The organism is Micromonospora sp. NPDC047793, assembly GCF_040642635.1.
Lineage (GTDB): Bacteria > Actinomycetota > Actinomycetes > Mycobacteriales > Micromonosporaceae > Micromonospora.
Genome location: NZ_JBEYSG010000016.1, coordinates 1 through 56,107, shown reverse-complemented (window position 1 = coordinate 56,107; position 56,107 = coordinate 1). Strand labels below are relative to the sequence as shown.

54 protein-coding genes and 1 riboswitch (1 of these 55 cut by a window edge) are annotated in these 56,107 nt (G+C 72.8%); of the genes, 14 read left to right on the top strand and 40 right to left on the bottom strand.

Annotation, left to right across the window (positions count from 1 at the left end):
• From egtD to ABZ738_RS25455, 6 genes are all read right to left on the bottom strand, one after another.
• Positions 1-340 carry the beginning of an L-histidine N(alpha)-methyltransferase gene (gene egtD, locus ABZ738_RS25480; protein WP_131054193.1) on the bottom strand. Its footprint begins 626 nt before the window's first position, so only the first 340 of its 966 coding nucleotides appear in the window; its start codon is at positions 338-340; the stop codon falls past the left edge of the window.
• A complete protein-coding gene (gene egtC, locus ABZ738_RS25475; RefSeq protein WP_357217089.1) occupies positions 337-1,122 on the bottom strand; it encodes an ergothioneine biosynthesis protein EgtC in 786 nt (261 codons plus the stop codon). Before egtC ends, egtD begins: the two co-directional genes overlap by 4 nt.
• Positions 1,123-1,144: 22 nt before the next feature.
• Positions 1,145-2,479, bottom strand: a complete 1,335-nt coding sequence (gene egtB, locus ABZ738_RS25470; RefSeq protein ID WP_357217086.1) for an ergothioneine biosynthesis protein EgtB — start codon at positions 2,477-2,479, stop codon at positions 1,145-1,147.
• Positions 2,476-3,711 carry a glutamate-cysteine ligase family protein gene (locus tag ABZ738_RS25465; RefSeq protein WP_357217082.1) on the bottom strand — a complete coding sequence of 412 codons (1,236 nt, stop codon included), beginning with the start codon at positions 3,709-3,711 and terminating at the stop codon, positions 2,476-2,478. Before ABZ738_RS25465 ends, egtB begins: the two co-directional genes overlap by 4 nt.
• Positions 3,712-3,866: 155 nt before the next feature.
• Positions 3,867-4,628: a hypothetical protein gene (locus ABZ738_RS25460; protein ID WP_357217079.1), complete on the bottom strand. Its 762-nt coding sequence runs from the start codon at positions 4,626-4,628 to the stop codon at positions 3,867-3,869.
• Positions 4,629-4,644: 16 nt separating this feature from the next.
• Positions 4,645-5,250: an RNA polymerase sigma factor gene (locus tag ABZ738_RS25455; RefSeq protein WP_131054188.1), complete on the bottom strand. Its 606-nt coding sequence runs from the start codon at positions 5,248-5,250 to the stop codon at positions 4,645-4,647.
• A 497-nt stretch (positions 5,251-5,747) separates the two neighbouring features.
• On the opposite strand from ABZ738_RS25455, the gene ABZ738_RS25450 reads away from it, so the two are divergent.
• Together ABZ738_RS25450 and ABZ738_RS25445 are read left to right on the top strand one after the other, a co-directional pair.
• A complete protein-coding gene (locus tag ABZ738_RS25450) occupies positions 5,748-7,103 on the top strand; it encodes a serine/threonine-protein kinase (protein WP_176094380.1) in 1,356 nt (451 codons plus the stop codon).
• Between the two features lie 97 nt (positions 7,104-7,200).
• Positions 7,201-8,463 (top strand): nucleotide sugar dehydrogenase, encoded by a 1,263-nt coding sequence (locus ABZ738_RS25445; protein ID WP_357217075.1) that lies wholly within the window; start codon positions 7,201-7,203, stop codon positions 8,461-8,463.
• A 68-nt stretch (positions 8,464-8,531) separates the two neighbouring features.
• Here ABZ738_RS25445 and ABZ738_RS25440 read toward each other — a convergent pair whose 3' ends face one another.
• From ABZ738_RS25440 to ABZ738_RS25420, 5 genes are all read right to left on the bottom strand, one after another.
• Positions 8,532-11,012 carry an FtsX-like permease family protein gene (locus ABZ738_RS25440; protein WP_357217072.1) on the bottom strand — a complete coding sequence of 827 codons (2,481 nt, stop codon included), beginning with the start codon at positions 11,010-11,012 and terminating at the stop codon, positions 8,532-8,534.
• A gap of 2 nt (positions 11,013-11,014) precedes the next feature.
• Positions 11,015-11,797 (bottom strand): ABC transporter ATP-binding protein, encoded by a 783-nt coding sequence (locus ABZ738_RS25435; RefSeq protein ID WP_176094382.1) that lies wholly within the window; start codon positions 11,795-11,797, stop codon positions 11,015-11,017.
• A 132-nt stretch (positions 11,798-11,929) separates the two neighbouring features.
• Positions 11,930-12,613 (bottom strand): response regulator transcription factor, encoded by a 684-nt coding sequence (locus ABZ738_RS25430; RefSeq protein ID WP_176094383.1) that lies wholly within the window; start codon positions 12,611-12,613, stop codon positions 11,930-11,932.
• A complete protein-coding gene (locus tag ABZ738_RS25425; RefSeq protein ID WP_357217067.1) occupies positions 12,610-13,887 on the bottom strand; it encodes a sensor histidine kinase in 1,278 nt (425 codons plus the stop codon). The genes ABZ738_RS25430 and ABZ738_RS25425 overlap by 4 nt, the downstream gene beginning before the upstream one ends.
• A gap of 40 nt (positions 13,888-13,927) precedes the next feature.
• A complete protein-coding gene (locus ABZ738_RS25420) occupies positions 13,928-14,635 on the bottom strand; it encodes a DUF305 domain-containing protein (RefSeq protein ID WP_357217064.1) in 708 nt (235 codons plus the stop codon).
• Between the two features lie 141 nt (positions 14,636-14,776).
• On the opposite strand from ABZ738_RS25420, the gene ABZ738_RS25415 reads away from it, so the two are divergent.
• The 3 genes from ABZ738_RS25415 (at position 14,777) to ABZ738_RS25405 (ending at position 17,889) form a co-directional block, all read left to right on the top strand.
• Positions 14,777-16,231 (top strand): hypothetical protein, encoded by a 1,455-nt coding sequence (locus tag ABZ738_RS25415; RefSeq protein WP_131054148.1) that lies wholly within the window; start codon positions 14,777-14,779, stop codon positions 16,229-16,231.
• A 139-nt stretch (positions 16,232-16,370) separates the two neighbouring features.
• A complete protein-coding gene (locus ABZ738_RS25410; RefSeq protein ID WP_131054149.1) occupies positions 16,371-16,592 on the top strand; it encodes a DUF2188 domain-containing protein in 222 nt (73 codons plus the stop codon).
• 82 nt (positions 16,593-16,674) lie between these two features.
• A complete protein-coding gene (locus tag ABZ738_RS25405) occupies positions 16,675-17,889 on the top strand; it encodes an SLC13 family permease (protein ID WP_357217060.1) in 1,215 nt (404 codons plus the stop codon).
• Positions 17,890-17,918: 29 nt separating this feature from the next.
• Here the strand turns inward: ABZ738_RS25405 and ABZ738_RS25400 are convergent, their stop codons facing one another.
• The 4 genes from ABZ738_RS25400 to ABZ738_RS25385 all read right to left on the bottom strand — a co-directional run bounded on the left by ABZ738_RS25400 (position 17,919) and on the right by ABZ738_RS25385 (position 22,404).
• The gene (locus ABZ738_RS25400) at positions 17,919-19,529 is read right to left on the bottom strand and encodes an asparagine synthase-related protein (protein ID WP_357217057.1); all 1,611 of its coding nucleotides are present in this window, start codon (positions 19,527-19,529) and stop codon (positions 17,919-17,921) included.
• A 2-nt stretch (positions 19,530-19,531) separates the two neighbouring features.
• The gene (locus ABZ738_RS25395) at positions 19,532-20,485 is read right to left on the bottom strand and encodes a DUF5715 family protein (RefSeq protein ID WP_357217054.1); all 954 of its coding nucleotides are present in this window, start codon (positions 20,483-20,485) and stop codon (positions 19,532-19,534) included.
• 159 nt (positions 20,486-20,644) lie between these two features.
• Positions 20,645-21,250 (bottom strand): response regulator transcription factor, encoded by a 606-nt coding sequence (locus tag ABZ738_RS25390; RefSeq protein WP_357217051.1) that lies wholly within the window; start codon positions 21,248-21,250, stop codon positions 20,645-20,647.
• Positions 21,247-22,404 carry a histidine kinase gene (locus ABZ738_RS25385; RefSeq protein WP_357217048.1) on the bottom strand — a complete coding sequence of 386 codons (1,158 nt, stop codon included), beginning with the start codon at positions 22,402-22,404 and terminating at the stop codon, positions 21,247-21,249. The genes ABZ738_RS25390 and ABZ738_RS25385 overlap by 4 nt, the downstream gene beginning before the upstream one ends.
• Before the next feature lie 133 nt (positions 22,405-22,537).
• Here ABZ738_RS25385 and ABZ738_RS25380 point away from each other — a divergent pair, with 133 nt between their 5' ends.
• Positions 22,538-23,425, top strand: a complete 888-nt coding sequence (locus ABZ738_RS25380; protein WP_357217046.1) for a hypothetical protein — start codon at positions 22,538-22,540, stop codon at positions 23,423-23,425.
• Between the two features lie 105 nt (positions 23,426-23,530).
• Positions 23,531-25,228, top strand: coding sequence for a DEAD/DEAH box helicase (locus tag ABZ738_RS25375; RefSeq protein WP_131055802.1), 1,698 nt, complete (start codon positions 23,531-23,533; stop codon positions 25,226-25,228).
• 185 nt (positions 25,229-25,413) lie between these two features.
• Here ABZ738_RS25375 and lon read toward each other — a convergent pair whose 3' ends face one another.
• Positions 25,414-27,750, bottom strand: a complete 2,337-nt coding sequence (gene lon, locus ABZ738_RS25370) for an endopeptidase La (RefSeq protein WP_357217042.1) — start codon at positions 27,748-27,750, stop codon at positions 25,414-25,416.
• A 266-nt stretch (positions 27,751-28,016) separates the two neighbouring features.
• Between lon and ABZ738_RS25365 the strand changes: the two genes are divergently transcribed.
• Complete coding sequence (locus tag ABZ738_RS25365; RefSeq protein WP_131056354.1) at positions 28,017-28,361, top strand: Lsr2 family protein; 345 nt, start codon at positions 28,017-28,019, stop codon at positions 28,359-28,361.
• Between the two features lie 72 nt (positions 28,362-28,433).
• On the opposite strand, the gene ABZ738_RS25360 is transcribed toward ABZ738_RS25365, so the two are convergent.
• Entirely contained in the window at positions 28,434-29,711 is a 1,278-nt protein-coding gene (locus ABZ738_RS25360; RefSeq protein ID WP_176094395.1) for a hypothetical protein, read from the bottom strand.
• Between the two features lie 265 nt (positions 29,712-29,976).
• Complete coding sequence (locus ABZ738_RS25355; RefSeq protein ID WP_131056358.1) at positions 29,977-30,831, bottom strand: DUF2726 domain-containing protein; 855 nt, start codon at positions 30,829-30,831, stop codon at positions 29,977-29,979.
• A 132-nt stretch (positions 30,832-30,963) separates the two neighbouring features.
• Here ABZ738_RS25355 and ABZ738_RS25350 point away from each other — a divergent pair, with 132 nt between their 5' ends.
• The 3 genes from ABZ738_RS25350 (at position 30,964) to ABZ738_RS25340 (ending at position 32,921) form a co-directional block, all read left to right on the top strand.
• Complete coding sequence (locus ABZ738_RS25350) at positions 30,964-31,737, top strand: helical backbone metal receptor (RefSeq protein WP_131056360.1); 774 nt, start codon at positions 30,964-30,966, stop codon at positions 31,735-31,737.
• 77 nt (positions 31,738-31,814) lie between these two features.
• Positions 31,815-32,375, top strand: coding sequence for a DoxX family membrane protein (locus ABZ738_RS25345; protein WP_131056362.1), 561 nt, complete (start codon positions 31,815-31,817; stop codon positions 32,373-32,375).
• A gap of 165 nt (positions 32,376-32,540) precedes the next feature.
• Positions 32,541-32,921: an FKBP-type peptidyl-prolyl cis-trans isomerase gene (locus ABZ738_RS25340; RefSeq protein ID WP_357217035.1), complete on the top strand. Its 381-nt coding sequence runs from the start codon at positions 32,541-32,543 to the stop codon at positions 32,919-32,921.
• Between the two features lie 102 nt (positions 32,922-33,023).
• Here ABZ738_RS25340 and ABZ738_RS25335 read toward each other — a convergent pair whose 3' ends face one another.
• The 5 genes from ABZ738_RS25335 to pdhA all read right to left on the bottom strand — a co-directional run bounded on the left by ABZ738_RS25335 (position 33,024) and on the right by pdhA (position 38,979).
• Positions 33,024-33,374: an STAS domain-containing protein gene (locus ABZ738_RS25335; protein WP_131057440.1), complete on the bottom strand. Its 351-nt coding sequence runs from the start codon at positions 33,372-33,374 to the stop codon at positions 33,024-33,026.
• A 181-nt stretch (positions 33,375-33,555) separates the two neighbouring features.
• Positions 33,556-34,821, bottom strand: coding sequence for an Ig-like domain-containing protein (locus ABZ738_RS25330; protein WP_176094398.1), 1,266 nt, complete (start codon positions 34,819-34,821; stop codon positions 33,556-33,558).
• Between the two features lie 480 nt (positions 34,822-35,301).
• Positions 35,302-36,726 carry a dihydrolipoamide acetyltransferase family protein gene (locus tag ABZ738_RS25325; protein ID WP_357217030.1) on the bottom strand — a complete coding sequence of 475 codons (1,425 nt, stop codon included), beginning with the start codon at positions 36,724-36,726 and terminating at the stop codon, positions 35,302-35,304.
• A 76-nt stretch (positions 36,727-36,802) separates the two neighbouring features.
• Positions 36,803-37,816 (bottom strand): alpha-ketoacid dehydrogenase subunit beta, encoded by a 1,014-nt coding sequence (locus tag ABZ738_RS25320; RefSeq protein ID WP_357217027.1) that lies wholly within the window; start codon positions 37,814-37,816, stop codon positions 36,803-36,805.
• Positions 37,816-38,979, bottom strand: a complete 1,164-nt coding sequence (gene pdhA, locus ABZ738_RS25315) for a pyruvate dehydrogenase (acetyl-transferring) E1 component subunit alpha (RefSeq protein WP_176094401.1) — start codon at positions 38,977-38,979, stop codon at positions 37,816-37,818. The genes ABZ738_RS25320 and pdhA overlap by 1 nt, the downstream gene beginning before the upstream one ends.
• A gap of 176 nt (positions 38,980-39,155) precedes the next feature.
• Here pdhA and ABZ738_RS25310 point away from each other — a divergent pair, with 176 nt between their 5' ends.
• Complete coding sequence (locus ABZ738_RS25310; RefSeq protein WP_236145821.1) at positions 39,156-39,590, top strand: Lrp/AsnC family transcriptional regulator; 435 nt, start codon at positions 39,156-39,158, stop codon at positions 39,588-39,590.
• Positions 39,591-39,597: 7 nt separating this feature from the next.
• Here the strand turns inward: ABZ738_RS25310 and ABZ738_RS25305 are convergent, their stop codons facing one another.
• Positions 39,598-40,569 (bottom strand): DNA primase small subunit domain-containing protein, encoded by a 972-nt coding sequence (locus ABZ738_RS25305; RefSeq protein ID WP_357217023.1) that lies wholly within the window; start codon positions 40,567-40,569, stop codon positions 39,598-39,600.
• A gap of 108 nt (positions 40,570-40,677) precedes the next feature.
• Positions 40,678-40,767: riboswitch (ZMP/ZTP riboswitch) on the top strand.
• An 18-nt stretch (positions 40,768-40,785) separates the two neighbouring features.
• On the opposite strand from ABZ738_RS25305, the gene ABZ738_RS25300 reads away from it, so the two are divergent.
• Positions 40,786-42,222 carry a glycine hydroxymethyltransferase gene (locus tag ABZ738_RS25300; protein ID WP_176094403.1) on the top strand — a complete coding sequence of 479 codons (1,437 nt, stop codon included), beginning with the start codon at positions 40,786-40,788 and terminating at the stop codon, positions 42,220-42,222.
• A 50-nt stretch (positions 42,223-42,272) separates the two neighbouring features.
• Here ABZ738_RS25300 and ABZ738_RS25295 read toward each other — a convergent pair whose 3' ends face one another.
• Positions 42,273-42,524, bottom strand: coding sequence for a hypothetical protein (locus tag ABZ738_RS25295; protein ID WP_131054142.1), 252 nt, complete (start codon positions 42,522-42,524; stop codon positions 42,273-42,275).
• Between the two features lie 122 nt (positions 42,525-42,646).
• On the bottom strand, positions 42,647-42,907 hold the full coding sequence (locus ABZ738_RS25290) for a hypothetical protein (protein WP_131054141.1): 261 nt from the start codon (positions 42,905-42,907) through the stop codon (positions 42,647-42,649).
• A gap of 162 nt (positions 42,908-43,069) precedes the next feature.
• Between ABZ738_RS25290 and ABZ738_RS25285 the strand changes: the two genes are divergently transcribed.
• A complete protein-coding gene (locus ABZ738_RS25285; protein ID WP_131054140.1) occupies positions 43,070-43,474 on the top strand; it encodes an MmcQ/YjbR family DNA-binding protein in 405 nt (134 codons plus the stop codon).
• 187 nt (positions 43,475-43,661) lie between these two features.
• Here ABZ738_RS25285 and ABZ738_RS25280 read toward each other — a convergent pair whose 3' ends face one another.
• The 14 genes from ABZ738_RS25280 to ABZ738_RS25215 form a co-directional block, all read right to left on the bottom strand.
• Positions 43,662-43,919 (bottom strand): excalibur calcium-binding domain-containing protein, encoded by a 258-nt coding sequence (locus ABZ738_RS25280; protein ID WP_176094404.1) that lies wholly within the window; start codon positions 43,917-43,919, stop codon positions 43,662-43,664.
• Between the two features lie 394 nt (positions 43,920-44,313).
• Positions 44,314-44,877 (bottom strand): GNAT family N-acetyltransferase, encoded by a 564-nt coding sequence (locus ABZ738_RS25275; RefSeq protein WP_357217017.1) that lies wholly within the window; start codon positions 44,875-44,877, stop codon positions 44,314-44,316.
• A gap of 127 nt (positions 44,878-45,004) precedes the next feature.
• A complete protein-coding gene (locus tag ABZ738_RS25270; RefSeq protein WP_131054138.1) occupies positions 45,005-45,976 on the bottom strand; it encodes a glycine betaine ABC transporter substrate-binding protein in 972 nt (323 codons plus the stop codon).
• A gap of 100 nt (positions 45,977-46,076) precedes the next feature.
• Positions 46,077-46,667: an ATP/GTP-binding protein gene (locus ABZ738_RS25265; RefSeq protein WP_131054137.1), complete on the bottom strand. Its 591-nt coding sequence runs from the start codon at positions 46,665-46,667 to the stop codon at positions 46,077-46,079.
• Positions 46,651-47,085, bottom strand: a complete 435-nt coding sequence (locus ABZ738_RS25260) for a DUF742 domain-containing protein (RefSeq protein WP_357217012.1) — start codon at positions 47,083-47,085, stop codon at positions 46,651-46,653. The genes ABZ738_RS25265 and ABZ738_RS25260 overlap by 17 nt, the downstream gene beginning before the upstream one ends.
• Positions 47,082-47,507: a roadblock/LC7 domain-containing protein gene (locus ABZ738_RS25255; RefSeq protein WP_131054135.1), complete on the bottom strand. Its 426-nt coding sequence runs from the start codon at positions 47,505-47,507 to the stop codon at positions 47,082-47,084. The genes ABZ738_RS25260 and ABZ738_RS25255 overlap by 4 nt, the downstream gene beginning before the upstream one ends.
• Positions 47,497-49,905: a nitrate- and nitrite sensing domain-containing protein gene (locus ABZ738_RS25250; protein ID WP_357217009.1), complete on the bottom strand. Its 2,409-nt coding sequence runs from the start codon at positions 49,903-49,905 to the stop codon at positions 47,497-47,499. Before ABZ738_RS25250 ends, ABZ738_RS25255 begins: the two co-directional genes overlap by 11 nt.
• A gap of 475 nt (positions 49,906-50,380) precedes the next feature.
• Entirely contained in the window at positions 50,381-50,563 is a 183-nt protein-coding gene (locus ABZ738_RS25245; protein WP_357217006.1) for a hypothetical protein, read from the bottom strand.
• A 219-nt stretch (positions 50,564-50,782) separates the two neighbouring features.
• Positions 50,783-51,127: an antibiotic biosynthesis monooxygenase family protein gene (locus ABZ738_RS25240; protein ID WP_131054096.1), complete on the bottom strand. Its 345-nt coding sequence runs from the start codon at positions 51,125-51,127 to the stop codon at positions 50,783-50,785.
• Between the two features lie 2 nt (positions 51,128-51,129).
• Complete coding sequence (locus ABZ738_RS25235; protein ID WP_131054101.1) at positions 51,130-52,368, bottom strand: beta-ketoacyl synthase N-terminal-like domain-containing protein; 1,239 nt, start codon at positions 52,366-52,368, stop codon at positions 51,130-51,132.
• 53 nt (positions 52,369-52,421) lie between these two features.
• Positions 52,422-53,696 (bottom strand): beta-ketoacyl-[acyl-carrier-protein] synthase family protein, encoded by a 1,275-nt coding sequence (locus tag ABZ738_RS25230; protein WP_131054095.1) that lies wholly within the window; start codon positions 53,694-53,696, stop codon positions 52,422-52,424.
• Positions 53,693-54,091: a cupin domain-containing protein gene (locus ABZ738_RS25225; protein ID WP_131054094.1), complete on the bottom strand. Its 399-nt coding sequence runs from the start codon at positions 54,089-54,091 to the stop codon at positions 53,693-53,695. The genes ABZ738_RS25230 and ABZ738_RS25225 overlap by 4 nt, the downstream gene beginning before the upstream one ends.
• Positions 54,084-54,851 carry an SRPBCC family protein gene (locus tag ABZ738_RS25220; protein WP_176094408.1) on the bottom strand — a complete coding sequence of 256 codons (768 nt, stop codon included), beginning with the start codon at positions 54,849-54,851 and terminating at the stop codon, positions 54,084-54,086. Before ABZ738_RS25220 ends, ABZ738_RS25225 begins: the two co-directional genes overlap by 8 nt.
• A complete protein-coding gene (locus tag ABZ738_RS25215; RefSeq protein WP_357217246.1) occupies positions 54,848-56,104 on the bottom strand; it encodes a biotin carboxylase N-terminal domain-containing protein in 1,257 nt (418 codons plus the stop codon). Before ABZ738_RS25215 ends, ABZ738_RS25220 begins: the two co-directional genes overlap by 4 nt.
• Positions 56,105-56,107 lie beyond the last annotated feature (3 nt).

Below are 56,107 nucleotides of genomic sequence, written 5' to 3'. Positions count from 1 at the left end.
CCAGGGGTACGAACGTGCCCAGACCGCGCCGCCGGGTGAAGGCGTCCAGCAGCAGCCGGGTCTTCTCCGACGAACCGGAGCCGAGCTCGATGAGCGTCTTCGCGCCGGTCAGCTCCGCGATCTCGGTCGCGTGGGCGGCCAGCACCGCGCGTTCGGCCCGGGTCGGGTAGTACTCGGGCAACCGGGTGATCTCCTCGAAGAGTTCGCTGCCCCGCGCGTCGTAGAACCACTTCGGCGGGAGCCACTTCGGGTCGGCGGTCAGCCCGACCCGGACGTCGTGCCGGAGGCTGCGGCCGATGTCCCGGTCGTCGAGGTGGATCTCCAGTGGCTCGGTGCTCATCCGTCTTGCCTTCCGTCGGGCGGTCGATGGTGGTCGGGCCGGGGCAGCGGGCGCAGGTGCATCCCGGTGGCGGTGGCGGTGACGAGGTGACCGTCCGGCACCTCCCGCCAGGCCGGGTCGTCGTCGTGCGGTTCCGAGGCCAGCAGCACGGAGTCCGGCGTGGTGCGGACGGACAGGGCGTGCCCGGCCACGCTGGCGACCACCGTCCGGCCGTCGGTGAGCAGCAGGTTGAGCCGCGACCCCGGGGCCGCCGCGGCGACCGAGGTGACCGTCTCGGCGACCGCCTGCCCGGGCGGCAGGCCGGCGCGCAGCCGGTGCCGGACCAACGCCCACAGCAACGCCGAGTCGGTGGCGGCGTCCAGCGTGAGCAGGTCGCGTACGGGCAGGGCGGTGGCCAGCGGCACCACCGCGTCCGGCCAGCCGCGCACCACGCCGTTGTGGCTGAACAGCCACCGGCCCTCGGCGAAGGGCGCAGCGGCGGCGTCCACCACCGCCATGCCGACCGTGGCCGAACGGACCGCGGCCAGCACCGCACCGGACGAGGTGACCGCCGCCAGGTCGGCGATGGTCGGGTCGCTCCAGATCGGCTGCGCCCGCCGGTACCGCACCGGGTCACCGCCGGTCGGCGGGTACCAGCCGACCCCGAACCCGTCCGCGTTGATCGTCCCGCCGCCCCGCATGTCGCGGGGCGCCCAGGACTGGCGGACCAGCGCGTGCGGCGGATCGAACAGCAACTCGCGCAGCGTCCGTGGCGGCCCGAGGTAGGCCAGGTGGCGGCACATCAGGCCACCCCGGACACGACCGTCACCGGTCGGCCTCCTCGGGCCGGGCGTCGCGGGCACAGCGGAAACCGCTGAAGATCTGCCGGCGGATCGGGTAGTCCCAGTTGCGGAAGGTGCCCCGGCAGGCCGCCCGGTCGGTGCCGAACGACCCGCCGCGCAGCACCCGGTAGTCGTCGCCGAAGAAGACCTCGGAGTACTCCCGGTAGGGGAAGGCGGCAAAGCCGGGATAGCCCCGCAGCGGCGTCGACACCCACTCCCACACGTCGCCCACGAGCTGGTGCACGCCGAGCGGCGACGCCCCGGCCGGGTACGCGCCGACCGGCGCCGGCCACAGGTGCCGCTGACCCAGGTTGGCGTGCACCGAGGTGGGGTCGCCGTCGCCCCACGGGTAACGGCGGGACCGGCCGGTGGACGGGTCCCAGCGGGCCGCCTTCTCCCACTCCGCCTCGGTGGGCAGCCGCTTGCCGGCCCAGGTGGCGTACGCGTGTGCCTCGTGGAAACAGACGTGCACCACCGGTTCGTCGTCGCGGACCCGGTCCCACCGGCCGAACCGCTGGTAGGCCCAGCCGTCGCCGTCGCGCCGCCAGTGCATCGGCGCGCCCAGGCCGGCCTCCTGCCGGTGCCGCCAGCCCGCCCCGCTCCACCACCGCGGGTCGTCGTACCCGCCGTCGGCGATGAACTCCCGGTACGCCCCGTTGGTCACCGGGGCGGCGTCGATCACGTACGCGGGCAGCTCGACCCGGTGGGCCGGGCGTTCGTTGTCCAGCGCCCACGGGTCCGTGTCGGTGCCCATGGTGAACGGGCCGGCCGGCACCAGCACCTCCCCGGCCACCCGGGCGGTCGGCTCGGGCGGCGGCGGCGCGTGCAGCACCGCGGGGCCGGAGCGCAGTTGGTGGGTGGCGAGCATCGTCTCGTCGTGCTGCTGCTCGTGCTGCACGATCATCCCGAACGCGAAACCGTCGGTGACCAGTCGGCGATCCTCGAAGGAGACGCTGTCGAGCAGGTCGTACACCTTGTCGCGGACCGTCGACACGTACGCCCGCGCCTCGGTCGGCGGCAGCAACGGCAGCGACGGCCGGTCCTTGCGCGGCTGCTTGAAGGCGTCGTAGAGCTCGTCGATGTCGCACCGGACCGGTTCGCGTCCGCCGACGTCCCGGACCAGCCAGAGTTCCTCCTGGTTGCCGATGTGGGCGAAGTCCCAGACCAGCGGGGACATCAGTGGCGAGTGCTGGCGGGCCAGGTCGCCGTCGTCGACCGCCTCGGTCAGCCCGACGGTGCGGGCCCGGGTGCGGTCCAGCTCCGAGGCGATCCGGGCGCGCAGGTCCTCCGCGCCGAGGCCGGTGGTGGTGTCGGTCATCGCTGCCTCCTCTGGGCGGCGTCACGCCGTCGTCGTACTCCCTGGTCGATCTCGTCGTGCAGCGCCGCCGGCAGGTCGAGCCGGGGCAACGCCGTCAGGGCCAGGTCGAGCAGGCCCACGGCGACGGTGGCCAGGCACGGGTCGTGCAGGCCGTGCCGGGCCGCGACGAGCCAGCGGTCGGCCACCGGGGCGGCCAGTGCCAGCGCGGACTCGGTGGTGTCGGTGGTGCCGAGCAGGGCGGCGAGCACCGCCGGCGGCAGCGTCCACCCGCGCCCGGGTTGGGTGTCGAAGTAGCGCAGTTCCAGGTAGCCACGGGGCCGCACCGGCGGGAACAGCGTGCTGACGTGGTATTCCAGGTCGTCGACGGTCGGCGGGCGGGGTAACGCACCGTCGATCCAGTCGGTGAACGTCACGTCCGGCGGCGGGGTCCAGTCGCCGCTGTCGTCCCGTACGCAGAGCAGCGGAGCGGCCAGCGCATACCGGGTCCAGGCGGCGACCGGGTCGACACCGGCCACCTCGGGTGTCCAGACCGGCGCGGTGCGGGCCGGGTCGATCCGCGCCCAGGCGCCCATCCGGGCCGACGCCCACCCGGTGTTCCGGCCGGCGTGCCGGTCGGCGGTGGCGAAGGCGGCCAGCAGCGGTGGCCCGGCCGCGTGCGCCAGCGCCCACCGGGCGGCGACCTGCTCGGGCCGACCCGCGTCGAGGCAGACCTGGAGGCCGGCGGTGCTGTACATCATCGTCCGGCCGTCCGGGCCGTGCCGGTCGAAGACCCGGCGCATGGCCCGGTAGCGGGGTGTGTCGATCACCGGCTGCGGGTGCCGGTACGCGTCGATGCCGGCGCGTCCGAGGCGCAGGCCGGCGGCGTCGAGCAGACGGGTGACCTGGTCGATGTCGGACTGGGTGGCGTCGATCAGCGCGGCGACGGAGGCTTGCGGCGGGGTGGAGATCTCCACCTGCCCGCCGGGCTCGACGGTCACCGTGCCGCCCCGCAGCAGTCGGCGGGCGGGGCTGGTCCGATCAAGTGTGGTGGGGCTGTAGGGCCCCAGTGCCGCTCTCAGCCGGGCGGCGTCGACGGGACGCGTGGGGTCGACGGCCTCGTGGACCGTCCATTCGAGCTCGACACCGGTGTAGGTCGGTGGGCCGGTCTTGAAGCAGATCCGGGCGAGATGTCGGGCGGCTGCGGCGCGGTCCCGCAGCACGGGTATGTGATCGATTTCCGGTGAGGTAACCACGCGATGGCTCCCTTGTCCGATACCGGCTCGGCAAGCGTCACCGTAACGCGTCGCGGTGACATCTTCACGATGTCGACGGATCCGTCGAACCGAATTCACGTTCCCGTCGCAATCGGTGGGCCGGCGGCCGACCCGTGCCACGGGTCCCGCAGCCGCTAGCCGGTGGCGGACGTGTCGTCCGGGTCGGCACCGTGCTTGGCCAGCCAGTCCGGGTCGACCTCGGCCAGCAGAGCCCGGCAGTAGGCCGCGACGTTGTCGGCACCACCGGCCGCGTCCCGCAGGTCGGCGAAGCCGGGACTCTCCATCGCCTTCTCCCGCTGCCGCTCGGACTTCGACAGGTACGACCGGCAGTGGCCGGCGTTGCCGGAGTCCACCGGCCCGACGTACGCCGACGCCTGCGGTGTGCCCGTCTCCGACGGGCTCGGCGAGCCGGTCGGCGACGCGGTCGGCGAGGGCGACGTGGTGGGGGACGTGCTCCCGGTCGGGTCGGCGGTGGTGGGCGGCCGACTCTCGGACGGGGTCGGGCTGGTGGGCGCGGAGGTCTCGACGGGGGCGGAGGTGGCCGGCGGCACCGGTGGCGGCGACGGACGGTCGAGGTTGACCGCGGCGAGGGCGGCCCCGGCGGTGGCGGTGGCCGCGACACCGGCGATCCAGGCCAGCGCACCGACGGTGAGGCGGCGGCGACGCGGCCCGACCGACGGCGAGGCGGCCGGTGCCTCCCCCTGCCGGGCCGCGCGGAACGCGGCGAGAGCGGCCTGTTCCCCGGCGAGTTCGTCGTCACGCGGCGGGGCGGCGGCGGCCCGCAACAGCCCGGCGAGCGGGGCGTCCGACCCGGGTGCCGACGGGGTCGCGGTGGCGTCGAGCAGCCGGTCGTACGCGGCCCGGGAGACGGTCGTGCCCGACCGACGCCACCTCATCCAGTGTGCCCGCATGTCAGCCGTCCACCGGCTCGGCGTGCGGCGTCTGTGCGGGACCGGTGCGCGGACGCGGGACGCCGCCCTGCGCGGCCTGCCGGTCCAGCATCAGCGCCAGCCGGCGCAGCCCCCGGTGCGCGGCGGTCCGGACCGCTCCGGCGCGGCGGCCGAGCACCCGTCCGGCGGTCGCGGCGTCGAGTCCCACGACCGCGCGCAACAGGACCGCCTCGGCCTCACGGGGTGGCAGGCTGGCGATCATGGCGAGGGCGGCCTCCGTGCCGATGGTCTCCCCGGCGCGTTCGGCGGTGTCGGCGTCGCCGGCCAGTTCGCTGAGTTCCTGCACCGGCACCGGGAGTGCCGGGCGACGGCGCTGCCGCCGCAGGTGGTCCATGGCCCGGTTGCGGGCGATGGTGACGACCCAGGCACGGAACTCTCCACCAGTGAAATTGGGCAGGTCGCGGGCGACCTGCAACCACGTCTCCGAGGCCACGTCCTCGGCGTCCGCGCCGACCAACGCGGTCAGGTACCGCAACAGCCCCGGCTGGAGGCTGCGATAGAGGAAGCGGAAGCCGTCCTCGTCCCCGTTCTTGGCCGCCTCGACCGCCTGGCTCAGTTCACCGGTCATGGCCCTGCCGCTTCCGTCCACCGGTTCTCTCGGGGGGCGTGGGTCCGGCGGGCGATCCGGTGCCGGCCAGGTCCACGACCCGGACCTCTTCCCGCACCCCGCCCCCGTGACCTCTTCGCTGACGGACCGCCGTGGCCCGGAAGCGGATTTTTCCCGACAGCGTCGCGATCCACAACCACCAGCGGCACGTTCGCGAGCCCGCCGGATCGGCCTGACGTTAGAGCGTCCGCCGAGGTCGGACAAGCTGCCGGCGGCCGGCGGGCACAGTGACAATTCTCCACCGGGTCGCACGGTGTTTCGCCGTAACGAACCACGTTCCGCCGACGCTACCTCCGACAGGCCCGGCCGTCTGACCTCGAACGGTCCGTGGGCCACCCTCGTGTCGTGACTCACAGTACACGCCACCTCACGACACGCCCCGTGTCGGGCACGGTCGACGGTAAGATGCGTCGCCATGCCGGCGCGCCCTTCGGCCCCCTTGTGGGTACGGTGGTGCCGTGTTGTCTTCGGAGGTCGTACTCAGCGGTCGGTACCGCCTGGACGAACGTGTCGCCACCGGCGGCATGGGTGACGTCTGGCGCGCGTCCGACCTGATCCTCGGCCGGCAGGTCGCGGTGAAGGTGCTGCTGCCCTCGCTGGTCTCCGACCCCGACTTCATCGCCCGTTTCCGCGCCGAGGCCCGGATCATGGCGGCGCTGCGCCACCCGGGCATCGTCCAGGTCTACGACTGCGGCGAGGACGACCTGCCCGACGGCGGCCGGGCCGACTACCTGGTCATGGAGTACGTCACCGGCCAGCCACTGTCCAAGCGGATCGAGGCCGAGGGTCGCCTGGACGTGGGGCTGGCGATGTCGGTGGTGGCGCAGGCGGCACAGGCGCTGCACGCCGCGCACCTCGGCGGCATCGTGCACCGCGACGTGAAGCCGAGCAACCTGCTGGTGCAGGAGGACGGCACGGTCGTCCTGGTCGACTTCGGGGTGGCCCGGTCCGCCAACGTGACGAGCATCACCAGCACCAACGCGGTGCCCGGCACCGCGCTCTACATGGCGCCCGAACAGGCCGCCGGGCGCCCGGTCTCCGGCGCGACCGACCTGTACGCGCTCGGTGCCGTCGCCTTCTGCTGCCTGACCGGCAGCCCGCCCTTCACCGGGGACAACCCGCTCCAGGTCGCCGTCCGGCACCTCGACGACCCGCCGCCGGACCTGCCGCCCGACATCCCGGAGGCGGTCCGGGTGCTGGTCGCCCGCGCGCTCGCCAAGGATCCGGCCGACCGGTTCAGCAGCGGCGCGACGATGGCCGAGGCGGCGCGGGCCGCGGTCTCCGACGGGTCGCTGCCGACCGCGATGGTCCCTGTCGCCGGAGCGGTACGCGAGGCCGGCCCGGACACCCGCACGGACGTCCCGGCGGGCGGGGTCGCCCCGCCCGCTCGGCGGCGGCGCGGCGCGCTCGTCGGCGCGCTCACCGCCGTACTGGTCGGCTTCGTGGCCCTCGGTGCCGCGCTCGGCGCGACCAGCGATGCCAACACCCCGGCGGTGAAGCTGCCGACCAGTTCGCCGAGCCCCGACGCCACCGGGCCCGCCGAGACGTCGGCGAGCACCGAGGAGAGCAGCCCCTCCCGGGTGCCGCCGCTGCGTCCGGCCGGCTCCACGGGCAGCCCGACCGGGTCGCCGTCGGCGCAGCCGAGCAGCCCGACGCCGAGCGAGCCGAGCGGGTCCGCGTCGCCGACGCCCAGCGCGACCAGCCCCGAGCCGACCACGCCCAGCTCCACGCCGTCGCAGACGCCCGGCACCACGCCGACCACCACCACGGCCCCGCCGCCGGTCGACCCGCCGGACAACGGCGAGGCGAGCTGAGTCCCACCCGCCCCTATATCACCGAAACGGACGTACGGGGTCACACTCCGCTCTAAGCTCCTGACCAGCAGGTATTTTCTACCGGTCAGGAGCTCGGGTGAGCCAGGAGAAGTTGGTCGTCATCGGGCAGGGGTACGTCGGTCTGCCGCTGGCCATGCGCGCCGTCGAAGCCGGCCTGGACGTGGTCGGCCTCGACGTCGACACCGACCGGGTCAAGCGGCTCGCCTCGGGTGAGTCGTTCGTGGCGGACATCCCCGCCGACCGGCTCGGCCGGGCCCTGTCCACCGGCCGGTACTGGCCCAGCAGCGAGTACGCCGACGCGCGCGACTTCGACATCTGCGTCATCACGGTGCCCACCCCCCTGCGGGACGGCACGCCGGACCTGAGCTACGTGGAGCAGGCCGGCAGCGGCATCGCACCGTACCTGCGGCCCGGCTGCACGGTGATCCTCGAATCCACCACCTACCCGGGCACCACCGAGGAGCTGCTGCGTCCGCTCCTGGAGTCGGCCAGCGGTCTGCGCAGCCCCGGCGACTACCACCTCGGGTACAGCCCGGAGCGGATCGACCCGGGCAACCCGAGCTGGCGGCTGGAGAACACCCCGAAGGTGGTCTCCGGAGTCGACGAGGTCTCCCTGGCCCGGGTGGACGAGTTCTACCGGCGGCTGGTGGAGCGTACGGTCCCGGTCGCCTCGACCCGGGTGGCCGAGTTGACGAAGCTGATCGAGAACACCTTCCGCCAGGTCAACATCGCCCTGGTCAACGAGCTGACGATGCTGTCGCACCAGCTCGACATCGACGTCTGGCAGGCCATCGACGCGGCCGAGACCAAGCCGTTCGGCTTCATGCCGTTCCGGCCCGGCCCCGGCGTCGGCGGGCACTGCCTGCCGATCGACCCGTGCTATCTGTCCTGGCAGGTCAAGCGACGCCTGGGCCGGCAGTTCCGGTTCATCGAGCTGGCCAACGACATCAACCACGAGATGCCCGAGCACGTGGCACAGCGGGTGATGGCCGGGCTGAACCGCTCCGGCCGGGCGGTCAGCGGCGCGCGGTTGCTGCTGCTCGGGCTGGCGTACAAGCGCAACACCGGCGACATGCGCGACTCCCCGGCGGTGGACGTGGCCCGGCGGCTGCGGGACCTCGGTGCCGAGGTCCGCGCGGTGGAGCCGTACGCCGAGGCGCACCACCTGCCGGACGGGGTGCTGATCGTGGACCTGACCGAACGCGAGCTGCGCGAGGCCGACGGCGTGGTGGTGGTGACCGACCACGACGCGTTCGACTACGACCTGGTGGCCCGGGAGTCCCGGTACGTCTTCGACACCCGCGACCGCTGCACCGGCCCCACCGTCGAACGCCTCTGACCGCCGGACATCATCGTGTCGGTGTAGCTGTTCCCGCGTCGGCGTGTCGAGCAGCCACGCTGCCACGATCAGCAGTCGGCGAGCGCCTCGACGACCGGCCGGGACAGTGCGCGCCGCGCCGGCAGCACCGATGCCAGCAGCGCGGCCAGAATCGCGACGGCGAATACCCCGGCGAGCCGGGCCCAGGGCACGACCAGGGTGAACTCCCCGGCAAGCCGGGCCAGCAACGCCATCGCCCCGGCGGTGACGCCGGTGCCGAGCGCGACGCCGAGCACGGCACCGACCAGCGCGGTGAGGACCGCCTCGACGGCCAGCATGGCGCGCATCCGGCCGCCGGTCAGCCCGACGGCACGCAGCACCGCGTTCTCCCGGGTCCGTTCCACCACCGACAGGCTGAGCGTGTTGGCCACCCCGACCAGGGCGATCACCACGGCCAGCCCGAGCAACGCGACCACGAACGCGAGCAGCATGTCCACCGTGGAGGTGAGCATCCGCTTGTACGCCGCCTGGTCCAGCAGGTTGACCGTCGGGTAGTCGACGAGTACCTCCTCGATGGCGGCACGCGCCACCTCCACCGGCACGCCCGGAGCCGGGTCGATCTCGGTCTGGACGCCGCGCTCGTCGGGGAAGAGCCGGGCGTGGTCGACGTCGACCAGGCCCACCGCGTGCCCGGGCGGCACCGCCGACCCGGTGCCGCCGGAGGCGAGCCCGTCGACCACCGCCGCCACCTCGAACGGCTGCGACCGCAGGGTGATCCGGTCCCCCGCCGACCAGCCGCGTCGCTGGGCCAGCTCGCGGTCCACCAGGACCCGCCCGGGTCCGAGCCGGTCGAGCTGCCCGGTGGTCACCGGCGCGATCCGGTCGGCGACCAGCGCCGGATGGACCGCGCGGTACTCGACGTCGTCGACGCTGCGGGTCCGTGCCTCGTGCACCACGCCCAGCTCGGGCCGGGCGGCCAGCGCACCGGTCAGCCCGACGGGCAGGTCCACACCGATGCCGGTGACCAGGAAGTCCACCCCCACCTCGGCGTCGACGGTGCGTTCGATGGCCACCTTGGTGCTCTGCGCGCCGACCAGGAACGAGGAGACCAGACCGATGCCGATCACCAGCGCGGTGGCGGTCGCGGCCACCCGCCGGGGGTTGCGCACCGCGTTGGCCACGGCGAGCGTGCCGGTGACGCCGAGGATCCGCCGGACCGGTGCCCCGAAGAGGCGGACCAGCGCCGGCACCAGCACCGGACCGAAGAGCACGATGCCGAGGAAGCTCAGCACCCCGCCCAGGGCGACGAGCATGATCTGCCCGGCGGAGGCCGCGCCGGCCAGCGCGGCGACCCCGGCGGCGAGGACCACTGCGCCGCCGGCCAGCCGGAATCGGCCGGCGGGGCGGGTGACCTGCACGGCGGCATCGGTGAGGGCGGTCACCGGCGCGACCCGGGTGCCCTGCCAGGCCGGTACGCACGCGGCGGCGACGGTGAGGGCGGTGCCGACGGCCAGGCTGCCCAGCACGGTGCCGGCGGTGACGGTCAGCTCACCGCTCAGCGGCATGTCCAGCCGTGACACCAGGGCGGTCAGCGCGGCGGCGAGTCCGGCCCCGGCCAGTACGCCGAGCGCCGAGGCGGCCAGGCCCACCACCGCCGACTCCAGCACGGCGGCCCGGAACACCTGTCCCCGGGTGGCCCCGACCAGGCGCAGCAGCGCGGTCCGACGGGTGCGCTGGGCCAGCACGATGGTGAAGGTGTTGGCGATGACGAAGGCCGCGACCATCACCGCCACCCCGGCGAAGGTGAGCAGCACCAGGTGGAACTGGTCCACGTCGCGGACCGCGTCGGCGACGGCGGCCTCCAGGATCTCCGCGCGGGTCCGCACGGTGGTGCCCGCCCCGGCGACGTCGGCGAGCCGGGCGGCCAGCTCGGTCCCGGTGATCCCGGGCTCGGCCGCGACCATGATCCGTCCGTACCCGGACAGGCCGGTCACGGCGAGCGCGTCGGCACCGACCATCCCGACGAACGGCCCGCCGATGTCGCGCGGGGTGTCGGCCACGTCGACCACACCGACCAGGGTGTACGGCTGGGCCGCCCCGGCGGCACCGCCGACGCGTACCGTGCCGCCGAGGCGGAACGACTGGTCGTCGACGGTCCGCCGGTCGAGCACCACCTCGCCGGCACGGGCGGGCAGTCGTCCGGTCACCACGTCGTAGGAGTGGAGCGCCGGATCGGTCGGCACGGCGGCGAGGACACCGAAGCCGAGCACCGGTCGCCCGTCCGCGCCGACCACTCCGGCGGTGTCGGTCAGTTCGCCCTCGGCGGCGCGGACCCCGTCGACCGCGCGGACCCGGTCGACCAGCGCCGGGTCGATCGGCTCCCGGTCGGCGTAGATCCCGGCGTCGGTGTGCCGGTCGAAGGTGCCGGCCCGGTCGTACGCGCCGGCCCGCATCCCGTCGACGAAGATCAGCGTGCCGGCGATGAAGGCCACGCCGAGCACCACGGCGAGGGTGGACATCACCATCCGGGCCGCCTCGGCACGCAGCGAACGCCACGTCAGCCGCAGCATGGTCACCGCCCCCGCGTCGACGCGGCGGCGGACGGGTCCAGGTGGGCGAGCACGTCGAGGACCAGCTCGGCGGTGGGCTCGGTCAACTCCCGGACCGGACGCCCGTCGGCGAGGAACACCACCCGGTCGGCGTACCCGGCGGCCACCGGGTCGTGGGTCACCATCACCACCGTCTGGCCGAGGCTGTCGACCGCCTCCCGCAGCAGCCGCAGCACCTCGGCCCCGGCCCGGGAGTCCAGGTTGCCGGTCGGTTCGTCGGCGAAGATCACCCAGGGTTTGGTGATCAGTGCCCGGGCCACCGCGACGCGCTGCTGCTGGCCGCCGGAGAGTTCGGCCGGACGGTGCCGGACCCGGTCGGTCAGCCCGACGGCGGCGACCACCTGACGCAGCCAGGCCGGGTCGGCCCGACGACCGGCGATGTCCAGCGGCAGCGTGATGTTCTCCGCCGCGCTGAGCGAGGGCAGCAGGTTGAACTTCTGGAACACGAAGCCGACCCGGTCCCGGCGCAGCAGGGTGAGCCGCCGGTCGTCCAGGCCGCCCAGTTCGGCGTCACCGACGTGCACCGTGCCCGCGGTGGGCCGGTCCAGACCGGCCAGGCAGTGCAGAAGCGTCGACTTGCCGGAACCGGAGGGTCCCATGACGGCGGTGAACCGGCCGGCGGCGACGTCGAGGTCGACCCGGTCGAGCGCGACGACGGCGGCCGGACCGGTGCCGTACCGCTTGGACAGGCCACGGGCGGTGACGGCGACACCGGCGACGGCGTGGACGGGTGGGGCGAGGGACACGTACGACTCCCCGTGCGGAGGACGGACCAGGACTCCTCCGACGCTAGGGAGTCCACCGCCCGGTCGAGATCAACCCGTGCGCTCGACCTCGGTACGCCGCAGGTCGTCCCGGACCGGGCGGACCCGTACGCCTCAGGTCGTACGCCGGTTCTCCACGCCCGGGGTGACCAGCCCACTCTCGTACGCCACCACCACGGCCTGCACCCGGTCGCGCACGTCGAGCTTGGCCAGGATCCGCCCCACGTGGGTCTTCACGGTCGCCTCGGCGACGTGCACCCGGGTGGCGATCTCGGCGTTGGCCAGGCCCTCCGCGACCAGCAGCAGGATCTCCCGTTCCCGCTCGGTCAGCCGGGCCAGCCGGGGGTCCTCGCTGGGGCCGGCGCCGAGTTGTCCGGCGAACCGGTCGAGCAGACGTCGGGTGATCGACGGGGCCACCACCGAGTCGCCCTGGGCGACCACCCGGATCGCGGCGAGCAACTCCTCGGGCGGCACGTTCTTGAGCAGGAATCCGCTGGCACCCGCCCGCAACGCGGCGAAGGCGTCGGCCTCGGTGTCGAACGTGGTCAGCACCAGCACCCGGGGACCACCGGAGGGCTGGTCGGCGCAGAGCCGTCGGGTGGCCTCCACCCCGTCCATGGTGGGCATCCGGACGTCCATCACCACCACGTCGGCCTCGACGCGGGCGAGCAGCCGCAGGGCGTCGGCACCGTCGATCGCCTCACCGACCACCTCCAGGTCGGGCTGCGAGTCGAGCACCATCCGGAAACCGGCCCGGACCAGGGCCTGGTCGTCCACGATCACCACCCGGACCGTCATGCCGTGACCACCTCCGTCCCGGAGGACGAGGGTAACGGCAGCCGCGCCCGCAGCAGCCATCCCCCGGTCGGGCGGGGGCCGGCGGTGAGGCTGCCGTCGTACACGGAGACCCGCTCGCGCATGCCGACGAGTCCGTGACCGCCGGGCGGCGCGGGGGTGGCCGGGACGCGGCCCCGTCCGTCGTCGAGGACCTCGAGCACGACGGCGTCGGCGCGGTGCGCCAGGCTGACCTCGGCGGTGGCGCCGACCCCGGCGTGCTTGAGCGTGTTGGTCAACGCCTCCTGCACCAGCCGGTAGACGGTCAGGTCCAGAGCCGGCGGCAGTGGCGCGGAGTCGCCGGTGACGGTGTGGCTCACCTGGAGTCCGGCGGCGCGGAACCGCTCCAGCAGGGCGGGCAGTTCGGCGACGGAGGGACGCCGGTGGGTCGGCTCGGCGGGCTCCGGCACCCGGTCGGGTCCGGCCGACGGGTCCGGTGCCGCGTCGGGTCCGGCCGATGATCCCGGTGCCGGTTCGGGTCCGGTCGCCGGGTCCGGTCGGCTCGGTTCCCGCAGGACATCCACCAGCCGCCGCATGTCGGCCAACGCCTGTCGGCCGGTGTCCGCGACGATCCGGACCGCCTCGCGGGCCGCCTGCGGGTCCTTGTCGATGACGTACCGGGCGCCGTCCGCCTGCACGATCATGACCGCCATGCCGTGCGCCACCACGTCGTGCAGTTCACGCGCGATCCGGGTGCGTTCCTCGGCCACCGCCGCCCGCGACTGCGCCTCGCGCTCCCGTTCCAGGGTGGCTGCCCGGTCCTCCAGGCTGAGCACGTACAACCGGCGGGTCCGCACGTTCAGCGCGGCCAGCCAGACCGCGCCGACGACCAGACCGTAGAAGACGGCGGTGAACGCCCAGGCGACCTGGGACGGCGTCCGCGCCGCGGCGAACACCACCCCGAGCGCGGCGACGACCCCGGCCAGCACGCCGTCGCGCAGCCGGTCGGCGTACTTGACCAGGCTGTAGAGGGCGATCAGCACCGCCACGTCGTACGGCAGGGGCGCCCAGTCGAGGGCGACCTGGACGTACGCCAGCACCGCCACGACCACCGTGACGCCGACCGGTCGCACCCGCCGCCACAGCAGCGCCACCGCCATGCCCAGCCCGAGCATGGTGCCGGGCCAACCGGCGTCGCTACCGGCGGTGGACGCCAACGCGAGCAGCGCCACGGCACCGGAGACCGCCACGTCGAAGGCGACCCCGCGCAGCGGGCGACCGAGGACCGTCGCTCTCATCGTCACCCAGCGTACGGGTGCCTCCGGGCCCGGCGGTCGGTCAGGGAGCGAGGTCGCGCATCCGGACGATCTCCACGCCCTGCTCGGTGGCGACCGAGGTGGCGAACTCCGACATCCGTTGGTCGAGGCCGACCTTGAGCAGGTCGGTCGCCATCACCACGGCACCCTCGTGGTGTTCGGTCATCATCCGCAGGAAGAGGCGGTCGAAGTCGACGCCCCGGGCGGCGGCGAGCCGACCCATCGCCTCGGGCGACTGCATGCCCTTCATCGTGGCGTGGTCGTGCCCGGACACCTCGCCGGAGAGGTGGCGCTCGGCGAGCCAGGCCCGCAGCACGCCGATCTCCGGTCGCTGGCCGGCCCGGATCCGGTCGGCCAGGGCGCGTACCCGGGGGTCGGCGGCCCGGTCCGGAGCGAGCGCCGCCATCTCCAGCGCCTGCTCGTGGTGCGGGATCATCATCCGCGCGAACCAGGCGTCGAGGGTGTTGAACCGCGGCGGCGAGTCGTCGCGCACCTCGGCGCCGGGGCGTTCGACGGCCGGTTCGCCGGGACGGCCGGGCACGATCACCAGCGGCGCGTCGGGATCCGCCGGCGACGGATCGACCGGGGGCGACGGATCGGCGGTGGCGGCGGCCGGTGCCGGCGCGGGGGGCACGGGCCGGTCGCCGTCGCGCAACGCGAAGGCCGACACCGCCAGCGCCACCACGACCGATGTGACGACAGCCAGCAGGCGTCCACGTCGGGCGGTCATGCGACACCCCCTCAGGGTCGAGGTCGCAGCGATCGTATCCATTTACGATATTCACTTGATGTGAGCCAGGTCACATCGATGAGTGTCGTCGCGGAGTTATGGTACGGCCCATCGCCACTCGCCTCTCGAAGGGCATCGCCGATGGTCGGATCGACCCCGCCGCGGGGGCGGCAGCTACGCGTCGTCAGCGTGGCCGCCACCGGGCTCCTCCTCGCCAGCATCGCCGTCGCCTCACCCGGCAACGCGCAGACGGTCACGCGGACGGCCACCGAGTCCGCCGCCGTCGAGGCACCACTCGGTGTCGACGAGATCTCCCACAGCCCCAACCTCACGCAGATCGCCAACCTGCCCAAGCAGGCCCCGTTCGACACCACGTCGGCGCTCGGCACCGACATCGCCTTCCAGGGCAAGTACGCCTTCGTCGGCAACTACGACGGCTTCGTCATCTACGACGTCGCGAAGCCGAGCAAGCCGAAGCTCGTGTCGCAGGTGCTCTGCCCGGGCGCACAGAACGACATCTCCATCTACGGTGACCTGCTCTTCCTGTCGACCGACTCGTCCCGCAGCGACGACTCGTGCAGCAGCGTCTCCCAGCCCGCCACGATCAAGGAGTCGTGGGAGGGCATCAAGATCTTCGACGTCAAGGACAAGAAGAAGCCGCGCTACCTCAAGGCCGTCGAGACCGCCTGCGGCTCGCACACCCACACGCTGGTGCCGGCGAAGGACAAGAAGTCGGTCTACCTGTACGTCTCCTCGTACAGCCCGCAGGCCACCTTCCCCGACTGCCAGCCTCCCCACGACTCGATCAGCATCGTCAAGGTCCCGCTGAAGAAGCCGACCGACGCGGCCGTGGTCGCCACGCCGAACCTCTTCCCGGACGGCGGCTACGAGGGGCGGACGGGCGGGTCGGCGACCACCGGCTGCCACGACATCACCGCCTACCCGGAGAAGGACCTCGCCGCCGGGGCGTGCATGGGTGACGGGGTGCTGCTGGACATCAGCAAGCGGGAGGCGCCGCGCGTGCTGCACACCGTGCGCGACACCGTCAACTTCGCGTTCTGGCACTCGGCCACCTTCAACAACCGCGGCACGAAGGTCGTCTTCACCGACGAGCTCGGCGGCGGTGGCGGGGCCACCTGCAACGAGGAGATCGGCCCGAACCGGGGCGCCAACGCGATCTACGACCTCACCGGCCGGGGCGACAACCGGAAGCTGGAGTTCCGCAGCTACTACAAGATCCCGCGCACCAACGGCGACACCGAGAACTGCGTGGCGCACAACGGCTCGCTGATCCCGGTGCTCGGCAAGGACATCATGGTCCAGGCGTGGTATCAGGGCGGCATCTCGGTGTGGGACTTCACCGACTCCCGCAAGCCCAAGGAGATCGGCTTCTGGGAGCGGGGCCCGCTCTCGGACACCCAGCTCGTCGTCGGCGGCTCCTGGTCGGCCTACTACTACAACGGGCACATCTACTCCTCGGACATCCAGAAGGGGCTGGACGTGCTCGAACTCGACGACTGGCGGACGTGGTCGGCCAAGCTGGTCCACTACCGCGAGTTCAACGTCCAGACCCAGCCCAGCTACCTGAGCTGGTAGCACCACCCGCGCCTGCGGGCCCGGTCCCCCTCTCCGGGGGACCGGGCCCGCATCACGTGTACGCCACGTCGTGTTTTGCCCCGCCGGTCCCGGGTACCTCGTCCGGCACATTCCGTCACGCAGGAAAAGAGGCGCGGCAATGGCGCGAAACGAGTACCACGTGGTGCCGGACGGCGACGGCTGGAAGGTCGAGCAGGGCGGGACCGTCGTCGGCACGTACGACACGAAGCAGGACGCGGTCGACGCGGGGCGCAAGGTGGCGCACGGCAACGAACCGAGCCAGCTCGTGGTGCACACCGCGGACGGCCAGATCGAGACCGAGTACACCTACCAGGACGACCCGTACCCGCCCGCCGGCTGACCGGCATCCCCCCGGCGGTACCGGTCGTCACCTCGCCCGACACCCGAGCGGATCAGGCCGCCCGGCCGTGCGAAGATGCGCCGTGACCTCCCCAGACGCCGTTCCGGCCGCACCCGGTCGACGCCGGCCGCACCCGCTGGACGTGATCGCGGTCGGGCTGGCCGTCCTGGGTGCGGTGTGCGTGGCGACGGGCCTGCTGCCCCGCGCCGACGCCGCCGACACCCTCACCCGGGTCCTGCCGCTGCTGGTCTTCCTCGGCACCGTGGTGGTCCTCGCCGAACTGACCGCCGCCGCCGGTGTCTTCGACGTCCTCGCCACCCGGCTGGCGGTCGCCGCCCGGGGTCGCTGGCCGGTCCTCTTCGCGCTCTGCGTCGGCTTCGCCGCGCTCACCACCGTCGTGCTCAACCTGGACACCACGGCGGTGCTGCTCACGCCGGTGATGCTCGCGCTGGCGGTCACCCTGCGCACGGCGGTGGCCCCGCTGGCGGTCACCACGGTCTGGCTGGCGAACACGGCCAGCCTCCTGCTGCCGGTCTCCAACCTGACCAACCTGCTGGCCGCCGACCGGATCGGCCTCGACCCGCTGGCGTACGCGAGCGTCATGTGGCTGCCCCAACTGGCGGCGCTCGCGGTCACCACGATCCTGCTCTGGTACTTCTGGTGGCGGCGCGACCGCCCCGTCGACGGCCGGTTCGCGCCGCCGTCGGTGCACCGGCCGACCGACCCGGTGCTCTACCGCACCGCACTCGTCGCCTGCCTGCTCTTCGTCGGCGCGATCGTGGCCGGCGCCCCCGTCGGCCTGGCCTCGGCGGTCGCCGCCGGCCTGCTGCTGCTCGTCTTCGCGTTCCGCTCCCCCGGCACGCTGCGCCCCGCCCTGCTGCCCTGGCGGCTGCTGCTCTTCGTCACCGGCCTGTTCCTGGTGATCCAGACCATCGGCGCGTTCGGCCTGAACGACCTCGTCGCCCGGCTCGCCGGTGACGAGGGCGGCGTGCCCGGACTGCTGCGCGCGGGCGGCACCGGTGCGCTACTGTCCAACCTCGTCAACAACCTGCCCGCCTACCTGGCCGGCGAGGCGGTGCTGCCGGCCGGTGACCGGCAACGCCTGCTGGCCCTGCTGATCGGCACCAACATCGGCCCGCTGGCGCTGCCGTGGGCGTCCCTGGCCACCCTGCTCTGGCTGGAGCGCTGCCGGGCCGCCCGGGTACGCGTGCCGCTGGCCCGTTTCCTCGCCACCAGCGCCGCCGTCGCGACCCTCGGCACCCTCGCCGCCGTCAGCGCCCTCCTGCTCACCACCTGACCCGCCCGCGACCCCGCCTGGTGGGCGACTCAGCCGGGTAGGGGTGCGCCGTCGCCCCGGGTGCGTCGTGGGGTGACCAGGCGGCGCACCATCGGGGCGGCGTTCCAGCGGGCCGCGCCCACCAGGTCGCGGGCGTGCTCCAGGACGGTGTAGTCCGGTCGGGCCCGGCCGGCGGCCATCGCCGCGTCCAGGTCGTTGCCGCAGCGCGTCAACACGCTGTCGAAGTCGCGCCGGACCGGTTCCAGCAGGTCGTAGCCGAAGGAGCGGTGCAGGCGGGCGAAGAGCGGCTTGTACAGCCGGGCCCGCTCGTGCAGGCCCGAGGAGTACGACATCGGGTTCTTGGGGCGGCGACGGATGTAGTCCGGCAGCAGGTCGGCGAAGGCCCGGCGGACGATCCACTTCTCCTGGCCGTCGCGCATCTTGAGGTCGAGCGGCAACCGCATGGCCAGCTCGACGAGGGCCAGGTCCAGGAAGGGCACCCGGGCCTCGACGCCGAAGCCCATGCTGGTCCGATCGACCCGCTGCAACTCGGTACGACACAGGTTGCGGATCTTGTGCAGGAACAGTCGGCGGGACGCCGCCGGGCCGACCTCGTGGTACATCGGGTAACCGCCGAACAGTTCGTCGGAGCCGTCACCGGTGAGCACCACCTTCACGCCCAACTCGCGCAGCCGACGGAAGATCGGCACCGAGACCACCGCGTTGATGATGTCGCCGTACTCGGTCAGCTCGGAGATGCGGATGGCCTCGCGGACGTCGGCGAGGCGGATGTCGCGCGGACGCAACTCGACCACCTCGTGCGGCACCCCCAGCTCCTGGGCCAGCCGCCGGGCGTACGCCAGGTCGGGGCTGCCCGGCGCGCCGACGGTGACCGCGACGCAGTCCGGGTGCGACTGTGCCGTGTGCAGCAGCGCCAGCGAGCTGTCCAGCCCGCCGGAGAGCACCACGCCCACCGTGAGGTCGGTGTCCAGGCGTACCCGGATGCTGTCGGTGAGGGTGTCCCGGACGAGCAGGGCGGCCTCGTCCGGGTCCGTCACCGGCGGCCGGTCCGCGCCGAGGGAGAGCAGGTCCACGTACGGGCGGAGGCGGACCCGGTGGTCCCCGTCGACCCAGCCGTGGTGCCCCGGCGGCACCTCGGTCACCGGCGTCCGTGCCGGGACCAGCGCCTTGACCTCGCTGGCCACGTGCAGACACCCCGGTGTGCGGGACCAGTACAGCGGTTTCACACCGAGCGGGTCCCGCGCCAGGTACACCCGGCCGGTGGCCCGTTCCGCGATGGCGAGGGCGTACTCGCCGCGCAGCCGGGTCACCATCTCCTCGCCCCAGCGTTCGAAGGCGGCGAGCACCACCTCGGTGTCGCTGGTGCTGGTGAACCGGTGCCCGAGGGCGGTCAGTTCGGCGCGCAACTCGTGGTGGTTGAAGACCTCGCCGTTGTAGCAGAGTAGCCACCGCTCGTCGGCGGAGAGCCAGGGCTGGACCGCGCGGTCCCGGTCCACCACGCGCAGCCGCCGGGTGCCGGCGAGCAGCCCGCTCTCGTACCGCGTCTCGGTGACCTCACCACGCGGGACCAGCGTGGCGAGCATCCGTCGGAAGATCGCCGGGTCGGCCTCCGGACCGACGCTCAGCACGATGCCGCACATCGTCAGATCCCCATCTCCGCCTCGTACGCACGACGCAGCCGCCGCGTCGCCGAGGGCGCGAGGCAGATGTGCCAGGCCTGCCCCTCGTCGATCACGTTGAGTTCGCCGGCACGCTGCCGGTCCAGCAGGATCCCGGCCAGCGTGTCCCGCGCCCCGAAGCGCTCGTACCAGGACATCTCCACGTCCACCGCCCACCCCAGGCAGTGCCCGCTCGGCACCATCGCGGCGTACCCGAGTCGGCGCAGCCGGTACTGGTGCTCGGCGCTGCGGACCAGGCTGGTCACCCAGAGCGGCGGAGTGCCGACCGTGGTGGCCGCGGTGAACTCCCGGCCGATGTCGTTGAGCAGCGCGACCACCTCCCGCCGGGCCCGGCGGAACAGCAACCCGGCGGTACGCGGAGTGGCGTCCGGCAGCACCCGGCGACGCACCGCGCGTACGCCCCGGCCGAGCACCGTGCGGGGCTGTTCGGTGTAGCGGAACCGCAGCAGTCCCCGGCGGCGCAGCCACTCCAGGTCGACCAGGTGGGTGCTGTGGTGCACCTCCTCGTCGGTGACGAAGGTGGACGCGTCGCGCCACCACATCACGTCGATGCGGGACAGCAGATAGATCCGGACCAGCGCGGCCAGGTCCCCGGCGGAGCTGCGCGCGTTGGGCTGGTACCGGGCCATCTCCAGCAGCAGGGTCTCCCGCGCGCCGATCAACCCCTGTGGGGTGTCGTCGAGCACCGCGGCGATGGCCGGCTCCCGCAGCCGCTGGTCGATCAGCACCTGGCGGGCCTTCGTGCTGCTCGCCGCCGCGAGCGCGCCCACCTCGACCAGCAGCTCCCCCACGGCCTCCCGATACGCGTCCAGGTCCGGCCCGTCCGCCGGACGGGGGCTCGCCGGGACACGGGGACGCCGACGGGTCGGCCAGGGAGGACCGGACTGGTGCCCCGGGCTTCGGCTCGGCACTCGCATGGTGGGTCCCCTCTCCCGACGTGCGGTGATCGCCTGTGGCAGACGGTAATCACGCCGATCGGGATGGGTCCGAACAATCCTCCGTGCTCCCCCGAAGGGGACCAGGCAGGGCGAGACCGCGCGGATCGGCGGCACTGCCACCGGTCTCGGACGAAGCGGTCACAGCCAGCCGTTGTCCCGCGCAATCCGTCGGGCCTCCGCCCGGCCGTCGGCACCGAGCTTCTGCACCGCGAGGGCGAGGTAGTTGCGCACCGTGCCCGGCGAGAGCCGGGCTCGGCGGGCGATGGCGGCGACGGAGGCGTCCTCCTCGGCCAGCCGCAGCGTCTCCAGTTCGCGCGGGGTCAGCGGGCACGGCGGGATGCTCAGCGCGTCGGCCGCCAGCGCCGGGTCGACGTACCGGCCACCGGCGTGCACCCGGCGGATCACGTCGGCGAGGGCCCCGCCCGGCGCGCCCTTGGGCAGGAAGCCGCGCGCTCCCGCGGAGAGCGCGCGGGCCAGGTGTGGCGGGCGTCCCTGCCCGGTGAGGATGACCACCGCGCACTCCGGCAGCACCCGGGCCAGCTCGGCCGCGACTGCGAAGCCGTCCTGTCCGGGCATGGCCAGGTCGACCACGGCCACGTCGGGTCGGTGGGCCAGGGCGGCGATGACCGCCGCCGGCCCGTCGGCAGCCTGCGCGACGACCGTCAGGTCCGCCTCCAGCTCCAGCAGCGCGGCCAGGGCGGTACGGATCAGTTCCTCGTCGTCGGCGAGCAGGACCCGGATCATGCGGCGGCCGGTACGGTCGCCTCGACGGTGAACACGTCGTCGGCCCGGTCGACGCGGAGCCGTCCACCGGCAGCGGCGAGCCGGTCGGCCAGTCCGCGCAGGCCGTGACTGTGCCGGTCCGCCGTCCCCGTCTCGGTCGCCCCGTCGTTCGTCACGGTCATCCGCACCTCGTCCTCCCGCTGGGTGATCTCGATCCGGCACCAGGCGGCCCGGCTGTGTCGCAGCACGTTGGTGCCGGCCTCGCGGAGCACCGCCGCGAGCTGGGTGGCCGTCTCCGGCGGCAGCTCACCGTCGGGCGGCACGACGGTGCACCGTACGCCGGACGAGCGCAGCACCTGCGCGACCGCCGTCACCTGCTCGCCGAGGTCGACCCGGCGGTAGCCGTGCACCGTCCGGCGTAGTTCGGTGAGGGCGGTGGCCGCGAGCCGCTGCGCCTCGCCCGCCTCCCGGGCCGCCCGCGACGGGTCGGCGGCGGCCAGCCGGGCGGCCAGCTCGGCCTTCAGCGTGATCACGGTCAGGTGGTGTCCGAGCAGGTCGTGCACGTCCGCCGCGAAACGCAACCGCTCCTGGGCGGCGGCCAGCCGGGCCTGGGCCGCCCGACCGCGCTCCGCCTGCACCAGCAGCCGCCAGAACCAGACCTGGAAGCCGTTCACCACCGCGACGCCGGGACCGGCGGTGCCGACGACCAGCAGCGCCTGCCCGATCGACGCGCCGGTCACCTGCGCCACCGCTCCGGCGACCACCATCGCCGCCACGGTGGCCGGAAGGGTCGCCCGCAGCGGGGCCAGCAACGGCACCCCGCCGACCGTCGCCGCGCCGAGCCAGGCCCAGGTGGGCCAGTCGCCGACGGCGACCGGTGCGGCCAGCGGCACACCGAGCACCGCGACGGCGGCGTACCCGATCCGCAGCCGTCGGCGCCGCGCGGCGGACCACCCGGTGGTCAGTGTCGCGCCCACCGCGCCCGCCAGGACCAGCGCGAACGCGCCGATGGCGAGGACGCCGGAGGCCACCCGCCACGGGTCCGGCTCCCGTGCGAGGCCGACCGCCGGCAGGAACAAGGTGGCGGCCATGCCGGCGGCGAGGGAGACCATCGTCGCCGTCCGGGCACGGCGTAGGGTCCGCTCGCCGCCCGGCACCGTCCCGTCCGTCCCCACGCCGGTCAGGGTAGAACCCGCCACCCCACCGGCGGAGCCCCCGTTCCGCCCGGTCCGACCGGGCATCGTGCCCGGCCGACCGGGGACGGAACGCGGATTGTCGCCGACGTCGTTCGCCACGACGATCGACGTCATGACCGACGCCCTCGCCGCACCCGGCGGACCGACCCCGTCCACCCCGACGATCCACGGGCCAACGGCCGCGCCGGTTCGCCACTCGCGCCTGTCGCCGCTGGCCCGGCACCTGATGGAGATGGCGCTGGCCATGGTGGCCGGCATGCTGGCGCTCGGTGCCGCCCGCGCCGCCCTGGGCGGGCTGCTCGGGCTGGCTCCGGCCACGCCCGGCGTCGCGTCGCTGCTGATGGCCACCGACATGAGCATCGGCATGGCGGTCTGGATGTGGTACCGAGGGCATTCCGGCCCGGCCGTCGGCGAGATGGTCCTGGCCATGTACGTGCCCGTGCTGGTGCTGCTGGTGCCGTACCGGGCCGGGTTGCTCGACGGCGACGCCCTGATGATGGGCACGCACGTGCTGATGGTGCCGGCGATGGTGGCGGCGGTGCTGCGGCGTCGGGCCGAGTACGCCGTGCACCACCCGAACCGCGCCGCGCCGCGACACCCGTGGGCACGGGCCGTGGCGCAGCGCTGGCCGGCCGGGCTGGCGCTGCTGATGACCGCCGACAACTGGAGCTCACCCGTACCGCTGGCCGCGTACACGCTGCTGGTCCTGCCGGCCGGATACCTGATCATCGGCACCGTGCGCCGGCAGTGGGGCGTACCGGGTGCCCTCCGCCTCCAGCTCGCCGGCCTGGCCGGCTGGTCGGGCCTGGCCCTGCTCGCCCTTCTCCTCGGTGGCCCGGCCGGACAGTGGCTGGTGGCGTTCGGATGGTTGGCCCACGCGGGCTGGGACGTGATCCATCACCGCACCGGCAAGGTGGTGCCCCGCGCCTACGCCCAGTGGTGCGGCGTGATCGACGCGGTCCTCGGAATCACCATCATCCTGGCGCTGGTCACCACCTGACCGACCGGCTGCGCCACGGCCCGCCGCCACCCCGCGGCGGGCCGTGGCCGCGTGTTACCGGTGGTCGCCGCAGCGGCCGGGAGGGCGTGATGAAAAACTTGACCCATGAGTTCCACGCCCGTACCGCCCGACGCGACCATGGATCCGCCCGCCTTCACCGATCTCGGCCTGCGACCCGAACTGCTCGCCGCGCTCGCCGCGCTCGGCTACGAGGAGCCGACGCCGATCCAGCGGGAGGCGATCCCCACCCTGCTGACCGGCCGTGACCTGCTCGGGCAGGCAGCCACGGGTACGGGCAAGACGGCCGCGTTCGCGCTGCCACTGTTGCAACGAATGCCGGACGACCGGCCCGGCGGTGATCCCCTGGCGTTGGTGCTGGTGCCCACCCGGGAACTCGCGGTGCAGGTGTCCGAGGCGTTCCACCGGTACGGCAAGGACCTCGGGGCCCGAGTGCTGCCGATCTACGGCGGGCAGCCGATCGGCCGCCAACTGCGGGCGCTGGACCTCGGCGTGGACGTGGTCGTGGCCACCCCCGGACGGGCGCTGGACCACATCGCCCGGGGCACGCTACGGCTCGGCAACCTGATCACCGTCGTCCTCGACGAGGCCGACGAGATGCTGGACATGGGCTTCGCCGAGGACATCGAGGCGATCCTGGAGCACGCGCCCGCGCAACGCCAGACGGTCCTCTTCTCGGCGACCATGCCGTCGCGCATCGAGGGCATGGCCCAGGCGCACCTCACCGACCCGGTCCGCATCCTCATCGCCCGCGAGCAGCCGGTGGCCGGCGCGGCACCCCGGGTACGCCAGAGCGCGTACCTGGTGGCGCGGGCGCACAAGCCGGCGGCGCTGGGCCGGGTGCTGGACGTCGAGTCGCCCACCGCGGCGATCGTCTTCTGCCGCAGCCGGGAGGAGGTCGACCGGCTCACCGAGACGATGAACGGACGCGGCTACCGGGCCGAGGCCCTGCACGGCGGGATGAGCCAGGAGCAGCGGGACCGGGTGATGGGTCGGCTGCGCTCCGGCACCGCGGACCTGCTGGTCGCCACCGACGTCGCCGCGCGGGGACTCGACGTCGAACAGCTCAGCCACGTGGTCAACTACGACGTGCCGTCGGCTCCCGAGTCGTACGTGCACCGCATCGGCCGGGTCGGTCGCGCCGGCCGGGAGGGCGTGGCGATCACCCTGGCCGAGCCCCGGGAACACCGGATGCTCAAGACCATAGAGCGGGTCACCGGCCAACGGATCACGATCGACAAGATCCCGACCGTCGCCGACCTGCGTACCCGCCGGCTGGAGCTGACCCAGGCGGCGCTGCGGGAGAGCCTGCTGGAGGACGACCTGGAGCCGTTCCGGGTCATCGTGGAGACGCTCAGCGACGAGTTCGACCTGATGGAGGTGGCGCTCGCCGCGGTGAAGCTGTCCCACGAGGCGACGCTGCCCGGCTCCGACGAGGCCGAGGAGGAGATCCCGCAGGTGGCGGTCCGTCCCACCCGGGACGCCCGGCCCGGCCAGGACAACCGGGGCGACCGCCGACCGGCACGGCCCCGCACCGGCGGCACCACCCAGGTCTTCATCGGGCTGGGCCGGCGCGCCGGAGTCCGGCCGCAGGACCTGGTCGGCGCGATCACCGGAGAGACCGGCATCCGTGGCCGGGACATCGGCTCGATCGAAATCGCCGACCGGTTCTCGCTTGTCGAGGTGCCCAACGGGGTGGCCGACGAGGTGATCGCCGGGCTGCGCGGCAGCACCATCAAGGGCCGTAAGGCCACCGTACGCCGAGACCGCGACGACAGCCGCTGACGTGTAAGGAAGGGCCCCCTGTTAACGCCTGCGGTATAGCAGGGAGCCCTTCTCACCACGGCACGCCCCGACATGCAGCGACTGGCGCCACCCCGCACGGGATGACGCCAGTCGATGGTGCCTCGGGTTAACAGGGGACCCCTGCTCTACCTCAGGCGTTAATAAGGTGCCCTTCCTTGCATCCGTCAGGCGGCGGTGAGGCTCTGGCCGCCCAGCGAGGCCGGGTCGATCTCGGCCGGGCGCAGCGCCAGGGCGAGCACGTCGGCGACATCGGCGAGCGGGTGTACGGTCAGCGCCTCGCGGACCTCGGTGGGCAGGTCGTCGAGGTCCGGCTCGTTCCGGGCCGGAATGATCACCTCGGTCAGACCGGCCCGGTGCGCGGCCAGCAGCTTCTGCTTCACCCCGCCGATGGGCAGCACCCGGCCGGAGAGTGTCACCTCGCCGGTCATCCCGAACTCGGGGCGTACCGGCCGGCCGCTGGCCAGCGACGCCAGCGCGGTGACCATGGTGATGCCGGCGCTGGGGCCGTCCTTGGGCACCGCACCCGCCGGGACGTGCAGGTGGATCCGCCGTCCGGCGAGGGCGTTCGGGTCCAGGCCGAGCCGGCGGCCGTTGGCGCGCAGGTAGGAGAGGGCGATGTGCGCCGACTCCTTCATCACGTCGCCGAGTTGGCCGGTCAGGGTCAGGCCCGGCTCACCCTCCATGCTGGTGGCCTCGATGAACAGCACGTCGCCGCCGGCACCGGTGACCGCCAGGCCGGTGGCCACGCCGGGCACCGCCGTCCGCTCCGCCGACTCCGGCGTGTGCTTGGGCCGGCCGAGGTAGCGGGTCAGGTCGTCGGCGCCGACGCGGACCGGCGTCGGGTCGTCGGTGAGGGCCACCGCGACCTTCCGCATGACCTTCGCCAGGGCCCGCTCCAGTTGCCGTACGCCGGCCTCCCGGGTGTACTCCCCCGCGATGCGGGCCAGTGCCGGGGCGTCGAGGTCGACCTCGTCGGCGGTCAGCCCGGCCCGTTCCCGCTGCCGGGGCAGCAGGTGGTCCCGGGCGATGGCCACCTTCTCCTCCTCGGTGTAGCCGTCCAGGGTGACCAGTTCCATCCGGTCCAGCAGCGGGCCGGGGATGGCCTCCACCACGTTGGCCGTGGCGAGGAAGAGCACGTCGGACAGGTCGAGGTCGACTTCCAGGTAGTGGTCCCGGAAGGTGTGGTTCTGGGCCGGGTCGAGCACCTCCAGCAGGGCGGCGGCCGGGTCACCGGCGTACCCGACGGAGAGTTTGTCGACCTCGTCGAGCAGCACCACCGGGTTCATCGAGCCGGCCTCGCGCAGAGCCCGCACGATCCGGCCGGGCAGCGCGCCGACGTAGGTGCGCCGGTGGCCCCGGATCTCGGCCTCGTCGCGTACGCCGCCGAGGGAGACCCGGACGAATCTGCGCCCGAGCGCCCGGGCGACGGACTCGCCGAGGCTGGTCTTGCCGACGCCGGGCGGGCCCGTCAGGGCCAGCACCGCGCCGGAGCCGCGCCCGCCGACCACACCGAGGTTGCGGTCGGCCCGGCGGTTGCGCACCGCCAGGTACTCCAGGATGCGGTCCTTGACGTCGGCCAGGCCGGCGTGGTCGGCGTCGAGCACGGCCCGCGCCGCGGCCAGGTCGGTGTTGTCCTCGGTACGCGTGCTCCACGGCATCTCCAGCACCGTGTCGAGCCAGGTACGGATCCAGCCCGCCTCCGGGGAGGCGTCACTGGCCCGCTCCAGCTTGCCGACCTCGCGCAGTGCCGCCTCGCGTACCTTCTCGGGCAGGTCGGCGGCCTCGACACGGGACCGGTAGTCGGCGGAGCCGTCCGGGGCGTCCTCGCCGAGTTCCTTGCGGATCGCGGCGAGCTGCTGGCGCAGCAGGAACTCCCGCTGCGACTTCTCCAGCCCTTCGCGGACGTCGGAGTTGATCTGCTCGGTGACCTCCTGCTCGGCGAGGTGCTCCTTGACCCAGCCGACGAGCAGTTCCAGCCGGGCGGTGACGTCCGGCGCGGCGAGCAGTTCGGTCTTCTGCGCCAGGGTGAGCCAGGGCGCGTAGCCGGCCGAGTCGGCCAGTTCGGAGAGGTCGGTCATCCGCTCCATCGCGTCGATGACCTGCCATGCGCCGCGCTGCTGGAGCACGGAGGTCACCAGGGCGCGGTACTCGCGGGCCAGTTCCCGTGCCTTGCCGGCGGGGGTGGGTTCGTCGATCTCGGTCGCCTCGACCCAGAGCGCCGCGCCGGGTCCGGGCACCCCGGAGCCGATGCGGGCGCGGGCGAGGCCGCGGACGACGGCGGCAGGCTCACCGCTGGGCAGCCGACCCACCTTCTCGATGGTGGCGATCGCGCCGACGGAGCCGTACTCGCCGTCGAGGCGGGGCACGGCGAGCAGCCTGCGGTCGCCGGTGGCGCGGGCCGCGTCGACCGCGGCCTGGGTGGTCGGGTCGAGGGTCACCGGGATGACCATGCCGGGCAGCAGTACCGCGTCGGTCAGTGGAAGTACCGGAAGAGTTGCCATCGAACACCTGCTATCGCATTGAGTTGAGCGTGTCTGACTCAAGTCGACGCGGGTCGGCGTTGTTCCACGGTGTGACCCAGCACACGAACCGACCTCGATCGGGTGCGGCACCGACACATCCGTACCGACGACGGGAACACCGGGTAATCGGGATTTACGCGCGGCGCAAAACGCGAGACGCGGCGGACAGGGGCTTTTGTTGCGCAATTGCGGGGCGATGAGTCAAACTTTGACCACACCCCGCCAGACACAGGGAGTAATCGACGATGGCGAGAAAAGTAATCACGGTGCTGACTGACGACCTCGACGGCGGAAAGGCCGATCGCACGGTCGAGTTCAGCCTGGATGGCGTGAGCTACACCATCGACGTCTCCGACGAGAACGCGGGAGTCCTGCGTAAGGCGCTGGATCCGTTTATCAATGCGGGCCGACGGCTCGGACGCGGCAGCGCCGACACCGGTCGCGGACCGCGTCGCGTCACCGCGGCGGCACCCGGAATGAACCGCGAGCAGAACCGCGCGATCCGGGAATGGGCGGTCGGCAACGGCTACAAGATTTCCGAGCGGGGTCGTATCCCGGTCGAGGTCGTCGAGGCGTACAAGAACCGCTGAACAGCGGCGTCGCCCCACAACGACGCGGGCCGTCCGGAACCTGGTTCCGGACGGCCCGCGTGTTGTTCCGGGTCAGTTGACCTGGATCCGCACCGCGTCGAAGGCGGGGGTCTGGTTGGCCCGCTCCGACATCGGGATACGGTGCGAGCCGTCGCCGGCCCAGACCGCGCACTGTGCGGTACCGGACTCCGGCAGGCCCGGGATCTGGATGACCACGCTGTCCGGCTGGCTACCGCCGCCGCCGTCCTCGGTGGCCACGAAGAAGGCCGGTACCGGATCCGCCGCCGGCGCCTCGTTCGTGTTGTTCAGCATCCGGCAGGCGGTGTGGAAGTGGCCACGGGTCAGGCCCTCACCGTTGAGCAGCGAGCTCTCCAGGTAGTAGCCACCCTGACCAGCCGGGAGGAAGCGGTCCCGGACCAGGTTGCGGGTGCTGACCCGCAGGGCGAAGCCCTCGTTGCGGTTGATCTGCTGCGGGAACTCGGTGATCAGCAGCGACGGGTTGTTCGCGGCGGAGCCGACCTCACCGAAGGCGGTGCTGATGCAGCGGTTGCCGTTCTGGAAGCCGTCGTGCGGCTGGAGCTGGCTGTTGTTGCAGTTGTTGGCCAGCACGTCGAGGCCGTTGTTGCCTCCGCCGTTGTTGCCGCCGTTGTTGTTGCCCCCGCCGTTGTTCCCACCGTTGTTGGGGTTGTTGCCGCCGTTGTTCCCACCGTTGTTGTTGTTCACCGGCTGCACCTGGCAGGCGGCCAGACCGGCGAGGCCACGCGGCCGGGGGCCGAAGCGGTCGATGGAGATGGTGATCCGGTCGAGCGTGGCCCGCCGCTTGCTGGCCAGCGGGTCGAGGATCGCGTTGCGGATGAACGCCTGGCCCTTGTTGCCCTCGGCGGCCAGGCGCTGGTCGGCCTCGGTGATCTGGGTCTGGAGCAGGGCCAGGTTGCGGTCCACCTCGGCGCGGGCCCGGTCGGGCACCTGCGGCAGGCGGCTCACCACGTCGGGACAAGCCACGGCGAAGGAACCGGCGGGGGTCGCGCCACCGTTGCCGCTGCGGGTCTCCTGGCACTCCTCCACGGACTGCTGCCCGTCACCCCAGTGGTTGGTCACCCACCGGCCGTTCTGGAAGGTACGGGTGGTGGTGGCGCCACGGGCGGTCGGCGCGGTCGCACCCGGGCTGGGCTCCACACACTCGGCCGAGATCGGGCGGGTCTGCTGCTTGTTCGGCCGTCGGTCACCGGCCGACGAGATCTGGGTAACGGCAACGACGCCACCGAAGACGGCGAGCGTGGCACCAACGGCCAGAAGTCGTTTGGTCCGCGTGTTACCTGAGGGTCTGCGTGACCGGGTGGACCTGCGCATCGAATTGCTCTCCTTCTCGATCCGGTACCTGACGCGTGACTCGACGGACCGAACGGAATCGTGGTGGCGCGTTCGACGGAGGCCGTTCGAACGCACCGGTGGTACGTCGACAGACGACGATGCCCTTTCCGCACCGCCTCCCGCGCCCCCGGCGCGGGTTGGGAGATCCTGTCCATTCCCGGTGAGGTACGGCCCCGCCGTGGCGGGAGTTCAAAAGAAGGTGGACTTTTTTTCGACGACCCGGGCCGTACGGCTCCTGGGCAGGTCAGACCTGGTGCAGATGGTCGTAGGCGAAACCGTCCACGAGTTCGTCGCGGCGCTGCCCGAGTCGCCGGATGTCGTCGAGCAGATCGGTGCGATCCACCACGGCGGGACTTTCGTTCTCCAGGGTGCGCAGACGCTCACCGACAGCGAGCGCGGACAGATCCTCGGCCAGTCGTGCGGGATCGACACCACAGGAGAATCGGTGCGTCCGCAGAATGACTCGCTCCACCAGGAACGCGCCGGGCCGCACCTCGACCCAACTCCACCCCTCGACCGGGCCGTCGGCCCAGCGCACGTGCAACCCGCGCAGGATCGGATCCGCCAGTCGCCGCGACACGTACGCCTCGACCGCCTCGGCCCGGGCGAGCGCGCCGAGGTCGTTGACCGCGCCGGTGCGCCCGTCCGGCAGCCGGCCGACGATGTCGCGGAACCCGACGGCGGGTACGTCCGACCCGGCGGCGCCGTCGGCGTACCGGCGGGCGTCGATCACGTAGCCGACGATGCCCGGACCGTGGTCGACGGCGCGCAGGGTGACCGAGCCGATCCGCAGCAGCGGCAGGCCGACGCTGGCGGTGACCGCCTCGACGATCCGGTCCACCCGCCGGGCGGCGGCGTCCGGCGCGGGCTCCCGGAACTCGACGGCGAACTGCGGCAGGCCGGTGTCGTCCGCGCAGACCACGTGGTCGAGCACCACCCGCGCGGCGGTGTTCCACTGGCTGCCGGTGAGCCCCGGCGGCCGGCGCCGGATCACGTCACCCAGACGCGGGGCGGCGTGCACCCGTTGTCCCGCGCGGGCCAGCACAGGCGTACGCCCACCGGCCGGAACCGTCGACAGCCACGCGTCGCCACCGGTCATCGTCGTATCCACCCAATCCTGCCGCCGACCGACCGAGTCTAGGATGACGATCATGCCGGGCGGCTCCCCCGGTGGGCCCGCGATGACCGCCACGACGGTGACCGACCGCGCCCGAGCCGAGGAGGTGGACGGATGCGGGTGGTGTCCCTGGTGCCCTCGCTGACCGAGGCGGTGGCGGTGACCCTGCCGGGTCTGCTGGTCGGAGCCACCGACTGGTGCACCGCTCCGGCCGATCTGGACGTGCCCCGGGTGGGCGGCAGCAAGTACCCCGACCTGGACCGGGTGCGCGCGTTGCGGCCGGACCTGGTGCTGCTCAACGTCGAGGAGAACCGGCGCGAGGACGCCGAGGCGCTGTCCGCCGCCGGGGTGCCGGTCCGGGTCACCTACCCACGCACCGTGGACGCCGCCCTGACCGAGCTCGCCGACCTGCTGCGTGACCTGGGCGCGTCGGGGGAACCCGAGTGGTTGACGGCGGCGCGACGGGCCTGGGCCGACCTTCCGACTCCGTCGGTGCGGCACCGTGCGGTGGTGCCGGTCTGGCGGCGCCCCTGGGTGGTGCTCGGCGCCGACACCTTCGCCGGTGACGTGCTCCGCCGGCTGGGCGTGACCAACCTCTACGCCGGACAGCCGGAACGGTATCCGCGACCGTCCCTGGACGAACTGCGCGCCACCGGACCCGACCTGGTGGTGCTGCCGGACGAGCCGTACCGGTTCACCGCCGACGACGGGCCGGAGGCATTTCCGGGCGTACCGTGTGCTCTGCTCTCCGGTCGGCACCTGACCTGGTACGGCCCGTCGCTGGCCGAGGCCCCGTCGGTGCTGGCCGCTCAACTGGCGGACCCGGTCCGACGGCCCGGGCCGGAAGGGGTCGAAGGTCCCGTCCGGTCCGGGCCCGGTCGGCCCTGACCGCACCCGATCCCACCGGCGTCCAATGGAGGTGTCACCGGGACAGCGGTGCGAAGCAGAGAAGGGACGTGGACATCATGACCGCGATGACCGAGCGGAACACCGCCGCCAGGACCCCGGGCGCCGAGACCGTTCGGGAGCAGGTCGACCGGAGGCGGGTCACCCGCCACCTGCTCGCCGGGCTGCGGCTGGCACTCGGCTGGATCTTCCTCTGGGCGTTCGTGGACAAGCTGTTCGGCCTGGGGTTCGCCACCGAGGGCGAGAACGCCTGGATCAACGGCGGCAGCCCCACCAAGGGCTTCCTCAGCTTCGGCGTCACCGGTCCGTTCGAGGGCTTCTACCAGAGCATGGCCGGGGCGGTCTGGGCCGACTGGCTGTTCATGATCGGTCTGGCCGCGATCGGCACCGCCCTGATCCTCGGCATCGGGGTGCGCGTCGCCGCCGTCGCCGGTGGCCTGCTACTGGTGATGATGTGGACTGCGGCCCTGCTGCCCGCGAACAACCCCTTCATGGACGACCACCTGGTCTACGCCGGGGTGCTGGCGCTGCTCGCGGTGACCAACGCCGGTGACACCTGGGGCCTCGGCCGCACCTGGGCCCGGCTGCCGATCGTCCAGCGCTTCGCCTGGCTCCGCTGACCTGTCCCCTCCCTCCCCACACGGCGGGCGTCACCCCTGCGGGTGCCGCCCGCCGCCACGACGGCCCGGGTGCTCCCGGGCCGTCGTGGCGCGTGCCACGGGCACCGCTGGCGTAGCATCCGGCAGGATTGTGCTGACCAGAACCGACGTCACAGGAGAATCCGCATGAACCAGGCAGCGAGCAAGCCCGAGATCGGTCCGATCGAGGGTGCCCCGCCCGCCGACCTCGTGATCGAGGACATCACCGTGGGCGACGGCCCCGAGGCCCAGCCCGGCCAGCGTGCCCGCGTCCACTACGTCGGGGTCTCGCACTCCACCGGCGCCGAGTTCGACGCCTCCTGGAACCGGGGGGACGCCTTCGAGTTCCCGCTCGGCGGTGGCCGGGTCATCGCCGGCTGGGACCAGGGCGTGGTCGGGATGCGGGTCGGTGGGCGGCGCAAGCTGACCATCCCGCCGCACCTGGGCTACGGCAGCCAGGGCGCCGGTGGCGCCATCAAGCCCAACGAGACCCTGGTCTTCGTGGTCGACCTGCTCGGCGTCCGCTGAGCGCCGCGTCCGGCGCCGGCCCCCGTACCCGGCGCCGGACGCGCGGTCGGCGTCGCACGCCGACCACCGCACGCCCCGGCGGGCGAACCCGCCGTCGCGGCGTCACACGCCGGCCAGCACCCGCTCGGAGCACGAACCGACGACCGGGATGACCCGGCGCAGGCCGGTGGCACGCAGCACCCGCTCCACCACCGGCGGCGGGTCCGTCAGCACCAGTTGGCCGCCCTGGGCGCGCACCCAGAGCCGGGCCGCGATCAGCGTGCGCACCCCGGCGGCGGAGAGCACCCGCACCTCGGAGAGATCCACCCGCAGCTCCGGCCGGGCCGGTGCAGCCCAGAGGGCCGCGCGGAACGCCGCGACGGTGGCGATGTCGACGGCACCGACCACGCGGACGCACACCGCGTCGTCGAAGACCGTGGTCTCCACGTGGAACCGCTCCTCGCGCTCTGGCATGAGAAGAACCTATCCCCCACCACCGACACTCACACCCTGCGTAAAGGCGGTTCCGGGTAAGCCCAGGGCATGACCCGCAGGCCCGGTGCATCCACCCTAGGGACGATCCCGGGCACCACCCTCCGCCCGCCCACGACGGGAACACCGGGCCGGTGACGACCCGGCGCCCGACGTCGGTGTGTCACCCGCCGCTCGCCGAGGGCTGCGGCTCCGGCGAGCCACCGCCGGCCACCGCGCCCGGGTCCGCCGACGCGGTCGGTGCCGGCTTCAGCCCGGCGGGTACGGGCAGCGCACTGCCCTCGGCGAACCGGTCCCAGTCGACGTTCCACGCCGTCCAGCCGTTGCCCTCGCCGAGTTCGACCTCGGTGCCCTTGACGGTGACCAGGTCACCGACCTGGGTGACGCCCATCAGCCAGTCGGCGTTGGCCGCGGAGAGGTTGGTGCACCCGTGCGACACGTTGGTGTACCCCTGATCCCCTTCCGACCAGGGCGCACCGTGGATGAACTCGCCGCCCCAGGTCAGCCGCTGCGCGTCCTCGACGTCGACGACGTACGGGTCGGCCGAGCCCGTGGTGTCGAACGTGGTGAAGTCGTGCTTCTCCATGATCACCATTTTGCCGCTGGAGGTCGGGGTGCTCGGCTTGCCGAGGCTGACCGGGAGCTTGCGCAGCAGCTTCCCGTCCCGGATCACCGACATCTGCTTGGTCGCGTTGTCGATCTCCAACGCCGTCTGCCGGCCGATCTTCGACGTGGCCCGCCGGTCGGCGTCGCCGACGTTCTCCTTGCCGATCGGCAGACCCTCCAGCGCGGCACGAACGTTGATGGACGTGCCGGGTCGCCAGAAATCGGGCGCCCGATAATAGACCTGACTCCCGTCGGACACCCAGGACCAGGTGCCCGGCTGCGGCGGATCGGTCTTCACGAACAAACGACGTTGCACATCCGCCCTGGCTTCTTTCGGAATGGGCGGGTCGAACGCGACGGTTACCGGCATGGCCGTGCCGTACGTCCGATTACCGGCGAAATAGAGCGTACTGGTGATCGCCGGTTTGGACGATTTCGGTTGCGTCGTGAAGGTCGTCTTCCGAGTGACCGTCTGCCCCTTCTCGCCGGTCACCGTGACCTCGGCGGTGTAGGTCCGCTTGGGCTGCAACACCTCGGCCGGCACCCACCCGGTGCCGTCCTCGCGCGGCTCGGCCTCGACCTTTCCGCCCTTGTCGTCGGTGATCCGCACATCGGTGACCCGCCCGTGCTTGACCGCGGTGCCGATCTCCCCGCTGATCGGCACGTCCCGCGCGCCCTCGGCGGGCGTCACGGCGAGTTCCGGAGCCGCCTGCCGACCCTCACCGGGTCCGGCGGTCCTCCGATCACCCGTGCACGCGCCCAGCGCCAGCGGCGCCGCTGCGACGGCCACCGTCAACAGCGCCAATCGCCCCCTCAGGTTCATGATGCGTCCCCCCGTTTATTTCTCGCCCTCCGCCACATTCTCGCCGTCTACCCACCAGCGACTCAGCAATTCTGCGAAACCGCACGCCAATACCGGGTGGACATTTTTGCGCTATTGCGCCGGACCAGGCAGGGAAAGGCCCGACCGTGATATCCCGACCGTTAGTCGGCGACCTGCGTCCATTGTCCGCACACCCACCGGTCCACGACGGTTCGCCCGGTCTCGGGCGTACGGCCACCCGTGCGCCCAACGTCCTCTCGAACGCCGAGGCCCCCACCCCACGGTCGCCTCCCCCACCCCCACCCACGCGCCCACCCACCGCCCGCCCCCGCCCGCCGCACGTCGATCAAGGAGTTGTGGTGGGCGTTTCGCTCAGTTATGGACGGTTATGTCCTCTGCACGACTCCATGATCGACGCTTGCCGGGGGCGTGCGGAGGGGGCGCGCGGAGGGGGCGGACGCGCGGGTGGGTGGGTGGGCGTCAGACGGCGGCGATCAGCAGGGCGGGCTGCTCGACGCAGTCGGCGACGTGCCGCAGGAAGCCACCGGCGACTCCCCCGTCGCAGACCCGGTGGTCGAAGGTGAGGCTGAGCTGCGTCACCTTGCGCACCGCCAGCTCTCCCTCCACCACCCAGGGCTTGTCCACGATGCGGCCCACTCCGAGCAGCGCCGCCTCCGGGTGGTTGATGATCGGGGTGGAACCGTCGACACCGAACACCCCGTAGTTGTTGAGCGTGAACGTGCCCCCGGTGAGCCGGGCCGGCGGCAGCTCACCCGCCCGCGCCGCGGTGGTGGTCGCGGCCAGCTCGGCGGCCAGCTCGGCGGTGGTGAGCCGGTCGGCGTCGCGCAGCACCGGCACCAGCAGGCCACGATCGGTCTGGGCGGCGATGCCCAGGTGCACGGCGGCGGACTGGACGATCCGCTGCCCCTCGGTGTCCACCCGGGCGTTGAGCTGCGGGTACCGGCGTAGCCCGGACAGGCAGATCCGGGCCAGCAGCGCCAGGATGCTCACCGGCTGGTCCGGTCGGGCGGCGTTGATCGCGGCCCGGGTACCCAGCAGCCCGGTGGCGTCCACGTCGACCCAGATGGTCACCTCCGGGATCTCCCGCCGGCTGCGGGAGAGCTTGTCGGCGATCACCCGGCGGATGCCGGTCAACGGGATCACCCGGTCCCGTGGGTCGGCCGGAGCGAGTCCGACATGCGCCGGGGTCCCGGCCGGCAGGTCCGGCGTCGCGGGGCCGGTCGCGGGCGGAAGGCCCGGCGTCGCAAGGCCCGGCGCGGGCGTACCCGTGACCGAACGGTCCGTCGCGTACGCGTCGGCCGCCGCCTCCACGTCGGCGCGGCGGACCACTCCGCCGGGGCCGGTGCCCCGCAGGGTGGCCAGGTCGACGCCGTGCGCACGGGCCAGCCGCCGCACGATCGGCGAGATGACCAGTGCCGGCGTCGCGGCCGGATCCGCGCCGACCGCCGACGCGTTCGTCGCGGCCGGAGCAAGGCTCGGCGCGGTGACCTGCGCGGTCGGGGCGAGGCGGGGACGCCGACGGCGGCGGGTGGCACCGTGCCCGGTGCCGTACCCGATCAGCACGTTGCCCGAGCCGGCCCGCTCCTCCTCGCGGTAGACCGCGTGCCCGGCGGGCTCGGTCGCGCCGGCGGCACCGTCGGTGACCGGCGCGGCCACCGTGATCAACGGCTGGCCGACCGGACGCACCTCGCCCTCCGCGCCGTGCAGGGCCACCACCCGGCCGGCGTACGGGCAGGGCACGTCCACGACCGCCTTGGCGGTCTCCACCTCGACCACGGTCTGGTCCACGGTGACCACGTCACCCACCGCGACCCGCCACTGCACGATCTCCGCCTCGGCGAGCCCCTCACCGAGGTCAGGAAGGAAGAAGACTTGCTCGCTCATGCCGGCACTCCGCTCCGCTGCGTGCCGCCACGAGACTCCACCGCACCGCACCCGATGACTCGCTCGCTCCGCTCGCTCATGCCGGCACCTCGGCGAGCCAGCGGGAGTCCGGCTGGTCGTCCCACTGGAGGCGGGCCACCGCGTCCAGCACCCGGTCGACCGAGGGCAGGTGCGTGTGCTCCAGCATCGGCGCCGGGTACGGGATGTCCAGCCCGGAGACCCGCAGCACCGGCGCGTGCAGCGCGTGGAAGCAGCGTTCCTGCACCCGGGCGGCGATCTCCGCGCCGACTCCGGCGAAACCCTGTGCCTCCTGCACCACCACGCAGCGGCCGGTACGCCGGACCGAGTCGGCGATCGTGGCGTCGTCGAACGGCACGATGGTGCGTACGTCGACGACCTCCAGGTCCCAGCCCTCCTCGCGGGCGGCCTCGGCGGCCTCCAGCGCGACCGGCACCGCCGGCCCGTACGCGACCAGGGTGGCGTCCCGGCCGGGCCGACGGACCACCGCCCGGCCGAACGGAGCGGTCCGCGTCGGCAGGTACGCCTCGGCGCTGGTGAAGTAGAGCTTCTTCGGCTCCATGAACACCACCGGGTCGGGGTCGTCGATCGCCTCCCGCAGCAGCGAGTACGCGTCGTCGACGGTCGCCGGGGTGACCACCTTCAGGCCCGGGGTGTGCGCGTAGTACGCCTCCGACGAGTCGCAGTGGTGCTCCACGCCGCCGATGCCACCCGCGTACGGCACACGGATCACCATCGGCACGCTCAGCGCGCCCCGGGTGCGGTTGCGCAGCTTCGCCACGTGCGAGGCGATCTGCTCGAACGCCGGGTACGCGAACGCGTCGAACTGCATCTCCACCACCGGACGCAGCCCGGACATCGCCAGTCCGACCGCGAAGCCGACGATGCCGGCCTCGGCCAGCGGGGTGTCGAAGCAGCGCTTGTCGCCGAAGCGGGCCTGTAGTCCGTCGGTGATCCGGAAGACGCCACCGAGTTGCCCGACGTCCTCGCCGAAGACGACGACCCGATCGTCCTCCAGCAGCGCGTCGGCGAGCGCCGCGTTGAGCGCCTTCGCCATGGTCATGGTGGCCATCAGGCGTCCTCCTCCTGCGCGGCGAGCTCGGCGCGGACCTGGTCGCGCTGTTCGACGAGCTGCGGGGTGGGCTGCGCGTAGACGTGGTCGAAGAGGGTGAGCGGGTCGACGGTGGGTTCGGCGTTCATCCGCTCGCGCAGCCCCGCCGCGTACTCCTCGGCCTCCTGCGCGACGGCGGCGACGGCGTCGTCGTCGAGGGCCTCACGGGAGCGCAGGTACGCCTCCAGCCGGGCCACCGGGTCGCGGTCCCGCCACGCCTCCACCTCGTCGGCGTCGCGGTAGCGCGTCGCGTCGTCGGCGTTGGTGTGCGGCTCCATCCGGTAGGTGTGCGCCTCGACCAGGAACGGCCCCTTGCCGGCGCGGGCGTGCGCCACCGCCTTCTCCAGCACGGCGAGCACGGCCACCGGGTCGTTGCCGTCGACCTGCTCGCTCGGCACGCCGTACCCGACGCCCTTGTAGGCCAGTGACGGGGCGGCGGTCTGGCGGGACAGCGGCACGCTGATCGCGTACCGGTTGTTCTGCACGAAGTAGACCACCGGGGCCTTGAACACGGCGGCGAAGTTGACCCCCTCGTGGAAGTCGCCCTCGCTGGTCGCGCCGTCACCGACGTAGACCAGTGCCACCGTGTCCCGCCCCTGGTAGGTCTCGCCGTAGGCCAGGCCGGCGGCGTGCACGCACTGGGTGGCGAGCGGGGTGCACTGCGGCGCGGTGCGGCGCACGGCCGGGTCGTACCCGCAGTGCCAGTCGCCGCGCAGCAGGGTGAGGACCTCGACCGGGTCGATGCCCCGCGCGGTCAGCGCCATCGACTCGCGGTAGGTCGGGAAGACCCAGTCGTCCTCGCGCAGCGCGAGGACCCCGCCGACCTGGCACGCCTCCTGCCCTCGCGAGGACGGGTAGACCGCGAGGCGGCCCTGCTTGGTCAGTGCGGTGGCCTGCGCGTCGAACCGGCGGCCGACGACCATCCGGCGGTACATCTCGCGCAGTGTCGCCACGGGTGGCTCGGGATAGTCGGCCCGGGACGGCAGCAGGGTGCCGTCCGGATTGAGCAGCCGGACCGGATCGGCCTGGGGAAGCAGGGCAGCGGCCGGGTCGGGCGCGGTCGGGGTGGCCGACCGGCGCTTCCGCGGGGTTGCCCTGCGGGCCGCCTGAGGGGTGGTCGTCACGGCGGAACCTCCTGGACGTGTGGTGGACCTATGCTCCTTTGGTCGGATGATTGACTCAAGATGGCCGGTGAAGGCGGGATGTATGGCACTGATGGGAGGCTCGGGTGAGCCAGGAGACCGCTGACACAGTGCCCCTGCGGGGTGGCACGGGACGAACGGCACCAGGGTTGGACGAGGTGGACCGGCGGATCCTGGACGAACTGACCCGGGACGGGCGGATCTCCGTCCGGACGCTCGCCGAGCGGGTGCACGTGTCCCGCACCAACGCGTACGCGCGCATGGAGCGACTGCTGCGCGACGGGGTGGTCACCGGGTTCGCCGCCCGGGTCGCGCCGGAGCCGGCCGGGTTGGGCACCTCGGCGTACATCGCCCTGACCATCCAGCAGAACACCTGGCGGGAGGTGTCGGCGGAGCTGGCCCGGGTGCGCTACGTCGAGCACGTGGCGCTGCTCAGCGGCGAACACGACGTACTCGCCCTGGTCCGGGCACCGGACAACGCCACCCTGCGGGACGTGGTACTGGACCGGGTCCAGCGCATCTCCGGGGTGCTGTCCACCCGGAGCTGGCTGGTCTTCGAGGAGTACGACGGCGTCCGCAGCCCGTGGGCCTGACCGCCGCTCAGCGTTCCGGCGGCGCGGCCAGCCCCTCCCGGTCGGCCAGCTCCAGCAGCGGGTCCAGCGAGAACCGTGGCCCGTCCAGACCGGCGTGCGGGTCGCCCCGCTCCGCGAACCGGGCGGGCATGGTGGTCACGTCGAAGTCCTCCGGCCGTACGTCGTCCAGCTCGGCCCAGTCCAGCGGGGCGGAGACCAGCGCCGCAGGCGTCGGCCGGATCGAGTACGCCGAGGTCATCGTGTGGTCCCGGGCCATCTGGTTGTAGTCGACGAAGACCGGTCGGTCCCGCTGGTCCCGCCACCAGGTGGTGGTGACCAGGTCCGGCCGGCGCCGCCGCATCTCGCCGCCGAGCGCCAGCACCGCCCGGCGGCAGTCGCCGAAGCTCCACCGGGGCTCGATCGGGACGTACACGTGCAGGCCGCGCCCGCCGGTGGTCTTCGGAAACCCGGCCAGGCCCAGCTCGTCGAGGAAGCCACGCACCTCGTGCGCCACCGGGACGACCTGGTCGAACCCCACCCCGGGCAGCGGGTCCAGGTCGATCCGGAGCTGGTCCGGCCGCTCGACGTCGGCCCGGTTCACCGGCCACGGGTGGAACCGCAGTGTGCCCAGGTTGACCGCCCAGATCACCACCGCCAGTTCCCCCGGCGCGACCTCGTCGGCGCTGCGCCCGCTGGGGAACGTGATGTGGGCGGTGCCCACCCAGTCGGGCGCGCCCGCCGGCACGCGCTTCTGATAGAAGGCGTCGCCCCGGTTGTCCTGCCGGGTGGCGATCGTCGCCCCCTCGAACACGCCGCGCGGCCAGCGTTCGAGCATGGTCGGCCGGTCCTTGAGCGCGCGCAGGATGCCGTCGCCGACGGCGAGGAAGTAGCGCACCACGTCGAGCTTGGTCAGCCCGCGCTCCGGGAAGTACGGCTTGTCCGGGCTGGAGACGCGCACCGTCCGCCGCCCCACCTGGATCTCCTCGGCCGAGGTCGCCATCTGCCGAGCGTACGACGCGTACGGCCGGCGCGGTGGCGACCTCGCGGGGCCGGTCGGGGCGGGTCCGACCCGGTGTGCGCGGGGCCGGAGAGCCCACCCGCTAGGATCGGCGGGGGCCGTGACTGGCGCGTCGAGATGGAGCACCATCGGGAAGCGGCCCCGTCATGAGGACGCACGCCGAGCGCCTGGGCCTTCCGCACGTCACCAGGAGGTCGCATGCCGCCGAACGCCGAATCCGCCGCTTTCCGCAGCGCGCTGGAGGTCATCCGCGCCGTCGAGCCCCGGGTGGCCGACGCCATCGGGGCGGAACTGGTCGACCAGCGCGAGTCGCTCAAGCTGATCGCCAGCGAGAACTACGCCTCGCCGGCCACCCTGCTGGCGATGGGCAACTGGTTCAGCGACAAGTACGCCGAGGGCACGGTGGGGCGCCGGTTCTACGCCGGCTGCCAGAACGTCGACACGGTCGAGGCGCTCGCCGCCGAGCACGCCCGGGAGCTGTTCGGCGCGTCGCACGCGTACGTGCAGCCACACTCGGGCATCGACGCCAACCTGGTGGCGTTCTGGGCGATCCTGGCCGACCGGGTGGAGTCCCCCGCGCTCAAGCGGGCGCAGGCCCGCCACGTCAACGACCTCACCGAGCAGGACTGGTTCGCGCTCCGCCGGGAGCTGGGCGACCAGCGGATGCTCGGCATGTCGCTGGACGCCGGCGGCCACCTCACCCACGGCTTCCGGCCGAACATCTCCGGCAAGATGTTCGACCAGCGCAGCTACGGCACCGACCCGGCCACCGGGCTGGTCGACTACGACAGGGTCGCCGAGGCGGCCCGCGAGTTCCGGCCGCTGGTGCTGGTCGCCGGCTACTCGGCGTACCCGCGCAAGGTGAACTTCCGGATCATGCGGGAGATCGCCGACTCGGTCGGCGCCACCTTCATGGTGGACATGGCCCACTTCGCCGGTCTGGTCGCCGGCAAGGTCTTCACCGGCGACTTCGACCCGGTGCCGCACGCGCACATCGTCACCACCACCACGCACAAGTCACTGCGCGGCCCGCGCGGCGGCATGGTGCTCTGCGGCCCGGAGCTGGCCGACCAGGTGGACCGGGGCTGCCCGATGGTGCTCGGCGGGCCGCTGCCGCACGTGATGGCGGCCAAGGCGGTCGCGCTGGCCGAGGCGCGCCGCCCCGACTTCGCCGACTACGCCCAGCGGATCGTCGACAACGCCCAGGCGCTGGCCGACGGGCTGCTGCGTCGGGGCGCCACGCTGGTCACCGGCGGCACCGACAACCACCTGGTGCTCATCGACGTCACCGGCTACGGGCTGACCGGCCGGCAGGCCGAGCAGGCGCTGCTGGACTCGGGCATCGTGACCAACCGCAACGCGGTGCCGCAGGACGCCAACGGCGCCTGGTACACCTCCGGCATCCGGATCGGCACGCCCGCGTTGACCACGCGCGGGCTGGGTACGGCCGAGATGGACGGCACCGCCGAGCTGATCCACACGGTGCTCAGCCAGACCAGCGCCGGGGCGAACCCGGACGGCACCGCCTCCAAGGCCAAGTACGTGCTGGACCCGGCGCTGGCGGACAAGGTCAGCCGGCAGGCCGGCGAGTTGCTGGCCGGATTCCCGCTGTACCCGAACGTCGACCTGGGCTGACGACGCAGGCGCGTCGGGCCGGTGCACCGGCCCGACGCGCACCGGGACGATCAGGAGTAGTCGAACGTCCAGAGGAACCACTGGGCGCTCTGCGGGGCGTAGCTCTGCTCGCAGTACCACCAGTCCCATCGTCCCTCGGCGGCGCCGGTGAAGCCGTACGAGCGGCAGAAGTCGTAGCTGTAGTACACCCCGCGCAGCGTGCCGCCGGGCGGATCAGCCTGAGCCGGTGCCGCACCGACCACCAGAGCCGCGCCCACCGTGGCGAGCGCCGCCAGCGGCGCCAGGATCCTGCGTTTGCGCATGGTTACCCCCTGCAACAGACCGGCCGACGCGCATGCATCGACATCTGTCGACAAGCGTGACGACGCCCGGGACGCGCCGTCAACGCGTTCCCGGGCGGTGGTCGACCGACGGTGGAGTGGGCTCAGTTCAGTGGACGCTTGAGGTGGTATCGGTGCACCTCGGTGCTGCCCTGGACGTTGTTGACGTCCTCGGCGGCGGTGACCAGTTCCCAGCCTTCCCGGCCGTACCGGTTGAGGTGCGCCACGGCGGTGTCGCCGTACGCGGTGACGTCCTTACGCGATCCGTCCGGGCCGTACCAGACGAACGACACATGGAAATTGCGGCCCTGTCCCTGGTAACGGCGGACCAGCAGGGCGTACTCCCAGGCAACCATGCCGCCCATTATGACCGTCCACGCAGGAGCACGATACGGCGAAGGTCACCGTTCGCTTTCCGACGAACGCGGTGTGTCGCTGCCGAGAAGGACCCGGGCAAGGGCCCCGACACGCCGGGCGCGACCGGCGCGTGCCCACCGTCGATCCCGGCCGGGGCGTATGGTCGGGCGGTGGCGAGTTGGGATGACGTGCGTCGGATCGCGTTGAGCCTGCCGGAGACCGGTGAGCGCCCCTCCTACGACGGTCTGCCCGCCTGGACCGTACGGGACAAGTCGTTCGTGTGGGAGCGCCCGCTGCGCCGAGCCGACCTCGACGCGCTCGGACCGTCCGCGCCGACCGGCCCGATCCTCGGCGTACGGGTCGCCGACCTCGGCGTCAAGGAGGCACTGCTCGCGGACGACCCGGCCGTCTACCTGACGACGCCGCACCTCGACGGCTACCCGGCGGTGCTGGTGCGGCTGGACCGGATCGACGGGGCCGAACTGACCGAGATCATCACGGAGGCGTGGTTCGCCCGCGCGCCGAAGCGCCTCGCCGCCGCCCACCGCGCCACGACGGCACCGCCCGACGCCTGACTCCGCCCCCGCCGGCCCCCGCCCGCCCCGCCCGTCCCCGCCCGCCCGCCCCCGCCGATCATGGAGTTGTGGTAGGCGAAATGCCACGATTAGCGGCTTAAGTCAAGGCCACAACTCCATGATCGGCGAGGTCGCAGACCGACATCACCGGTGGTGAGTCTGGAGTGTGCCGGTCGGCGGCCTGGCGCTATCGCTTCTCGCAGGCGACGCCGTCCTTGTCACGGTCGAGTTTCGTGTTCGCCTTGTAGATCGCCGTCGAAACCTTGAAGTTCGTGACCGGCTTCGTCCTGCCGCGAACCTTGTCCCGTGCGCCCTTCTTGCCGACGCCATGCCGGTACTTCTTGTTCAGGGCGGTGCAGTTCTTGAACTTCGTTGGGGCAGCCTGCGCGGGTGACACCACGGCCACGGCACCCCCGGCCAGTGCCAAGGTGACGACGAGTGCCATCCGGACCAGTCTGGAAACCAATCCGTCCTCCATATCGGATAGTGGGTGGAGAAGGCACGCTACCGTCACATGAATCGGCACAGCGCCCTCCATCCGACTCGTCCGGCAGGGGCTTACGGCGGCACTTCGATCACCGTCCAGGCAGCACCTTCGACACAACGCCACCCAAGGTCTGACAGCTCGGATGACACCGAGCTGGTCACCGGCACAGATCTCCCACCGGCAGCCGGAGAAGCGCCCGCCTACCGAAGATCACGCTCGATCCCGGATCGAGTGGTATCCGAACGCGACGATGACCACTCGATCCCGGATCGAGCGTGATCTTGCGGTGGAGGCGGGAGCATGGGCCTGCTGAGGGCCCGGATGGGGCCCAGGTGAAGCGGGTGGGCCCGGGCTACCGTCGCATCACCCAGACCGGGATCGGGTCGGTCAGCGTGTCGACCAACTCCCAGCCGGCACGCCGGTAGATATCCACGTTGACCGGGTTGCCGGTCTCCAGCACGGCGGGGAGCCCCGCATCGGCGGCCCGCCGCAGCCCGGCACTCATCGCGGCACGCCCCAACCGGCGGCCCGCATAGGCCGGGTGGGTGCCGAGGATGCCCAGGTACCAGTGCGGATGGTGGGGCAGGACGGCACGCAGCGCTTGGTCGTAGGCGTGCACCCGGCGCAGCACGTCGTCGGGCAGGGCCGGGCGGCGGCCGTCGTCGAGGACGGCCGTGCCGGCCACCGGCGGCTCCCAGATGGCGGTCGCGGCACCCTGCTCGACCGTCCAGACGGTGCCCTTGACGACCTGCTTGTCGAAGAGGTGTCCGAAGAGGACGGAGGCCGACCGAGGGTAGGTCTCGTCGTCGGGGAAGAAGAAGCGCACCACGGGATCCGTGCGGAACGCGGCCACCAGGGCGTCGACCACCGGCGTCCGGTCCGCCGGGCTCGCGACGCTCACCTCGGGAGGATGCACGAGGTCGGACTCTAGCCGCCCGGGACCCGCCGCGCTGACCGGTCGACGGCGTGGCCCGGGGTACCGGGTCACGCCGTCGACCGGTGTCCGGCGGCGGAGCGGGACGCGTTCCACCGGGTGGGCCGACTCAGTCGGCGGGCAGCCAGTCCTGCCAGACGTCCGGGTTGGCGTCGAGCCACTTCTTGGCCGCCTCGTCGTGGGACAACTCGTCGACCGTGAGGTAGCGGGCCACCTCGTTCTGGTGGGCGTTGGTCCACTGGAAGTTCTTGACCAGGTCGGCGGCCGGGTTGCCGGACTCGGCGAACTCCCGGTTGGCGATCTTGTCGAGGTCGTAGGGCTGGTAGTCGCAGGCCACCTTCTCCGGGTCCACGTCACAGCCCGGCGTGTAGGGCGGCAGCTTGACGTGCACCAGGTCGACCTCGGCGAGGAACCACTGCGGCGCGTAGAAGTAGCCGATCGCCGGCCGACGGTCGCGCTCCGCCTCCCGGAACGCCTCGATGAGCTTGTCCTCGCTGCCCACGGTGGTGACCGTGTAGTTAAGCTTCAGGTTGCGGATCAACGCCCGGTCGTTGGTCTCGTACGACGGGTCGCCGTTGAGCAGGACACCCCGACCGCCGGAGGTGGGCGTCCGGAACAGGTAGGCGTAGTCGTTGAGGTTCCGCCAATTGGTGATGTTCGGGTGCTGCTCGACCAGCCACGGCGTCACGTACCAGCCGACGACGCCCTGGTTGCCGGTCATGCCGTGCTCGACGGCCTTGCGTTCCTCGTCGATGTACTTCTTCTTCAGGCCCTCGCGGCCCCAGTTCTCCAGGATGACGTCGGTGCTGCCGGCGGCGACCTCCTCCCAGGCCTCCTCCGCCGTGAGGTCCTTGACCACCACCGTGCAGTTGAGCCGGTTCTTGGCCAGGTAGCCGATCACCGCGAGGTTCGCCTCGTACCCGATCCACGGCAGGTTGGCCAGCGTCAGCGTGCCGCACTCGGTCCGCTCCGGCGGCCCCGGCGGCGCGATCCGGGGCTGGATGTCGGCCGCGCAGCCGGTCAGTGCCAGTGCGGCCACGCAGGCGAGGGCCACCGCCCTGGTCCACCCTGATCTCTGCATCGCTGCCTCTTCTCCTCTTCGTCGTTGCGCCCGGCCGAGGTGCCGGAGGGGCTGCGGTGCCGCCGGGGTGCCGTGCCGCAGGGGTGCTGCCGTCCGCTGGTCAGCGACCGACGCCGGCCCGCGCGAGGCGTTGCGCCAGCACCACCTCGGTGAGCGCGACGAGCACCTGCTTGACCGACTCCCGCTGACGCGCGTCGCACTCCACCAGCACCACGTCGTCCGCGACGCCGAGCGCCTCCCGCACCTCGGCCAGCGCGAAGCGGCGGGTCGCCTCGAACGTGTTGACGGCCAGCAGGAACGGGATGTGGTGGTCCTCGAAGTAGTCGATGGCCGGGAAGCAGTCCTCGATCCGCCGGGTGTCGATCAGCACGACCGCGCCCAGCGCTCCGTCCACCAGGTCGTCCCAGAGGAAGGCGAACCGGTCCTGTCCGGGCGTGCCGAACAGGTACATCAGCAGGGACTCGTCGAGACTGATCCGGCCGAAGTCCAGGGCCACGGTGGTGGTGGTCTTGCCGGCCACCACCGAGGTGTCGTCGACCCCCACCGAGACCTCGGTCAGGTCGGCCTCGGTGACGAGCGGCTCGATCTCCGACACCGCACCGACGAAGGTGGTCTTGCCGACGCCGAACCCCCCGCTCACCACGATCTTGACCGCGGTGGGTGTGGGCGGCTGGCTAGAGAGCGCGGACACGGTCCCTGATCCTCTCGATCATGGCGACGGAGAGCTCGCCCTGTTCCTCACGGCGCAGGTAGCCCTCGCTGAGCAGGTCTGCCACCAGCACCCGGGTGACGCCGAGCGGCACCCGCAGCGCCACCGCCAGGTCGGCTACGGTGATCGGCCGCTGGCACAACTCGACGATCCGACGGGCCTCGAAACGCAGCGGCGCGGAGAGTGCCGCCGGTTGGGCGGAGAGCAGCGTCTCCACCCGCAGCCCGTCCTGGACCGGGCGGGTACGTCCGCCGGTGAGCAGGAACGGGCGTACCGCCTCCGCGTCGGACGACTCCGGAGCGGGCAGCGGCGGCTCGGGAGCCGGGCCGACCGGTGCCGGTGCCGCGCTCCAGTACGGGATCATCCGCGGGTCGGGCAACCGCGGTCCGGCACCGCTCACCGGGGCAGCACTCGTCTCGACTCGGAGATCAACGCCGGTGTCAGCATGGTGCCGAACCGGTCGGCCAGCAGCGAGATCTCGTAGCCGACCAGGCCCAGGTCGCAGTCGCCGTCGGCGAGCACCCCCAGGCAGCTGCCGTCGCTGATCGCCGACACCAGCAGGAAGCCGCGCCTCATCTCGATCATGATGAGTTTGAGGCCGTCGAAGTCGTACTTGCGGGAGGCGGTCCGGGCCAGACTGGCCATGCTGGACACGATCGCGGCGAGCTGGTCGCCGGCACCCCGGTTGAGTCCGGTGGAGACGGCGATGAGCAACCCGTCGGACGAGACGGCGACCGCGTCGCGCACCCCGTCCGTCTGCCGGACGAAGTTCGCCAGCAGCCAGTTCAACTGGTGTGGATCGCTCTGGATGTCAACCTTCACGGGCCCCCCAAGGCTCGGTCGTGGTGTCGTCGCTGGACCGGGTCGGTGGTGTCGGCCGGTCGCCCTGGCTGCGGAGCGTCCCGGCCCGCAGCGCGGTCAACCGGTTCCGGATCTCCATCGGCGAGTCGTCCATGGCGGCCGGACGCGGTGCGGACGCGACCGGGTCGGCGGCCGGTGCGGGCGCCGTGACGCGCCGCTCACGGGGCAGGCGTTTGCGCAGCCCGTTGGTGGTGCGCTCCTCCACCGGGCCGACGGCGGACACCTCACCGGCGATGGTGGGCGGCCGACCGGCGACGGGCCGGTCGTGCCCGCGCGGCACGGCGGGGGCGACGTGGGAGGTGGACGGCGGCGCGTCGATGGCGGTCCGCGGGTTGACCCCGGCGATACCGACGGCCGGCGTCGGACGCGCGACGGGCACCGACGGCAGGACCGGCGGCGCGGCCGGTTCGGCGGCGGACCGGGAGGTGCTGGAGGTGACCGTGATGGCCGCCTGCGTGGTGCCGACCCCGTCCGCCCCGTCGTCCGGGGCGATCGCGTTCCGGTTGGTCAACACGGTGGCCGGCAGCATCACCCGGGCGGTCACCCCGGTCACCGGGGAGGGCGCGAGCTGGACGTCGATGCCCAGGTCGCGGGCGAGTTGACCGACCACGTGGTGGCCGAGGTAGCGGGTCGGGGCCGAGACGTAGTCGACCTCACCGCGCAGGCGGGCGTTGGCCTCGGCCATGTCCTCGGGCGTCATGCCGATGCCCTGGTCGGTGATGGCCACGAGGTAGCCCTGCCCGCTGCGCCGGCCCTGGATCTCCACGTCGGAGTCCGGCGGCGAGAAGGTCAGCCCGTTCTCGACCAGCTCGGCGAGCATGTGGGCGACCGCGCTGACGTTGGCGCCGACCACCCAGGCGTCGTCGATGCGGCGGATCTGCACCCGCCGGTACTCCTCGACCTCGGAGATGGCGGCCCGGATCACGTCGGCGATCGCGAGTGGGCGGGTCCACTGGCGGGGACCGCCGGCCCCCACCAGGACCAGCAGGCTCTCCGCGTTCCGGCGCATGCGGGTGGCGAGGTGGTCCAGTTCGAAGAGGTTGGCCAGCCCGGCCGGGTCGGTCTCCTCCCGTTCGAGCTTGGTGATGAAGCTGAGCTGACGGCGGAGCAGGTTCTGGTTGCGTCGGCCCAGGTTGGCCAGCGACTCGGTGGTGCTGCGACGCAGCACCGCCTGCTCGGTGGCGAGGCGGAAGGCCACCGCCTGGACCTGGTCGAGGGCACCGGCCACCGAGCGGACCTCGGTGCTGGAGCGGGCCGGCACCTGGACCGGGTCCGGTGCCCGGGGTTCGCTCTCCTCGGTGCCGTCCTGGAGCTGCCGCACGGCGACGGGCAGCCGGTTGGCCGCGAGGTCACGCGCCTCGGCGGCCAGCTTCGCCAACGGCCTGGTGATCGACCGGGAGGCGAGCACCAGCAGACCCACCGCACCGGCGAGGAAGAACGTCACCAACGCGCCGAGCACGAAGAGACGCTGGGTCGACTCGCCCTGCCGTTCCGCGGCCCGCGCCTCGATCTCCGCGCCGACGTACTCCTGCATGTGGCGCATGCCGTCCAGCACGGTGGTCAGGGCCGACCACCACGCCTGCGGGTTGACCTGCACCCGACGGCCGTCGGCGGAGTCGAGCGCGACCTGCTCGAAGAAGCCGGCCACCCGGGCGGCGCCGGTGTCCAGCACCCAGTCGTTGGCGGCCCGCTGGCTCGGGGTGGCCCGCTCCTCGAAGTCGGCCAGCGCCGTGTCGCGGGCCGCGCGCATCTCGGCGAACTGGAGGAACTCGCCGTCGGCGAAACCACCGGCGGAGAAGACCCCGTTGAGGAACGCGCGCTGCTGGGCGGTGCTCTCCTTGATCCGGCTCAACGCGGTCAGGGTCGCCACGTGCCGTTGCAGTTGCGGGTCCTCGGCCTGGTCCAGGTCGTAGTCGAGGCGGTTCAGGGCGGCGATGCGTTCGGTGAAGAAGTCGAAGGTCGCGGCCCGGCCGGCGCTGCCGCTGTCGGTGGCGGACCGCACCACGTCGAGTCCGTCGAGTTCCCGCAGTGCGGCGCCGACCCGGTCGGCCACCGGTCCGTCGGAGATCGCCTCCTCGACCGCCCGGCGACGCTCGTCCACCCGCTCGCGGGCCGGGGCGACCTCGTTGCGGAAGCCCTCGTTGCCACCGAGCAGCGCGGCGCTGATGCCACGCTCGACCTGCAACTCCTGGGTCAGGTCCTGCACCTGGAGGGCGAGCGAGACCGACTCGCTGGCCTTGCGGACGGCCTGGTACGACGACACCTCGACGACCGTCACGTAGCCGAGCAGGAGCAGCACGGCCGCCACCGGCAGGGCGATGATGGCGGCGAGCCGACTGCGGATGCTGCCGCCTGTCACCACAGACTCCTCGGCGCCCGCGCCGGCCTGTGGTCGCACGCCGGCAGGGCGCATCGGTCGGGAACCTGTGTGGACACGCGGTCTCCAATCACCGACAAGGCCACGCAGGCCGGTGTGAGGCATCAGGGGGATTGATCACAGCAATATCCCGGCATACCCGGCCGCCCACAACCCTCCGGCGGATTCGTCACGGCCGGAGAGCTTGGGTTCTGCCCTTTCGGGCAGCGTCGGCGGACCAAACGACCGACCCCGGTTTCGGGCATTGTGAAGTGTGCGGAGACCGAACGAGTCCCGGATCGTCGGCATCGGAGGAACCACCCTCGCCGACCCGGCCGGGTACGCCGTAATCCGTTACGTCACCACTGCCGGAGCCGGTGAAGCGCTCCCACGGCGGTGGCACGCGAACGTCGACGAGCCGATGTGGACGGTCGCCGGCGTGAGGTGGTCGTCGGCGGGATCTCTCGCCAGGCGGGCCTCACTCGCCGGCCGGGACCGCTCCCACCGCCGGACCGATGGGCGGCGAGGTCGACTCCCCGCCCGCGCCCTCGGCACGGCCACCGCGAACCCGCTCCGGTCGCCACTCGCCGACGGGACGTCCGAACGGGTCGGCGGGTACGGGCCGACTCGACTCGGCCGGGAGGTACAGCGGGCCCGTCATGTGAATCGCCACCGTCCTGTGTCGACGCGAGGACAACGTGTCTCGCCAGTGCTGCGGGAACCGTACGGCAGCCGGAACGCGCATTGCCAGATGCAAATGGCTCAAGGAGAAAGGGCGACTGGCGGGATTGTCGACGCCCCCTTCAGCGGGCAGGATCAGGTCCGTGTGCCCACTCCCGGTACACACCAGGTGACCGAACGTACGATCCGGGGTGTCCGCTCAGGCCGGGACCGGAGTCTGTGCGTACACCTGGAACCGCAACGAGCGGGCGTCGGTGAAGCACTCCCGCATCGGCCGGACCAGGTCACGGTGCTCGGGGCTGCGCTCCCACGCCTCGAAGTCGGCCAGACTGACCCACTCGCTGGTGATCAGCCACTGCTCCGGATCGGTCGCCGAGCGGCACACCTGGTCGACCAGATGCCCCGGCACCCCGTCGGCGACCAGATGGCGCACCGCCTCGTACGCCCGCAGGAAGTCCTCGGTGCGGTCGGCGGGGACCCGGACCAGGAACACCACCCGGCCTCGCGGCGGGCCCGTCCCGTCCCCGCGCTCTCCTGACGTCATCACTACTCCGTTCCGCTCGGTGGCGCGCCGCGCAGCACCAGCGCGCTGTTGAATCCGTCGAACCCTCGGGCGCAGACCAGCGCCAACCGGCTGCGCGGACGCCGGGCCGCCCGCAGGAAGCCCAGGTCACAGCCGGGAGCCACGGTGTCCGGGCCGGCCGACGCGGGCAGCGTGTCGTGCGCGAAGGCGAGCAGCGCGGTGGCCACGTCCAGCGCCGAACCGCCCTGGTGCGCCCGCCCCGTCAGCGACTTGTGGGTGGTCACCGGCGGGGCGAGTCCGCCGAAGACCGACCGCAGCGCCTCGGCCTCGGCCCGGTCGTAGCGGGGCACCCCGAGCGCGTCGGGGATCACCACGTCCACCTCGGCCGGTTCCACCCCGGCCCGCCCCAGGGCCAGCCGCATGGCACGGGCGTACTGCCCCGGGTCCCCGGCGGACTCGGCGGTGGTGTGCGCGGCGTCGTGGGTCGCGCCCCACCCGGTCACCTCGCCGTAGATCCGGGCACCCCGGGCCACCGCGTGACCCCACTCCTCCACCACGAAGACCGCCCCGCCCTCGGCCGGCAGATAGCCGCTGGCTCCGGCGTCGAACGGCCGGTAGGCCCGCTCCGGGTCGGTCTCGCCGCTGAGCAGGCCGGACCGGAGCTGACAGGCCAGCGCGTACGGGCTCAGCGGGCACTCGGTCGCCCCGGCGAGCACCACGGAGGCACCCCGTCGTACGGTGCGGACCGCGTGGGCGAGGCTGTCCAGGCCACCGGCCGACTCGGCCACCAGCACGCCGCACGGACCCTTGGCCTGGTGCCGGATGGAGAGCTGCCCGACGCTGGCCGCATAGAACCAGGCGATCGACTGGTACGCCCCGACGGTGCGGCTCGGCGACGACCAGAGCCGTTGCAGCTCCCGCTGGCCGAACAGGTTGCCGCCGGAGGAACTGGCCAACGTGACCGCCCACGCGTACGGGTCGGGGGCCTGCTCGGGCAGCCCGGCGTCGGCCAGCGCCAGTCCGGTGGCGGCGAACCCGAGGTGGGTCCACCGGTCGGTCTGCACCAGGGCGCGGTTGTCGGCGTACCGGGACGGGTCGAAGTCGGCCACCTCGCCACCGAGGCGGGTCGGGTAGCCGGCGGCGTCGAAGAGGGTGATCGGCCCGGTGCGGCGCCGACCGGCGAGCACGGTCCGCCAGTGCGCGTCGGCACCCACCCCGCTGGGCGCGACCACACCGATGCCGGTCACCACCGCGCGGGCCACCGTGCCGTCGCCGTACGGTCGGCCGGTCGTCGTGCCGCCGTACGCGGGGGCGGTCACCGGGCCACCTCCCGACCGAGCCGACGGAACAGCATGGCCGACTGGAACCCGCCGAAGCCGCTGCCCACCGAGAGCGCCACGTCCACCGGCACCTCCCGTGCCTCGTTGGGCACGTAGTCCAGGTCGCACTCCGGGTCGCGGGTGGTCCAGTTGGCGGTCGGCGGCACCACCCCGAACTCGATGGCCAGCGCGCACGCCGCCATCTCGATCGAGCCGATCGCGCCCAGCGAGTGCCCGACCATCGACTTGATCGAGCTGATCGGCACCCGGTACGCGGCCGGTCCGAGCGCCCGCTTGAACGCGGCGGTCTCGTGCCGGTCGTTCTGCCGCGTGCCCGAGCCGTGCGCGCTGATGTAGGAGACGTCCTCCGGCGCGAGCCGCGCCTGCCGCAGCGCGTCGGTGATGGCCAGGCCCATCTCCACACCGTCCGGACGCAGCCCGGTCATGTGGTAGCCGTTGCTGCGGCTGGCGTAGCCGGCCACCTCGCAGTAGACGTGCGCGCCGCGCCGCTGGGCGTGCGTGGCCTCCTCCAGCACCAGCACCGCCGCCCCCTCGGCGAGCACGAAGCCGTGCCGGTCGGCGTCGAAGGGGCGCGAGGCGTGTGCCGGGTCGTCGTTGTCCGGGCTGGTGGCCTTGATGGCGTCGAAGGAGGCCACGGTGACCGGGGAGATCGGCGAGTCGGCGGCGCCGGCCAGCACGATGTCCGCCTCGCCGTCGGCGATGAGCTGGTGGGCGTACCCGATGGCGTCGATGCCGGAGGTGCAGCCGGTGGAGACGACCTGCGCCGGGCCGTGCAGGCCGTGGTGGCAGGCCACGTCGGCGGCCAGGCTGCTGGGCACCAGGGCCGGATAGAGGTACGGGCCACCGAGCGCCGCGTCGACCAGCCACCGCCGTCCGCTGTCGCTGACCGTGACGTACTCCTGTTCCAGGGCCATGGTGCCGCCGACGGCGGTGCCGAGCACCACGCCGGTCCGGTCCCGCTCGGCGTCGGTGAACTCCAGCCCGCTGTCGACGACCGCCTCGGCGGCGCAGGCGAGCGCGAACTGCACGTACCGGTCGGCGCGCTGCCGTTGCGCCGGGGTCAGCCCGGCGGCGTCCGGGTCGAAGTCGCACTCGGCGGCGATCTGCGAGCGGAACGGCGACGGGTCGAAGAAGCTGATCCGCCGGGTCGCGGTCCGTCCCTCGGTGATGCCCTTCCAGAACCGGTCCCGGGTCACGCCACCGGGAGCGACCACGCCGACCCCGGTCACCACCGTGCGCCGCCCGGTCACGACCCGTTCCGCTCGTCGGCCACCTCGGTGTCGACGTGGCCCAGTTCCGGGCGGGGGGCCAGCGGACCGAGGTGGAACACCACCTCGGCGGGCTCGTCGCCGGTGTTGCGCAGCCGGTGCCGGACGTTGCGGGCCACGAAGAGCGCCTCACCGGCGGTCAGCAGCACCGGCTCGTCGTCCAGGTCGACGGTGATCGTGCCGCGGGCGACGTAGAGGAACTCCTCGCTGTACGGGTGGTAGTGCTCGGCGATCCGCTCCCCCGGGCCCATGGTGGCCACGCCCATGAACCCCGAGGTGCTGCCGACGGTCCGTGGGCCGAGCAGGACGCGCAGCTCACCGCCGCGACGGCGGTCGGCGGGTACGTCCCGGGCGGCCACCAGTGCCAGATCACTCATCGTCGCCTCCGGTTGTCGACGCGGTCGCCACCGTGGCGGCCCGCTCCCGTGCCAGCCGCTCGATCCGGTCCTTGATCACGGCGAGCTGCACCACGCTGTTGGTGTTGATCCGCTCGGTCATCCCGGCGTTGTCCACCGGGGCGGTCGGCTTCATCGCGAAGTCCTGCACCCAGGTCATCCGGACGCCCTCGGGCTCCTCGGTGTAGGTCCAGTGGATCCGCATGTACTCGAAGGGTCCGGTCTCCACCCGCCGCGCCCGCACCTGCCGGGTCGCCGGGTCGGGCGTGCGTTCGCTGATCCAACTCCAGGCCACCCCGTTCTCGTCGGGGTGCATGGTGAGCCGGAACCGTACGGTGTCGCCGTCCAGGCCGAGGATCTCGGCTCTGGCGTACTCGGTGAACAGCTCGGGCCAGCCGGCGACGTCGTTGGTGACCGACCAGACCAGGTCCAGCGGCGCGGCGATGACGATGCTGTTCTCGGTGTGCCCGGGCGGGTCGGCGGCCGGGGCCGGTGGGTCGGTCTGCTGGGCGACCAACTCGGCGACGGCCGGGATGGTGAGCTGGGCGGCCTGCTCCGGGATGCTCACCCGCCACCGGTCGGCGACCACGGCGGAGAGTTCGAGCAGCGCGAGCGAGTCCATCCCCAGTTCCTCCAGGGAGGCCGCCGGGGCACGGGCGGCCGCGTCGGGATCGAGCCCGCAGTTGGTCACCAGGATGTGGGTGATCTCCGCGGTCAGCGAGCGGCCATCGGTGACGGTCATCGGTTCCTCCTCGGATGGGCGGGGGTGGGTCCGGCGGTCATCCGGTCGACCAGGCCGGTGGAGTAGCTCCCCTTGCGGAAGTCGGCGTCGTCGAGGACGCGCCGGACGAAGGGGATGGTGGTCCGCACACCGGGACCGGTGATCTCGAACTCGCGCAGGGCCCGGTCCAGCCGGCTCAGGGCCAGGTCGCGGTCGGGGGCCCAGACGGCCACTTTGGCCAGTAACGAGTCGTAGTGCGGGCCGACCAGGTAACCGGTGTGCCCGTGGGTGTCGACCCGGGTGAACGGACCGCCGGGCGGCACGAAACGCTCCAGCCGGCCGGGGGTCGGGACGAACCCGCGATCCGGGTCCTCCACGTTGACCCGGCACTCGACGGCCACCCCGGTGAACCGCACGTCCTCCTGCCGCCACCGCAGCGGCGTCCCGGCCGCGACGTGGAACTGCTCGTGCACCAGGTCGATTCCGGTGATCATCTCGGTCACCGGGTGCTCCACCTGGATCCGGCAGTTGATCTCCAGGAAGTGGAACCGGCCCTCTCCGTCCACCAGGAACTCCACCGTCCCGGCCCCGGTGAAGCCGACCTCGAGCGCGCCGCGCAGGGCGGTGCGTGCCAGGGCGTCCAGGATCGTCGGGGCCAGCGCCGGTGCGGGTGCCTCCTCGACCAGCTTCTGGTGTCGGCGCTGCACCGAGCAGTCCCGGGTGCCCAGGTGCACTCCGTTGCCGTGGGAGTCGCAGAGCACCTGCACCTCGACGTGCCGGGCGTCGGTCAGGTACCGCTCGACGTACACCCGGTCGTCGCCGAAGGCGACCTGCGCGGCGGCCCGGGTGCGGGCGTACGCGCGGGGCAGGTCGGCCGGGGCGCGGACCACCGTCATCCCCCGCCCACCCCCGCCGGCCGCCGCCTTGACGATCACCGGATAGCCCACCTCGGCGGCGACCGCCGCCGCCTCGCCCACGGTCGGCACCGGTTGCACGGCGCCCGGCGGCAGCGGCAGCCCGGCGCGGCGCATCAGCGCCCGGGCCGAGGACTTGTCCGCCAGCGCGGCCATCACCTGCGGTGACGGGCCGACGAAGGTGAGCCCGTTGTCCGCGCAGATCTCGGCGAAGTCGGCGTCCTCGGAGAGGAAGCCGTAGCCGGGATGCACCGCCTGCGCACCGACCTTGCGGGCCGCCTCCACCACGGCGGCGGCGTTGAGGACCAGCCACTCCACGATGTCGACGAACTCGCCCCGGAGCCGGTCCATGAGTCCCATCGC

Excerpts from the sequence above, each read along its gene's own strand:
- ABZ738_RS25295 (WP_131054142.1), bottom strand. The coding sequence starts at position 42,524 with ATGCGCAAACGCAGGATCCTGGCGCCGCTGGCGGCGCTCGCCACGGTG.
- ABZ738_RS25440 (WP_357217072.1), bottom strand. The coding sequence starts at position 11,012 with ATGCTGCGGCTGACGTGGCGTTCGCTGCGTGCCGAGGCGGCCCGGATG.
- ABZ738_RS25220 (WP_176094408.1), bottom strand. The coding sequence starts at position 54,851 with ATGACCGTCACCGATGGCCGCTCGCTGACCGCGGAGATCACCCACATC.
- ABZ738_RS25395 (WP_357217054.1), bottom strand. The coding sequence starts at position 20,485 with ATGCGAGTGCCGAGCCGAAGCCCGGGGCACCAGTCCGGTCCTCCCTGG.
- ABZ738_RS25225 (WP_131054094.1), bottom strand. The coding sequence starts at position 54,091 with ATGAGTGATCTGGCACTGGTGGCCGCCCGGGACGTACCCGCCGACCGC.
- ABZ738_RS25420 (WP_357217064.1), bottom strand. The coding sequence starts at position 14,635 with ATGACCGCCCGACGTGGACGCCTGCTGGCTGTCGTCACATCGGTCGTG.
- ABZ738_RS25290 (WP_131054141.1), bottom strand. The coding sequence starts at position 42,907 with ATGGGCGGCATGGTTGCCTGGGAGTACGCCCTGCTGGTCCGCCGTTAC.
- ABZ738_RS25400 (WP_357217057.1), bottom strand. The coding sequence starts at position 19,529 with ATGTGCGGCATCGTGCTGAGCGTCGGTCCGGAGGCCGACCCGGCGATC.
- ABZ738_RS25240 (WP_131054096.1), bottom strand. The coding sequence starts at position 51,127 with ATGACGTCAGGAGAGCGCGGGGACGGGACGGGCCCGCCGCGAGGCCGG.
- ABZ738_RS25245 (WP_357217006.1), bottom strand. The coding sequence starts at position 50,563 with ATGACGGGCCCGCTGTACCTCCCGGCCGAGTCGAGTCGGCCCGTACCC.
- ABZ738_RS25415 (WP_131054148.1), top strand. The coding sequence starts at position 14,777 with ATGGTCGGATCGACCCCGCCGCGGGGGCGGCAGCTACGCGTCGTCAGC.
- ABZ738_RS25410 (WP_131054149.1), top strand. The coding sequence starts at position 16,371 with ATGGCGCGAAACGAGTACCACGTGGTGCCGGACGGCGACGGCTGGAAG.
- ABZ738_RS25345 (WP_131056362.1), top strand. The coding sequence starts at position 31,815 with ATGACCGCGATGACCGAGCGGAACACCGCCGCCAGGACCCCGGGCGCC.
- ABZ738_RS25280 (WP_176094404.1), bottom strand. The coding sequence starts at position 43,919 with ATGGCACTCGTCGTCACCTTGGCACTGGCCGGGGGTGCCGTGGCCGTG.
- ABZ738_RS25215 (WP_357217246.1), bottom strand. The coding sequence starts at position 56,104 with ATGGGACTCATGGACCGGCTCCGGGGCGAGTTCGTCGACATCGTGGAG.
- ABZ738_RS25325 (WP_357217030.1), bottom strand. The coding sequence starts at position 36,726 with ATGAGCGAGCAAGTCTTCTTCCTTCCTGACCTCGGTGAGGGGCTCGCC.
- ABZ738_RS25350 (WP_131056360.1), top strand. The coding sequence starts at position 30,964 with ATGCGGGTGGTGTCCCTGGTGCCCTCGCTGACCGAGGCGGTGGCGGTG.
- egtC (WP_357217089.1), bottom strand. The coding sequence starts at position 1,122 with ATGTGCCGCCACCTGGCCTACCTCGGGCCGCCACGGACGCTGCGCGAG.
- ABZ738_RS25335 (WP_131057440.1), bottom strand. The coding sequence starts at position 33,374 with ATGCCAGAGCGCGAGGAGCGGTTCCACGTGGAGACCACGGTCTTCGAC.
- ABZ738_RS25390 (WP_357217051.1), bottom strand. The coding sequence starts at position 21,250 with ATGATCCGGGTCCTGCTCGCCGACGACGAGGAACTGATCCGTACCGCC.
- ABZ738_RS25380 (WP_357217046.1), top strand. The coding sequence starts at position 22,538 with ATGACCGACGCCCTCGCCGCACCCGGCGGACCGACCCCGTCCACCCCG.
- ABZ738_RS25320 (WP_357217027.1), bottom strand. The coding sequence starts at position 37,816 with ATGGCCACCATGACCATGGCGAAGGCGCTCAACGCGGCGCTCGCCGAC.
- ABZ738_RS25340 (WP_357217035.1), top strand. The coding sequence starts at position 32,541 with ATGAACCAGGCAGCGAGCAAGCCCGAGATCGGTCCGATCGAGGGTGCC.
- ABZ738_RS25270 (WP_131054138.1), bottom strand. The coding sequence starts at position 45,976 with ATGCAGAGATCAGGGTGGACCAGGGCGGTGGCCCTCGCCTGCGTGGCC.
- ABZ738_RS25375 (WP_131055802.1), top strand. The coding sequence starts at position 23,531 with ATGAGTTCCACGCCCGTACCGCCCGACGCGACCATGGATCCGCCCGCC.
- egtB (WP_357217086.1), bottom strand. The coding sequence starts at position 2,479 with ATGACCGACACCACCACCGGCCTCGGCGCGGAGGACCTGCGCGCCCGG.
- ABZ738_RS25360 (WP_176094395.1), bottom strand. The coding sequence starts at position 29,711 with ATGCGCAGGTCCACCCGGTCACGCAGACCCTCAGGTAACACGCGGACC.
- ABZ738_RS25330 (WP_176094398.1), bottom strand. The coding sequence starts at position 34,821 with ATGAACCTGAGGGGGCGATTGGCGCTGTTGACGGTGGCCGTCGCAGCG.
- ABZ738_RS25355 (WP_131056358.1), bottom strand. The coding sequence starts at position 30,831 with ATGACCGGTGGCGACGCGTGGCTGTCGACGGTTCCGGCCGGTGGGCGT.
- ABZ738_RS25430 (WP_176094383.1), bottom strand. The coding sequence starts at position 12,613 with ATGACGGTCCGGGTGGTGATCGTGGACGACCAGGCCCTGGTCCGGGCC.
- ABZ738_RS25425 (WP_357217067.1), bottom strand. The coding sequence starts at position 13,887 with ATGAGAGCGACGGTCCTCGGTCGCCCGCTGCGCGGGGTCGCCTTCGAC.
- ABZ738_RS25300 (WP_176094403.1), top strand. The coding sequence starts at position 40,786 with ATGCCGCCGAACGCCGAATCCGCCGCTTTCCGCAGCGCGCTGGAGGTC.
- lon (WP_357217042.1), bottom strand. The coding sequence starts at position 27,750 with ATGGCAACTCTTCCGGTACTTCCACTGACCGACGCGGTACTGCTGCCC.
- ABZ738_RS25455 (WP_131054188.1), bottom strand. The coding sequence starts at position 5,250 with ATGACCGGTGAACTGAGCCAGGCGGTCGAGGCGGCCAAGAACGGGGAC.
- ABZ738_RS25460 (WP_357217079.1), bottom strand. The coding sequence starts at position 4,628 with ATGAGGTGGCGTCGGTCGGGCACGACCGTCTCCCGGGCCGCGTACGAC.
- ABZ738_RS25305 (WP_357217023.1), bottom strand. The coding sequence starts at position 40,569 with ATGGCGACCTCGGCCGAGGAGATCCAGGTGGGGCGGCGGACGGTGCGC.
- ABZ738_RS25365 (WP_131056354.1), top strand. The coding sequence starts at position 28,017 with ATGGCGAGAAAAGTAATCACGGTGCTGACTGACGACCTCGACGGCGGA.